This is a genomic window from Pseudoalteromonas sp. DL-6 (genome assembly GCF_004328665.1).
Taxonomy (GTDB): domain Bacteria; phylum Pseudomonadota; class Gammaproteobacteria; order Enterobacterales; family Alteromonadaceae; genus Pseudoalteromonas.
Window position 1 is genome coordinate 3,114,259 of sequence record NZ_CP019770.1, and the last position, 57,671, is coordinate 3,171,929.

A 57,671-nucleotide genomic window follows, 5' to 3' on the forward strand; every position below is an offset into this window, starting at 1 on the left:
TAGGGGTTGTAATGAGTGCGGCACAAAGCCCTCTGAAGGTAGCAATAATTAATCGCTCTAGTTTAACTCATCGTCGCAAATTGCGCATCTGCTTGTAAAAATTGTTCAACCCACTGCAGCAATCATGATATAAAACCTGCACTTTTTTATTTGTACTCAAGGTAATTATGAAAATCACACCTCTTTTTTTAAGCCTCGCTATGGCAGGTATGTGCTCGCAAGCAATGGCCAGCGCTATTGATCAAAATTCCTATGCCAACCTTGATGATGTTATCACCACACATTTAAACCTTGATTTAGACATCGACTTTGCCGACAAGCAATTAGAAGGTTTTGTTGAGCATACGCTGCAGTGGCAAAACGCCAGTAGCAAAAAGCTAGTACTTGATACCCGTGACCTTGATATTGATAAAGTCATGTATCAAACAGCAAATGGCAATTGGCACAAAGCTAGTTTTAACCTTGCTAACCGCGACGATGTTAAAGGCTCAAAACTAACGATTACTTTTAAAAACCAAGCTGAAAAAGTCCGTATTTACTACAACAGTCGCCCAGAAGCGTCGGGCTTACAGTGGTTAACGCCAGAGCAAACAGCCAGCAAAACGCACCCGTTTATGTATAGCCAATCGCAAGCGATTCATGCACGTAGTTGGATACCAGTGCAAGACACCCCAGCAATGCGCGTGACTTATTCTGCACGTATTCATACCCCTGAAGATATTCGTGCGGTAATGAGCGCTGATAATAAAGATGCCCTTTATAAAGATGGTGATTATCAGTTCACTATGCCGCAAGCAATTTCACCTTACTTAATTGCCATTGGTGCGGGTAACCTAGAATTTAAAGCGATGTCTAAGCAAACCGGTATTTTTGCAGAGCCGACTATTTTAGATGCCTCAGTTGCTGAGTTTGATGACACCCAAGCGATGATCGACAAAACCAATGCCATGTACGGCGACTATGCATGGGGTCGTTATGACTTACTTATGCTACCACCTAGCTTTCCGTTTGGCGGCATGGAAAACCCACGTTTATCATTTATCACCCCAACCGTTGTTGCCGGCGATAAAAGCCTCGTTAACCTGATTGCGCATGAGCTTGCACACTCTTGGTCTGGTAACTTAGTGACTAACGCCACATGGGAAGATTTATGGTTAAACGAAGGATTTACCTCTTACGTTGAAAACCGCATTATGGAAGAAGTATTTGGTCGAGACCGTGCTGTTATGGAACAAGCACTTGATGCAGCAGGGCTACGTGCGCAACTTAAAACCATTGATGCACCAGATACGCGCCTTAACTTAAAGCTTAATGGTCGCGATCCAGATGATGCGTTTAGCTCAGTGCCTTACACAAAAGGTCAGCTATTTTTAATCTACCTAGAAGAAAAATACGGCCGTGATAAGTTTGATGACTTTGTTAAAACCTACTTTAATGAGTTTGCATTTAAATCGCTAACCACCGCGCAATTTGTTACGTACATCAAAGCTAACTTAATTGAAAAGTACCCTGGTGTAGTGAGCATGGATAAAGTGAACGAGTGGATTTTTCAGCCTGGTTTACCAAGTGATGCACCTAATCCAACCTCAGACGCATTCGATAAAGTAGATACAGCTTCTACAGCATGGTTAAAAGGGGATACAACTGCCGCACAATTACCAACTGCAAATTGGACTGTGCATGAGTGGCTACACTTTTTAAATAACTTACCACGCGATTTAAGCATTGAAAAAATGACTGAGTTAGACGGCGAGTTTAACTTAACCCAATCAACCAACGCAGAACGTGCGTTTGCATGGTACATGCTAGCAGTAGGTAATGGTTACCAACCGATTTACCCTGAGCTTGATAAGCATTTATCGGGTATTGGTCGTCGTAAGCTTATCGTGCCGCTTTATAAAGCGCTTATTACCAATGGTAAAAAAGACTGGGCACAAAGCGTATACTTAAAAGCGCGTCCGGGTTATCACCCACTGGCACAAGGTACTATTGACGCATTATTTAAATAACAAATAGCGTTACCAATAAACTAAAAAGGGCCAATTTGGCCCTTTTTTAATGCTTAGTTATTTTGTTACTTTATCTAAAAAAGCCTGTCGTTCAGCGAGCGTTGCTTGTTGCCACCAAAAGTCGAGCATATGTGCAGCGCTTGGCATGCCTTTGCCATTAATTGGCGCAATCGGCTTAATGGGACGACTTGGTTTTTGTGGGCCAGCAGGTGTTTCTGAGGTTTGCTGATTAAACTGTGCGCTTTGTAGTTGTCGTTCAGCTATCACATTTAATGGCTCAGCTAAGGTACTACCTTTTGCTTTTAAGCTCACTTGTGGTGCCTCAGCAAATACCTTAGCTGCCACCGCATTTTCAGCACGATTAAATACTAAGGTGTAATCTTTACCTGCTTCAACGGTTACATTCACCCAAAAAGGCTCCGACTCAATCACTTCGTGATCGTCATAGCCTAAATCATATAAATCTGTGTATTTAAGCTTTAACTGATAAGTGCCCGGTGCTAATTCAACATCATCAACACGACTAAAAATCGAACTTTCAATGATTCGTTCACCCACTTGTAAAGGAACAAACTCCTCAGGAAAGTGAATGTTTTCTGCCAAACTCGATGCACTCACCAAGAGCGCCGCTACACTGCTTAATAATATTGATTTACGCATAATTACTCCTTTAGTTGATTTCAGTTTGACACTGCTGGCAAAATTTGTCATTAGTGACATACATATTAATCGAACAAATTAGAGTCATCATTATGAGTCAAGAGACTATTTTTACTAAAATTATTAATCGTGAAATTCCTGCTGACATTATTTACGAAGACGACCACGCGCTTGCATTTAAAGATATTAATCCTCAAGCACCTTTTCATGCGTTGATCATTCCTAAACAAGCCATTGCCACGATTAACGATGTCACTGAGGAAAACTCACACCTTGTTGGTCATTTATATGTGGTAGCGGCTAAACTTGCCAAACAATTTAACTTTAGCGATGACGGCTACCGCGTGGTGATGAACTGCAATGAACACGGCGGACAAACCGTTTACCATATTCATTTACACATGCTGGCGGGTAAAGAAATGGGCTGGCCCCCGTATCAAAATACTAAAAAAGTTGCTCTATAGTGACTCATTAAATCCTGTATCTTAAAAAATACATTAAAAATACGGCGTTTTTCTTATATACCAAAAAAACAATTACTTATTTGCAACATTTTATGTTTAAATAATCGGAAATCGCACCTTTTCTCCAGTGAAATTGTTATTGCCTAATACAAAAGGTGTGCAGGGATCGTGGTAAGATTAATTAGCCAGCTTTATAAAAGAGTAAAAAAACATGAGCAGTTCAGCCTTTTTGTTGTTAGACGAAGAACCAATTAACACTATTGGTATCAACGTTTTAGAGCCTTTGTTAAAAACACAGGGTCTTGACGTAACTACGGGTACAAATATTTTAGATGTTCCGGTAGGTACTCGCTTATTGTTCATTGAAACATCAAGTAAAGACGCATGGACTAAGCTAAAAGAGCAACTCGTTAATTTACGCATCAAATGCGATATTGTGTTGTTTAATTTAGATGAAAACCCAGAGCTTGCTAATCGTGCATTACTCAGTGGTATTCGCGGTGTATTTTACACCACCGATAATGCCGATGTACTCATGAAAGGGATTCGTTTATTACTTGAAGATCAGCTTTGGTATCGTCGTGATATTATGTGTAATGCGCTCAACCGCATGCTGCAATTTAACAAAGACGCACTACATAAGCTAACTGATGGTGATATTGAACCAATAAAACTCACTAAACGTGAAAAAGCAATTATCTCGTTAATGAGTAACGGTTCTAAAAATAAAGAAATTGCTGAAGAGTTAAGCATTAGCCCGCACACGGTTAAAACCCATTTATACAGCGCATTTAGAAAAACCAAATGTCGTAACCGTATTGAACTACTCTCTTGGGCACAACAAAATATTCCTGACGAAATTCGTTAAGGCTTATTTTAATAAATTCAATACAGGCACTTTAGGTGCCTGTTTTTATATCTTCTTTAAAAATCGCTGTTGGGGTCTTAATGCTCGACTCATTTACGCTTTATTTTGCCAGTATCGCTGTTATGACAGTGATGACGTTACTAAATTTTTTAACCTGGCGTACCAATAAGCATGTTCCCGGCACGTTACTTTATATCTCCTACCCTTTACTACTATTAGCCGCCATTGTGGGCTTTGCGCTCATAGGTAAAATTCCTGAAAAGCTTGCCATTACCTTTGCTAATAGCATGATGTTTTTAGCGTCCATTGTGCATTGCTTATCGCTGAGTCAGTTTTTAAATTATCGTGGTCGTGGTTTTAAATTTGTTTGCCTATTTACCGCTGCCAGCGCTTTATTGCTTGTTTACTTCACTTTTTTTCAGCCATCTATGCGCTCACGGGTTTATATTTCTGACTTTCAACATATTGTAGAAGCCGCTTTTTTACTATTTGTTTTTTTTAAATATGCGCGAAAACCTTATCCTAATGCCAGTATTGTTTACATTATTATTTTAACCTTGGTTGCAGCCAGTTTTATCACTCGAACTATTTTTATGGATCGCGTTGCACAACAAGATGCCATATTAAACCCATGGTTTGACTCACTATTATTTTTGAACAGTGTGATTGCCCCTATGTTTTATGCAGCCGGTATGGCTCTATTGTGTAATGAACGCAGAGAATTAAGGCTTAATAAACTTACCGAAAAAGCACACAAAGACTTAGAGATTCGCGGGCTCTTTTTATCAACTATAAGCCATGAAATACGCACCCCATTAAACGGCATTTTAGGCAGCGCACAACTGGTGTTAAACCAAACTAGCGACAGCCGCAATAAAGCTTATTGCGAAGCCATTATCAACTCAGCAGAGTCACTCAACTTACTCGTAGATAAAGTGCTGGAATACGCAAGCTTAGATCAGCATGACGAAGCCTTGTACGAAGAAGACATAGAGTTCAAAACTTGGCTACAAAACTTATGCCTGCTGTTAAGCCCTCTGGCCGAACAAAAACAGCTTAAATTTGAGCTTGCCTGTAACATCCCCGATAAAGCCTGTTATTACTGCGACCAACAAAAGCTCAGACAAATCATTATTAATCTTGTTGGTAATGCGATTAAATTTACCGACACCGGCACAGTAAAAGTTCAAATAGATTTAATTAATGAAACTCAGCTCGATCATACCCTTAAAGTAAGCGTACTCGATTCAGGCCCGGGTATTGAAAAAGATGAAATTGATTATTTAACTGAGCCCTACATCCAAAGCAGTGCCGGTAAGGAAAAAGGCGGAACAGGGCTTGGGCTAGCTATAACCAGTCGTTTACTCGATAAAATTAATAGCCAGCTAGAAATTACCAGTGAGCTGGGAGTGGGTAGCGTATTTAGCTTTAACATGACGCTAGCCATAGGTGAGCTTAGCCTTGTAGAGCAGCGCCATCAAAGTAAGGACTATTTAACCGGACTTGATGTGTTACTTGTCGAAGATTTAGATTTGAACCAAAAAATAGCCGTTGAATTTATGGCTGACGACGAGCATAAAATTAAGCTTGCTAAAGATGGTAAAAGTGCGATTGAGTTGATGAAAAAATATCACTTTGATGTGGTGTTACTTGATATGAACTTACCCGACTTAACAGGGCAGCAAGTGCTAAAAACACTCAAACGGGTGGAGCATAAAAATCAGCGAACTCCGGTGCTGGCCTTTACCGCCAGTTTGAGCCCTGATGAAATCAAAGAATACTTAGCGCTGGGCATTAAAGACATTGTTGGCAAGCCATTAAAGCAAGAAAAACTACGCCAAGCATTGAGTGATTCACAGTCAACACAAACCGCTAGCATTGCCGTCGAGCTGGTTGATACGTTATACGATGAAACAGCCACAGAAACCCTAACAAGCTCTTTTAGTATTGATGAAGTATCTTCTATTTATAATGAGTTTATCCTCTCTGCGCGTAACAAACTGAGCCGTTGCCAAGCTTTATTAGAGCAAGACCCAGAGCAGTGTATAAAGCTCTTACATCGCCAAGCCAGCACCGCAATGCAACTTGGCTTTAATAGCTATGGACTGGCTCTTAAAAAAATTGAGCGACGCTTACTAGATAAAAAACCATTAAATAACTCGTTAAATGAAGCCAGCACACTGTGGCAACACAGTTTAGAAGCATATTTAAAGTATGTACGCCAAGGGCTAGGGTAATACGGTTACGGGCTTCGGGCTACCAAGTTTTACGACCGTAACAAATGATCAAGCATATTCACTATTTATACTGTTATTTTCTACCGTATATATCGTCAAATCGCTCTATGTCACTTTCATCCAATGTGGCACCCGTTTGCACTTCAATAACAATTAACGGCTCGGGCTGATTATTCGCTAAGCTGTGCAGTTGCTTTGCACCAATATAACAAGATTGGTCATGGGTCAGTGTTAAGCTTTGTTGGTCAATACATATATCTGCAGTACCTGATACGACCACCCAATGCTCAGCACGATGCTGATGACGCTGGGTTGAGAGTTTTGCACCACTTTTTACGGTAATTTTTTTAACTTTAAAGCCGATACTTTCTACTAGCGTACGATAATGTCCCCAAGGGCGGTAAACCACCTGATGATGTGCCAGTTTGTCATTTTGCGTAATTGCCAATTGTTTAAGTATTAAAGGCAAGCCTTCAAGCGAATCTTGCTTTGCAACCAAGGTAGCATCATGAGTATGAACAATCGCTAAATCGCTCACACCTAAAGTGGCAATTGTGTGTCCATCTTCGCTAATAACTAGGTTATTAATACTGTTTTGTGCAATATGTTGCTGATTTTGACTATTGCCCTGCGAATCTTTTTCTGCAAGCGCAGCCAGTGCAGAAAAACTGCCCACATCGCTCCACTTTAACGCCACAGGCATTACCACTACATTATTGCTGCGCTCTAAAATAGCGTAGTCAATTGAGTCACTTGGGCAAGATTCAAGTGCATGGGCATTTGCTCTGGTAAACGCTAAGTCTTGTTTAAAATCAGTAGCACTGGCAACACTTTTAGCAATTTTGGGGGCAAAGCGCTCAAGCTCTTGCAGATAAGCAGCGGGAGTAAATAAGAACATACCACTGTTCCAACTATAACCGCCCTCAGCTAAATAAGTTAATGCTGCTGCTAAATCAGGTTTTTCTTTAAACTGGTCAACTTCAAAGCAACAGGTATCTTTAATGGCTGCGCCCTGTTTTATATAACCATAACCTGTGTGTGGCTCTGTTGGTGTGATTGAAAATGTAACTAATTTACCTTGCTCAGCAAGTTTAATCGCATCGGATAACTGAGCCGTTAACGCGGTAAAATCTGCAATATGATGATCGGCAGGCATCACCAACAAAGGGCCCGTAATATTATTTTTTAAAGCATGGTGCGCGGCAAGGGCGATGGCTGGTGCGGTATTTTTGCCTTCTGGCTCAAGTACTATGGCATAGGGTTTTGCAAATGCTGCCTGCTCTGCGGCAATAAATCGATGCTGTTCATTACAGACCAAAATAGCGGGATTAAAGCCCTCAGTTGCAACCCGTGATAATGTGCTTTGTAATAACGACTGCTGGTTATTATCATCAAGCAAAGATAAAAACTGCTTTGGCATTGCTTGGCGCGATAGCGGCCAAAGCCGTGTACCAATGCCGCCAGCTAAAATTACCGGTGTAATAAGGGTTGTATTCATAAAGCCGCCAATAAAAATATCAGCGGTTATTTTAGCACTTTATCGGCTGGGCGCTAATTTATACCAATGCAAAAGCATCGGCATCTAAATGTGCCGGAAATTTAGCTCTAAACTCATCAAGCGGCGCTTTATTTAACGTGATTGTTAATAATGCTTGCTGGTCATCATGCGCTTTAATCAGTGGCTCACCTTTAAAGTCATACACTGCGGTTCCACCACTGTGGTCAATACCATTGCCATCTTCGCCAACCCGATTTACGCCAACCACGTAGCACAGGTTTTCCATTGCTCGCGCCATTAATAAGGTATCCCACACATTACGCCTTGCAGCTGGCCAGTTAGCAATATTTATCATCACGTCGTAGTCATTGTTATTGCGCTGAAACACCGGAAAGCGTAAATCGTAGCAAACTTGCGGTAAAATTTTAAACCCATTGAGCTCAAACACTTCACGGGTTTGTCCTGCTACTACAAATTCGCCCTCGTTACCCAAACAAAATAAGTGGCGTTTATCGTAATAACGTACCTCACCACTTGGTTTTACCCAATAAAACCGGTTGGCCTTTTTGTCTCCTTGGGTTACCAATACTGAGCCAGCAATCACTGCATTATGTTTTTTAGCTTGTGTTTTAAGCCAACTCAGTACTGAGCCATTTTCAGCCTCACCACAATCAAGGTTAACCGCAAATCCAGTGGCAAAGGTTTCGGGCAATACAATTAAATCTGGTTTATTGGTGATGTTGGCAAGTTGTTGTTCAAACATAACTAAATTGGCTTTTTTATCGAGCCAATGCAATGAGCTTTGTAATAATGCTAAAGTTAAAGTTGACATAAAATCTGCGCCGCCTCCATTAGGGTTTGATCGTTTTTAGCAAAACATAAACGAATAACTTTATCGTTATTTGGCTGTTGATAAAATACACTTAGCGGAATGGCTGCCACCCCAGCTTGCTCTACCAACCACTGACAAAATTCTACGTCATTTAAATCGGATACATCACTGTAATCAAGCAGTAAAAAGTAGGTACCCTCACTTGGTAAAATACTAAAGCGACTATTTTGTAGAGCATTACTAAGCACATCGCGCTTATGTTGATAAAAATCACTTAGCTGGTCAATATGGTCAGCGTGTTGCTCTAACATATCTGCTAATGCATGCTGCGCAGGCGTAAAACTTGAAAAAGTAACATACTGATGAATTTTTCGAAATTCTTCGCTTAAATCAGCGGGTGCAATACAGTAACCCATCTTCCAACCGGTGCTATGAAAGGTTTTACCAAAGCTTGAAATAACAAAGCTTTTTGCCAGTAGTTCCTCGTCACCGAGTGCGCTTAAATGTGGTTGTTGATCAAACGTTATATGCTCATAAACCTCATCGCTGATTACATATAAATTGTGAGCACTCACTAGTTTTTTTAGTTCGTTGATATCTTGCTGTTTTAACACTTTGCCACTGGGGTTATGCGGCGTGTTAATAATAATTGCGCGAGTATTTGCTGTAATTGCTTGATTTACTGTTTGCCAATTTATAGCGTAATCTGGCGCGGCTAGCGCAACGTGCACTGACTTGCCGCCAGCCAGTTCAATGGCTGGTTGATATGAGTCGTAAGCAGGATCAAATACAATAACGTCATCACCCTCGCGCACAATAGTTTGAATAGCCACAAATAATGCTTCGGTTGCCCCTGAGGTTACAGTTACTTGGCTTGTGCCATCAATTTTCGCTTTGTATTTTCGCTGAACTAATGCTGCAATTTGCTGCTGCAGTTTAGGTACACCGCTGGAAGGCGAGTATTGATTAGCTCCTTGCGTTACATACTGGCTTAACTGCGCTTTTAAATACTCAGGGGTATCAAACTCAGGAAAACCTTGCGAAAGATTAATTGCCGAAAACTTATTAGCCAAGCCACTCATTTGGCTAAATATACTAATACCTAAATTGGGGAGTTTACTGTCAAACACGAAGTCTCCTGATGATGGTTTTGTGTACAGAGCAATGCTATGATTAAAAACGGAAGTTTAGCCGTCTAAACTGTACTTTAATTGTTATTTGTGAGGAAAATATGCAAGACAACCATACCGCTATTTCAAACCTTATAGAAGCCGCAAAATGGATTAGCCAACAAGGTTGGGTTCCTGCCTCGGGTGGAAATTTATCAGCTCGCACCCAAAATGGCTTCGTTATAACGACTAATGGCTGCGATAAGGCCCAACTTACCCATGAGCATTTTTTACAGTTAGACCACCAAAACTTAAATACTCCTCAGGTGTTATCAAGCGAAGCGAAATTACATTTAAGTTTGTATCAGTTAATTCCTGAGGCGCAATGTGTATTGCATACTCAATCTGTTGCAGCAACGGTGCTTTCACAAGTAACGCAAGCTCATCAGCTTGATTTAAGCGGTTACGAAATGCAAAAAGCGCTCAGTGGTTTTACCTCACATTTAGAAACCTTAAGCATTCCTATTTTTGATAACGACCAAGATATTGACCGTTTAAGCTTATTAGTCAGCGATCACCATTTGCACTCACCGATTAAATTTGGTGTATTAATTCGCGGTCATGGCTTATATGCAGTTGGCAAAAATATTACTGAAGTGCGTCGCCACCTAGAAGCACTAGAGTTTTTGTTTAGCTGCGAATTAGAGCGATTAAAAATCACCGGCATTCAAGCGAGCAATACACTTCATCATCGATAATTAACAAGCAAGTATTTAATGATAATGCTCGTACATTTTATCTAGCGGCTCAGAAAGGCCGCTTTCTTGCACAATACGCACATGTTTGCGTTTTAATTCGCGAGCACTGGTAACGCCACAAGAATGTGCAATAAGCCCTGCACCGTAATGGATGTATTCATTATAATTTGCGACCCGCTGCGCTTTATCTTCAACATTTAAACCACGTTGCAAACGTTCATTATGCGTAGTAATTCCTGTTGGGCAGGTATCTTTATTACATTGCATCGCCTGAATGCAGCCTAGTGCAAACATATGCCCTCGCGCAGAAACCACAAAGTCGGCTCCTAGTGCTAATGCCCATGCGACTTTGGAAGGCACTATTAATTTACCCGAAACAATAATTTTAACTCGCTCTCTAAGACCATGCTTCTTTAATAGCTGTATAACTAGAGGCAGGCTTTCTTTAAGCGGTAACCCCACAGAATCTAATAAAGACTGTGGTGCTGCGCCTGTGCCCCCATCAGCACTATCAATAGTTATAAAGTCGGGTGCAGACTCAATGCCACGATGATTTATCTCGGCAAATAAACTTTCTAACCAAGTATGTTCACCAATAACCGCTTTAAAGCCTGTTGGTTTACCCGTTGCAGTTCTGATGGTGGTAAGCATGTCTAGAATATCGTTTGGATTTTTTATTTCTGGGTGCCCGTTTGGGCTAATAGAATCCTGCCCTTCGGGTATACCTCTTATTTTGGCAATTTCAGCATTCACTTTTCGCCCAGGTAACATGCCGCCTTTGCCTGGCTTAGCACCTTGGCTCATTTTCAGTTCAAACATTTTAACTGTTGGGTGTGCAGCAACGGCTTTTAGTTTTTCTGTACTTAAATTTCCCTGCTCGTCGCGTACACCGTTTTTTGCGGTGCCAATTTGAAATACAATATCGGCGCCACCTTCTAAGTGATACGGACTAAGCCCGCCTTCCCCCGTGTTCATCCAACATCCTGCTAATTTTGCCCCCTTCGATAGTGCACGTACAGCCGGGCTTGATAGCGCACCAAAGCTCATGCCCGATATATTAAATAACGAATTTGTGGTGTAAGGAAATTTACAATAAGGGCCAAGCGTTACGTTGCTCGGCGCTAAGGCTTCTTCATCTAAGGTGGGAAATGCACAGTTCATAAACATGACGGTGCCTGTGGTCTCTAAGCTTTGAGTTGAGCCAAAAGCGGCCGTATGATCAACATCTTTCGCCGCGCGGTAGACCCAACTACGCTCGGCGCGATTAAAGGGCATTTCTTCACGGTCTAGGGCAAAAAAATACTGCCTAAAAAACTCACCTTGACGCTCAAAGAAATAACGAAAACGTCCAATTACGGGATAGTTACGCCTAATAGCATGCTTTGTTTGCGTAACATCTCGAATATAAAAAATAGCAATTAATACAACCAGCAATCCCAATGCAACAATAAAAAGGCTGGCAAACACATCGATACTGAACATTATAAATTGGCTCATAGCTTATCCTTAAATGCTAAAAAAAAAGCGTGATGCCATCAAATAACACCACACTTTTATAGTTTCAAAATAATGCGCTTTTAGCTATCTGTTTTTGCTAACTCTGCTTGTATATACAAACGTATTTGCTGCTCAAGCACCGACAAAGGTACCGAACCGTGACGCAAAATTTGATGATGGAACTCACGAATATCAAACTGCTGACCTAATGCTTGCTCAGCCTCTGCGCGCAAGCGTTTAATTGTTAACTCACCAATTTTGTAAGACAGCGCTTGAGCAGGCCACGAAATATAACGGTCGGTTTCTGTTTTTACATTGTGTAATGAAAGCGCTGTATTATCGGCCATAAAGTTCATCGCACGCTCTCGGCTCCAGCCATACATGTGCATCCCCGTATCAACCACTAAACGTGCAGCACGCCACATTTCGTAGGTTAAACGACCAAAGTTGCTGTATGGGTCTTGATAAAAGCCTGCCTCGACCCCTAAGTACTCTGAATACAACCCCCAGCCCTCACCAAACGCTGATAAATAGGCATCTCGGCGATAGCTAGGTAAGCTTTCAAGTTCTGCATTGAGTGATATTTGTAAATGATGGCCCGGGACAGCTTCGTGCAGTGTTAATGCCTCTAAAGCATAGAGTGGTCGTTTATCTAAAGCGTAAGTATTCACCCAATAAAAACCGGCTTGATCGTCACGGCTCGAACCTGAATAGCGCCCAGTAGTATACTTAGGGGCAATATTGGCAGGCACCGGCGCTACGCCATAAGGTTTACGCGGTAAGGTATGAAATAATTTAGGTAACTGTGCATCCATTTTTTTGGCAATGTACGCGGCCTCTTTTAATAATTGCTCAGGCGTTGTGGCGTAAAATTGCGGATCGGTACGTAAAAAGTGGATAAATTCTGCAAACGTGCCCTTAAAGCCCACCTCTTTAATGACCGCTTCCATCTCACTGCGAATACGCGCCACCTCAGATAAACCCAGCTCATGGATTTCTTTTGGGGTCATTTGTGTTGTGGTGTAATACTTAGCACGATTTGCATAAAAGGCTTCGCCATTGGGAGTAGACGAAATGCCAATATCGCTGCGCGCGCCAGGTAAGTATTCAGTATTAAAAAAAGTTAAGTAATCTTTATAAGCATTAATAACTTGGCCACTAATAATGGCTTTAGCTTGTTGCTGTAACGCTGCAAATTCACTGTCACTTAAGCCAGCGGTATTGTTTAAAAACGGCTTATAAAATTCAGATTGTGTTACATCGTCAACAATGTAGGCAGTAATAGAATCTTGATAGCCAATTAATACCGCTTTGGGTTGAGTTAAACCAACTTCTAATCCTTTACGCATCCAGCCTATATTTTGCTCAAAAAAGCGCGGCACTTGCTGTAATCGCTTTAGGTAGTTTTGATAATCTTGTGCAGTTTTATAATCCGAGCTATTAACAATAAACGATAGGCTTGAATGAAAGCCATACTCTGACGTTAAAGGCATGTAGTGTGCGTTAAATACATATTCATCAACACTATTTTGCACTTGCGCTCGAATAATACTGTAATTAATTTGGTTTTCATCACTCAGCTTGCTCATATCTATTGCATCTAAATCAGCCAATAACTGGGTGTTTTTTTGATACTGCTGCGCTAAAAAGTCAGCCGATAAGTTAGGTAATAAATAGCCATCAACTCCCTCAGGATTACTATATGGGCTTACATTTTGGCGGTGTTGTACGATATTTTCAGCGGTTTGCGTAAATTGCTGATCGGCATTAATTGTAGTGAGCTGACACGCGCTTAATGAGCACATTAAGGTGACACTTAATAAGGAAAGACGCATTTTTTTTGAAAGAGATAAATTCATAGTTATTGAGCTTAATGACGTTACAGATGTGGTAAACCTATATTAGGCTGAATAAATAGCAAATAGATATACGACCAACTGCGAAAAATATACGCCAGCAGTCATTTTATTAACTTAAGTTAATACTTAACAATTAGAGTAATTGCTCAAAAAAGCAACGGTTATTGAAATTATAGCGTCATTTTAGCCAACTACGACTCATTTTACTTTTAAATAACGGATATAATGATTATTGTATCTGTGCTTGGAAGCAAATTGCCTCATTGGACGAGTTTTATAAATCAGCATTTATGCGTATTTGGTTGGTATTTGCAAATGATGTTCCATGACTCCATGGCTATAGCACAAGAAAAAATGACAAAAGTATGTATGTTTTTAGAACATCATGTTTTGCCTCCTACCCCCTTAAATTTTCAAGTTGTGTATACATACATTAGTAAAATCCATTTTGCGCTTAATAATGCTATTGATGATGCTATTGATGCCCATCAAAATATTGATGAGCTATTTATTGAGCAACTCTATTTTGAATATTTAAATCAAGGTCATAAAACCGAAGTAGCAATGATTGAAAACGTCAATGGTGTGATCAATTCACTGTCTCGAAATGCACAGCAAACCGAAAAAAAACTTAACGATTTTGCAGGTCATGTTAATGACTGCTTGCATTCTTTAGATGAAAATAATATTGCTAACAGCCGCATCGCCTTAGAAAGGCTTAATGAGCAAACTCAGTTACTGCTCTCGCAACAAGCCCAATTTAAACAAGAACTAAGTCAGGCAAAAAAGCTACACGAAGCAACTAAAAAACAACTCAATACCTTGCGCAAACAACATGTGATTGACCCACAAACAGGCTTATACAAACGCCATTATTTAACTAAACAAACACAGTTATGGTTAAAACAAGACAAATCAATCTCAGCAATTGCCATTCAAATTGATAATTTAGAGCATTTTATTGATAATTTTGGCGATGCAATTGGCGAAGTGATTTTAAATAAAGTAGCTAAGCAAGTGCAGAAGTATGTTTCGCAAAGTGGCTTAGCTGGGCGCTCTGCAAAAGACCAATTTATCGTTCTACTTGCTAACATTGAGCCAGAAACAGCTAAGCTGATTGCACAAAAGGTAATAGCTGGGGTTGAAAAGCTACGTTTTATCAGTTCAAAAAGCGATTTAAAACTCCCTCCAATTTCTCTCTCTCTAGGGATTACAGAGCAACAACAAGGCGACTTTAATCAGTTGGTTAAAAGTGCCTCAAACGCGGCGTTTAAATCACGCACATCTCAATAGCTCAGCACACTGTTTACACAATAAATTAGCTGATAAATCATATTCAAATTGCACCCTTGGTGCACAATCAAGTACACTAGTCTTTATTACCACGATAGAGATTAATCATGAACGAGAACCCTGAAAAGACCACGCATTTTGGCTATAAAACTGTTGCCGAAACCGAAAAAGCTTCTATGGTTGCTGATGTATTTCATTCTGTTGCGACAAAGTACGATGTTATGAATGATCTCATGTCTTTTGGTATTCATCGTTTATGGAAACGCCAAACAATTGCTAGTTCAGGAATTCGTAAAGGTCATCATGTATTAGACTTAGCCGGTGGTACTGGCGATTTAACCGCAAAGTTTAGCCAACTTGTTGGCGATACCGGTCAGGTTGTTCTAGGTGATATAAACTCTTCAATGCTAAAGGTAGGCCGTGAAAAACTGCATAACTTAGGCCTTGTCGGTAACATTGATTACGTGCAAATGAATGCTGAAGCGTTGCCATTCCCTGATAATAGTTTTGATTTAATTACGATTGCCTTTGGTCTGCGTAATGTAACCGACCAAAACAAAGCGCTGCGCTCTATGTACCGTATTTTAAAGCCAGGTGGTCGTTTACTGATTCTTGAGTTTTCAAAACCGGAGCAAGAGCTTCTTAGCAAGGCGTATGATTTTTACTCTTTCAACATTTTACCTACTATGGGCAAACTGGTAGCTAACGACAGTGAATCGTACCAATACTTAGCTGAGTCAATTCGTATGCACCCAGATCAAGAAACACTTAAAAGAATGATGGTCGAAGCAGGATTTGAGCAAGCGACTTATCAAAACCTAACCGGTGGTATTGTTGCCCTTCATCGTGGATTTAAATACTAAGGTTAGTAATTTATGGCGCTTGAAGAACACAATAAAGAACAATCAGCGGCAGGCAGTTTTTTTATGCTACCAAGCTTTGTACTTTCGCTGATTGAGCAAGTATTAAATCAAGCACTTAAACTCGACCCGAGCTTAGTCGATAAGCTAAAATCGGTAGAACATCAGCGTTTATTAGTTGAAGTTAGAGATTGGCAGCAAAAAATAGCCATTACCTATGCCAATCAGCAGCTACATCTTTACACAGCAATAGATGTTACAAGCGCTGACTGTATGATCAGTGCCAATATTAATACCTTGCTTACACTTAAAAATCCAGCCATGCTTACTCAGCTTATTCGCCAAAACAAGCTTGATTTACAAGGTGATTTAAACATAGCTCAAAGCTATAGTTCAGCTTTTTCAAGTGTAGATATTGATTGGCCAGAGCAACTAGCAAAGCATATTGGCGACGCGCCTGCACAACAGCTTTATTTGTACTTGAAATCATTTAAGCAGCAAGGTAAAAAAGCAAAATCACAGCTCGACAGCACTTTTATTAGTGTGTGCCAAGACGAACTGGCAATCACCATTCATCCATTAGAGCTTGAGCAATTTAAACAACAAAATAGAGCACTAAAAGGCCAAGTTGCCGCCATTGAGCAACGTATTAATGCCCTAATTAAAGCCCTTTAACGCACTAAGGATCTTTTGTGTCAACTGCCCGACTGTATTACATAACTAGAACTCTGCTTAGCTACGGACTTGATGAGCTTGTACCTAAACATAAAGTACCTTGGTTTGCTAAAATCGCTCGTGGCAGCTTGTTTTGGTTACGCAATCAACACAAAGATAAACCCCCTGGCTTAAGACTTCGCTTAGCACTGCAACAACTTGGCCCTGTGTGGATAAAGTTTGGCCAAATGCTCTCAACTCGACGCGACTTACTGCCTCATGACATCGCCTTGGAATTAGCCTTTTTACAAGATCAGGTAGAGCCGTTTGAAGGTGAGCTGGCACAGGAAATCATCGAAAAAGCATTAGAAATAGATAATATTAGCGAGTTATTTAGCGAATTCTCACAAACACCTCTGGCATCGGCATCAATTGCTCAAGTGCATACGGCTACCCTTATTGACGCGCAGGGCGATTCGCAAGATGTCGTTATTAAAGTTATTCGTCCTAATATTGAACAGCAAATAAATGCCGACTTAGCCTTAATGGAAAAATTAGCTAAGGTGATTGGTAAGTTAATTAACGAAGCAAGACGCTTACGCCCTGTAGAAGTGGTTAAAGAGTATAAAAAAACATTGCTCGATGAACTCGACTTAATGCGTGAGGGTGCTAATGGCATTCAATTAAAGCGTAACTTTGAAGGCTCAGAATCACTTTATATCCCTGCTGTATACAGCGACTATAGCCGCAGTAATGTACTGGTTATGGAGCGTATTTACGGTATCCCAGTGTCAGATACTGAGGCACTGATGGCACAAAACACTAATATGAAGTTATTAGCAGAGCGCGGAGTAGAAGTGTTTTTTACTCAAGTATTTCGCGACAGTTTTTTTCATGCTGACATGCATCCAGGTAATATTTTTGTCTCCCGCGAACACCCGCACAACCCTAAATACATAGGTATTGATTGCGGTATAGTCGGCACACTTAACAAAGAAGATAAACGCTACCTAGCAGAAAACTTTATTGCCTTTTTTAACCGCGACTACCGCCAAGTAGCACAGCTTCACGTAGATTCAGGCTGGGTGCCACCCGATACCAGCATTGAAGAATTTGAGTTTGCTATACGCACCGTGTGCGAACCTATTTTTAATAAGCCACTGGCTGAAATATCATTTGGCCATGTGCTAGTTAACTTATTTAATACCGCACGTCGTTTTAATATGCAGGTTCAACCGCAACTCGTCTTATTACAAAAAACCTTGCTGTATGTTGAAGGCCTTGGCCGCCAGTTATACCCTCAACTAGATTTATGGAAAACAGCAAAACCATTTTTAGAAGACTGGGTTAAACAACAAGTAGGCCCGCTGTCTGTGCTAAAGCAAATGTATGCAAACTTACCGTTTTGGGCAGAAAAAATGCCTGAGCTACCCGATTTAATTTATCAAAATTTAAAGCGAGCACCACACGCTTATGCCCCTGCTACTAAGGTTTCACATAAGCCTTTGGTTTTAGGACTGTTTAGCAGTGCTGCGATGATTGTGTCTACTTTATTTTATTTACAACACAACTTAATCGCTGCCGGCGCTGTCTTAAGCTGTGCTGTTATTGGTTTTATAGCGGCTTGGCGCCGCGCATAAACTAAGTGCTATTTACCGCTTTGGGCGTATAATCAGCACTTAATCTTACTATTTTATGGCTTAAAAGCAGGAGAGAACCATGGGGTTTGGTGGTATTAGTATTTGGCAATTATTAATTGTACTTGCAATCATCGTACTTTTATTTGGTACAAAAAAACTACGCGGTATGGGTGGTGATTTAGGCGGCGCAGTTAAAGGCTTTAAAAAAGCCATGTCTGATGAACAAAGCGCTGAAAAACAAACCAGCGAGAATAAAGCTGAACAAATTAAAAATTCAGCAGAGTCAAAACCTGCCGATGTAAACACAACTGACAAAACCAAAGACAACGACAAGGTTTAGCCAACATGGGAATGTGGGAGCTTGTTGTGGTATTTATTGTCGGCTTGGTAGTACTTGGACCAGAGCGCTTACCTGTTGCTATAAGAACAGTAAGCCGTTGGGTTAAAACTGCCAAAGCAATGGCCAACTCAGTAAAAGCTGAGGTGAGTGAAGAACTGCGTGTTCACGAATTACATGAGAACCTTAAAAAAGCAGAGCAACAAGGCTTAAAAGATTTAAGCCCTGACCTACAAAACTCTGTTTCTGAGCTGCAACAAGCAGCGCAATCAGTTACTCACAGCTATAAAAAAAGTCAAAGCCATGCCACTAATAACCAACAAACAGATGACTCAAAGTGAATATAGCACTCTCTTTTCATACATTTAATACAGGGTATAAAGAACAATGACTGAAGAAGTAAAGTCAGGGTTCGTTGCTCACTTAATTGAATTACGTGACCGATTAATTAAATCGCTATTGAGTATTTTAGTGATTTTTATTGGCTTGGTTTACTTTGCAAACGATATTTATACGTTTGTAGCTGCTCCTTTAGTCGCTCATTTACCCAGCACCGCTACTATGATAGCAACGGATGTCACCGCACCATTTTTCGCTCCCTTTAAACTAACTTTGTTTGTTGCTTTATTTGCTGCTATTCCTTGGATTTTACATCAAATTTGGGGATTTATAGCCCCCGGTTTATATCAGCACGAAAAGAAAATGCTGATGCCAATATTAGCTTCTAGCATCATCTTATTTTATAGTGGCATAGCTTTTTGTTACTTTGTGGTGCTACCCATTATCTTAGGGTTTTTCACCAGTGTAGGGCCGCAAATGATGACCCTTGCACCGGATATAAGTAGTTACTTAGGCTTTGTACTTAAGCTATTTTTTGCATTTGGTATCGCATTTGAAATCCCTGTGGCAATTATGTTGCTCTGCTGGAGCCGCGCCACAACCACACAAAGTTTAAAAGAAAAGCGCCCTTATATAGTGGTTGGCGTATTTGTAGTGGCAATGTTTTTAACGCCACCGGATGTGCTATCACAAACTCTCTTAGCATTGCCCATGCTGCTGTTATTTGAGCTTGGTTTAATTTTAGCTAAATTTTATACCGCAAAACCACAACAAGAATCTGAGGAATAATATGAACAAGCATTTACTTTCTTTACTCGCTTTAGCCAGCGTACCGGCTTTAGCTGCTACTCCTATTAACGAGCAAGCATTACAAGCCTGTAGTTTTATTGAAAACGACTTTAATCGTTTACTATGTTATGACAATACCATTGCAGGAAAGTCATTAACACAACCAGCTCAAAGCCAGCTAAGCAAATCGGCGCAAACAAATGTAAAAGCTGAAACTCCCGCTGTAACAGCCCCTGTGGCCACCAAAGCAAAAGAGTTTGGTTTAGAGCATAAAAACATTGCGGAAAATAGCGAAGAAGCAATTTCATCAACAATAGCTAATGTTGAAAAAGCGCCCTATGGTGAGCTAATTATTACTTTAGAGAACAATCAGCAGTGGCGTCAAATTGGCTCAGATAGCTTAAGATTAGACAAAGGCGATACCGTTATTATTAGTCGCGGTGTATTTAATTCTTTTTTACTTAAAAAAGCAGATCAAAACCGCTCAATTCGTGTAAAGCGCACTCAGTAATGCAATACATGATGATTGATGCTGGCGTAAATTTAACTAATCATCAATTTGATGGTCAGCATCAAGAGGTGCTCGCTAGAGCAAAAGAGGCTGGCGTTAAACATATGCTAATTATTGGCTGCGATATAAGTTCAAGTGAAGAATCATTAGCACTTGCTGCACGCTATGGCCAATATGCTAGCGCAGGTATCCACCCCCATGATGCAAAAACAGCAACCTCTGAACTTGAGCAACAACTCACTAAGCTCGCACAAAGTGCGCCGGTTATTGCCATTGGTGAATGCGGCCTAGATTACAATCGCGACTTTTCTCCAAGAGATGTGCAGCGTGCTGTGTTTCGTCGTCAGCTCGCATTAGCCGAAAAGCTAAACCTGCCGGTTTACTTACACGAACGCGATGCCAGTGACGACATGCTCTCTATTTTAAATGAGTTTACTGTACGCGGTGTACTGCACTGTTTTACCGGTGATGCGCAAGCGCTTGCAGGTTACTTAAAACTAGGTCTTTATATTGGTATTACTGGCTGGGTGTGCGATGAGCGACGTGGCAAAGAATTACAACAGCTGATCCCCAGCATCCCAATTGAGCGCTTATTAATTGAAACCGATGCACCCTTTTTAATCCCCCGCACTGTTAAACCTAAACCAAAATCAAGACGTAATGAGCCAGCATTACTTCATTATGTTTGTGATACCCTTGCTCAGCTTTATGGCATCCCTGCATCTGACGTGGCAAAATATACGAGTGAAAACTTTAATCACTTATTTGGATTAGAGAAAAAGTAATGCGAACCTTTTGCGCTTTGCTGGTATTCATTTTGGTGTTTTATGCATCCTGTTTCCCTGCAAGTGCAATCGAGATAAATAGCGAATTTAATTCAAAAAAAATAGAGTCTATTCATTATTCGTTTACTCCTACCTCATTAGAAGATGCACGACAAAGCAATTTACAAGAATGGCTGCTACTTAATGATAAGCCACTTAATTTAGGTCTTGAGTCTCGCCCTGTATGGATTCAATTTAAGATTAAAAATCAGTTAGCGCAGCCGCTAATGCCCTTACTATCACTAGACAACCCTCTTTTAAACGATGTTTACTTTGCTCATTTTATGGAGGATAAGCTACTCACATCAACTCATATTGGTGATACGCTTGCACTTTCACAAAGAGTGATAGCGAGCGAGTCTTTGCTAGTCAAACTAACTCTTCCCGCTAACAGTGAAACTACGGTGTACCTTAACGTTAATAATGATGCAGGTATCGGGCTGCGCGTCCCCTTAACACTGTGGCAGCAAGACTCACTATTGGCCTATAAAAGTATGGTGAATTTACTTTATGGATTATTAATTGGCTTTGTTTTTTCTTTAGCAGTGAGTAGTCTGGTCTTATTCGCATTTTCCCGAAAGCATTACTTTGCTTATGCCGGTGTGATTACGCTGATGCTCAGCTTATTTTTAGCTTACTTAGGCGGGTTTGGATTTCGTTATGCGCCCTCCAGCATAGCAAACCTCCAACAGTTAGTGCTGCCTATTTTGCTGATGCTGATCACGGTATCGTTTCTTCCTTTACAACGCCATGTTTGCACAGCTATTGAGTCTAACTTAGTAAAAGGGCAAACAATAATCACCGCACTATACGCCTTAATTATTATACTTATTTGGTTACTCCCCACTCCCAGCGTAGCTTTATTTGCTATTTTAAGCATCCCTGTCATTTTAAGTTATCATGTTGCCACAACATTATTTTATCTGCATAAAAATCCCACGAGTCCCAATAAATCTCTACTCATGGCACTTGGGTTCTTTTTAATTGTGGTCATCCATTTTTCCGTTGCGTTAACAGGCTTTTATACCGTCACTAGAGCGAGTTTAATGCTTACCTTTTTAGCTTCTTTAGGGTGTTCATTTTGCCTAAGCTATACCGTCATAAAATTATTTATATTACAACGCGATGAGCAAGTAACAGCACAGCAAGCATTAATTGCACAAAGCGCCGCACAAGACGCGTTGTTAAATGAGCGCATTGAATTACAAGAGCGTACCCGCCAAGAACTTGAAAGCCAAGTAGATGAACGCACCTTTGAGTTACAGGTCACACTGAGAGAACTTGAAGATAAAAACCATGAGCTTGAACAACTTAATATGGAAGATGCCCTAACTGGCATTAAAAATAGACGCTTTTTCGATAAAAAACTAATTATGGAAATTCGTCGTTCACGCCGTGAGCAAACGCCATTAAGTATTATTATGCTAGATATCGACAAATTTAAATCAATTAACGATAAATATGGTCACTTAACCGGCGATCAAGTCATCAGAGCGGTGTCTGATACCATTAAACAACAGCTTAAGCGCCCACTTGATGAAGTAGCGCGTTATGGTGGTGAAGAGTTTGTCATTTTGCTACCTAATACTGATAACCAAGGTGCAATGAACATTGCAGAGCAAACACGCCTGGCAATAGAAAATAAGACTGTGAATGTAGCAGGCACTATTATTGAGTTTACTATTAGTGCCGGTGTTTATACTCAAATTGCCGATGATACCCATAACCCTGAACTATTTACTGATTATGCCGATAAGGCACTTTATTTAGCAAAACAACATGGCCGCAATCAAGTGGTTAATTTTTCAACCCCACAGTAGGAGCGTATACTTATGGCCCAATCTGGACTAGACCTTTTCCCATATACTCGCATGCGTAGAATGCGCCGTAATGATTTCTCTCGTCGCCTTATGGCTGAAAATCAGCTGAGTGTTAATGATCTTATTTATCCTGTTTTTGTTCTTGAAGGTAAAAATCGTCGTGAAAGCATTGAATCTATGCCTGGTATCGAACGTTTATCGATTGATCTGCTGCTTGAAGAAGCCAAAGAGTTAGTTGATTTAGGTGTGCCTGCGCTCGCTATTTTTCCTGTTACCCCAGCAGATAAAAAATCTCTACTCGCTGAAGAAGCCTATAACGATGACGGCTTGGCACAAAGAACTGTACGCGCATTAAAAGAAACCTTCCCAGAGCTTGGCGTGATCACCGATGTTGCACTTGACCCATTCACAGTGCATGGTCAAGACGGCATTATTGATGATGCAGGTTATGTGATTAACGACGTCACTACCGAAATTTTAGTTAAGCAGGCGCTATCACATGCACATGCAGGTGCTGATGTTGTTGCCCCATCAGACATGATGGATGGGCGTATTGGTGCAATTCGTGAAGCTCTTGAAGCCGATGGTTTTATTCATACTCGCATTATGGCCTATTCAGCAAAATATGCGTCAAGCTACTATGGTCCATTTAGAGATGCCGTAGGGTCTGCGGGTAACTTAAAAGGCGCTGACAAAAAAACGTATCAAATGGATCCTGCCAACTCTGATGAAGCAATTCGTGAAGTCGCACTTGACCTTCAAGAAGGCGCCGATATGGTCATGGTTAAGCCAGGTATGCCATATTTAGATATTGTACGTCGCGTTAAAGATGAGTTTGGTGTACCAACATTTGCTTATCAAGTAAGTGGCGAATACGCGATGCATAAAGCCGCTATTGATAATGGCTGGCTGAGCGAAGAAGCAACCATAATGGAATCTTTATTAGCATTTAAGCGTGCTGGTGCAGACGGCATTCTGACTTACTTTGCTAAGCAAGCTGCTCGCTATCTAAATAAGTGATAAAAGTATATTGATATAAAAGGGCTTTATTGCCCTTTTTTATATTTATATTATTAACATTCTGTATTCTATTTGTAATCATTTTTCCTTACACTAAGCGTCCCATTTGGGAAACAAATACACGGGAAAAATAATAATGTTAAAAACAAAAATAACGCCATTGGCGCTTGTATTAGCAAGCCTCAGTGCACCCGCTACCGCTAACCTCGTTATATCTGAGTACGTAGAAGGCAGTAGCTATAATAAAGCAGTAGAACTATTTAATAATTCGACAACTCCTTTATCATTAGATGGCTATACCCTCAGTCTCTATTCAAATGGCAATACAGAGGCAAATAATACCTTCGATTTAACTGGCGAACTTGCTGCAAACAGCACCTACGTTATTGTTAATGGTAATGCTTCAGCAGAGCTAAAAGAAAAAGCTGACCAACTCAGCGCAGTAACAAACTTTAATGGCGATGATGCACTAGTATTGACTCAAGGCTCAGTAATTATTGACAGCTTTGGCCAACGCGGCGTAGATCCAGGTTCATTTTGGTCTGAAGGTGGTGTACAAACACAAAATAAAACATTGCGCCGCAAAGAAACTGAGTTAAACGGACGTAGTGACGCAGATGGCAGTTTTAATCCAAGCGAACAATGGCTGCAATTTGAGCAAGATGACTTTAGTGATTTAGGCATATTTGCAGGAAATTCTTCACCTAATCCAGATCCTGAACCAGAGCCAGAACCTGAAGATCCTTTATTATGTGGCGCTGATAAAACATTAATTAGCAGCATTCAAGGCGAAGGCGCAAGCAGCCCATTGGTTAACACTGTGGTTGAATTTGAAGGCGTTGTGACGGCTGATTTCCAAGCAGATGACCAGCTCAAAGGCTTTTTTGTTAGCTCACTTCGTTATGATGAGGATGCAAACCCACTTACTTCTGAAGGGGTATTTGTTTATTTTACCAATACTGATGTTAATGTTGGCGACCATGTTCGCGTGCAAGGTACTGTTGAAGAATACTTTGATGCCACCCAAATTGGCAATGTAAGTCAAGTTGCTATTTGTGATACTGGTCTTTCGGCTTACCCGACTAAAATCACTTTACCCGTTACCGAGCCCAGTGAATTAGAGGCGTTTGAAGGTATGCTGGTTACCTTAGAGCAGCCACTTATTGTTACTAACAATTATGGTTTAGGTCGCTATGGAGAACTAGAGCTTGCCACTGAACGTTTATATCAAGGTACTCAAGTTGCACTTCCTGGCGCAGCTGCGAATGCAGTTGAAGCGCAAAATCTAACTAAAAAAATACTCCTCGATGATGGTTCAACTCGCCAAAATCGCGATCCTATCGCTTATCCTGTTCCAGGGTTATCAGCAGAGAATACCCTGCGTACTGGCGATACAGTAAATTCTGTAACAGGTGCGCTAGCTTACAGCTTTAGTACTTATCGCATTCACCCAACGGTAACACCCCAGTTTGTAGCAACCAATCCACGCACTGATGCACCAGAGTTAAACCCTGACGCTGATTTACGTGTAGCAAGCTTTAACGTACTTAATTACTTTAATGGTGATGGTCAAGGTGGCGGTTTTCCAACTAGCCGTGGTGCTGATTCAGAAGCTGAGTTAATTCGTCAACAGGCAAAACTGGTCAGTGCCATCAGTGCTATGCAAGCGGATGTCATTGGCTTAATGGAAATTGAAAATGACGGTTTTGGCGAATTTAGTGCTGTTGCAAGCTTGGTAAATGCACTTAATGACGCCGATAGTCAAAATCAATATGCATTCGTAGATTTTGGTGTTGATCAAGTAGGCACCGACGCTATCACTACTGCGCTTATTTACCGCGCTGATAAAGTGCAGCAAGTGGGGAATGCAGCAATCACTACCGACGCGCCTTTCGATTACAGCAACCGTGCACCAATTGCACAAAGCTTTAAATCTTTAGATACAGAAGAAGTCTTTACTGTTGCCGTAGCTCACCTAAAGTCTAAAGGTGGCTGTAGAAGTGCAACTGGTGGCAACGCTGATAAAAATGACGGCCAAGCATGTTGGAATGAAATTCGAACTGCTGGCGCAAATGCATTTGCTGATTGGCTAAATAGCAAACCAACAGGAGTTGATGATGAAGATATCATTCTTGTTGGCGACATGAACGCGTATGCAATGGAAGATCCTATCCGTGCATTTGCTGATAAAGGCCTAAAAAATGTGGTCGCTGAGCTAGATGGCAACACTTTAGGTTACTCTTATAGCTTTTCTGGCCGAGCGGGCAGTTTAGATCACGCTCTAGTCAGTCCAAGCTTATTAAATAAAGTAGTTAGTGCAACCGATTGGCACATTAATGCTGATGAACCTATCTCGCTTGATTATAATGTTGAGTTTAAATCTGACGCACAACAATCAACCTTATATGCTCAAGGTCCTTACAGAGCGTCAGATCATGACCCTGTTATTGTCGATATTCGCTCGACCATTATCGCGCCACCAGAGCCTGAAGTGCTCACCGGTGAAATTGATAATATTCGTGGCTGGTTTTGGTGGAAAAACTACCGCATTGATATCCCTGAAGGTTATGACGAACTCACCATTAGCCTAGACGGTGGCTGGGGCGATGCAAATTTATTTGTTAGTCATAAAAGAAGCCCTACTTTGTTTAAGAATGACTGTGCATCTATAAGCAGAGGAAACGCAGAAAATTGTACATTTACCAATCCAAAAGAAGGTAAATGGAAAGTCCGCGTTAATGGCTTTTTACCCTTTGGTAATGTAAAACTCACTTATAAAGCAATCAAGTACGTAGATTAATATTCATTGCTATCAACATAAAAAAGCCGCACTGGCGGCTTTTTTAATATAAACAATGAAAATACTTGTTTTAAATGAGAAGTTTTTAACGCAGCTAGCGTCTGATTTAACCCCTCAAAATGATTAAGTCTTATTGCGGGTTGGTATTAATAGTATTCACCTGCTTTCAAACTTCAGACAATAAAAAACCCGCAACACGTGCGGGTTTTTTTAAAGAATTAAAGTGCTAATTACTTAGCAGCTTTTTTCTCTTTTTCTGCAGCGATTACAGTGTCAGCTACGTTTTGTGGACATGGTGCGTAGTGTGAGAACTCCATAGAGAACTGACCACGACCTGATGTCATTGTACGTAGTGAACCGATGTAACCGAACATTTCTGATAACGGTACGTCTGCTTTAATGCGAACGCCAGTTAAACCAGCTTCTTGGTCGCTTAACATACCACGACGACGGTTAAGGTCGCCGATTACGTCACCTACGTGATCTTCTGGCGTGAACACGTCAACTTTCATGATTGGCTCAAGAAGTTGTGCACCCGCTTTAGGGATAGACTGACGGAAAGCGCCTTTAGCTGCGATTTCGAATGCGATTGCTGATGAATCCACGGCGTGGAAGCCACCGTCGAAAAGTTCAACTTCAACGTCAAGTACTGGGAAGCCAGCTAGAACACCTTCGTTCATCATTGACTTAAAGCCTTTCTCAACTGCAGGCCAGAATTCTTTAGGTACGTTACCACCAACAACTGATGATTTAAACGTGAAGCCTGAAGCAACTTCGCCTGGCTTGATGCGGTAATCGATTTTACCGAATTGACCAGAACCACCAGATTGTTTCTTATGCGTGTAGCTATCTTCGATTTCACGAGTGATAGTTTCACGGTAAGCAACCTGTGGTTGACCAACGATAAGGTCTACACCGTAAGTACGCTTAAGGATATCTACTTTGATATCTAAGTGAAGCTCACCCATCCCTTTAAGGATAGTTTCACCTGAATCTTCATCAGTTTCAACTTGGAAAGATGGATCTTCTGCAACCATTTTACCGATAGCAACACCCATTTTCTCATTACCGCCTTTATCTTTAGGCTGTACAGCAATCGAGATTACTGGAGTTGGGAATACCATTGGCTCAAGTGTTACTGGGTGCTTAGGATCACAAAGAGTGTGACCAGTTTGCACGTTCTTCATACCAACGATAGCGATGATATCGCCCGCTTGCGCTGAAGTAAGCTCTTTACGCTCATCTGCTTGCATCTCAACCATACGGCCAACACGCTCAGTTTTACCAGTAAATGCATTAAGGATAGTGTCACCCTTGTTAAGCACACCAGAGTAGATACGTACGAATGTTAATGCACCGAAACGGTCATCCATGATCTTAAATGCTAACGCTTTGAAAGGTTCGTCAGCAGATACGATTGCATGCTCGCCGTTCTCGTTACCTTCTTCATCCATAAGAGGTTGAGGATCAACTTCTGTAGGTGCCGGTAAGTAATCTACAACTGCGTCAAGTACAAGTTGCATACCTTTGTTTTTGAATGCAGAACCACAGAATGTAGGGAAGAACGCAAGGTCACGAGTACCTTTACGGATACAACGCTTGATATCTTCTAAAGAAGGGATTTCACCTTCCATGTAAGCTTCCATTAGGTCATCGTCTTGCTCTACAGCAGTTTCGATAAGCATTTCATGGTATTCATCAGTTTTCTCTACCATGTCTGCAGGAACATCTTCAATAGTGTAGTTTTCTGGAAGACCTGTTTCATCCCAGATGTATGCTTTTTTAGTTAAAACATCAACAACACCACAGAACTCATCTTCAATACCAATTGGTAAAGTCATGATAAGTGGAGTAGCACCAAGTACCTTTTGTACTTGCGCTGTTACACGGAAAAAATCAGCACCCATACGGTCTAATTTATTTACGAAAATAATACGTGCAACGCCTGATTCGTTCGCATAGCGCCAGTTAGTTTCTGATTGTGGCTCAACACCACCAGAACCACAGAATACACCAACACCGCCATCTAATACTTTAAGTGAACGGTAAACTTCAACGGTGAAGTCAACGTGTCCAGGAGTATCGATAACGTTAAAACGGTGATCTTTCCAGAAACAGCTTACTGCCGCAGACTGGATAGTAATACCGCGCTCAGCTTCTTGATCCATGAAATCGGTAGTCGATTCACCATCATGAACCTCACCTGTTTTGTGGATAGTACCTGTAAGCTTTAGGATACGCTCAGTAGTTGTGGTTTTACCCGCATCAACGTGCGCGAAAATACCAATGTTTCTGTACTTCGATAAATCTGCCATTAATTTTACTCTTAATAAAGTCGATAAATTATTCGGCGGGAGTATAACATCACTTAAAGCGAACATCACCATAGAAGTCGCTTAAAATGCAATCAATTTATAAAAAACTTGCTTTAAAGATATTTTGAGGTATGAATGAGACCTGTTTTAAACTGCTTAAGTCTTTATAAGCCTTATTGTTAGGTATTAAAAGCACAATCGGATGATGACATGAAGCAAACACAATTATTTTGCTCCATGTAAATCGTTAGTAATATTACTCAAAACTCATGGTTTTGACCTTATCGCTAATTACTAAATTACCCGCAGTTTTGGCTTTGATTTCATCAACACTCACCCCTGGTGCGCATTCTAACAAATGAAAAGCACCGTCTTTAATTTCTAACAAAGCCAGATCCGTAATTACTTTATTGATACAGGCAACACCGGTTAGTGGCAGGCTGCATTCACTTAATAATTTTGACTCACCATGCTTGTTTGCATGGGTCATAGTGCAAATAATATTTTTTGCACCAGCCACTAAATCCATCGCTCCGCCCATACCTTTAACCAGCTTATTGGGGATCATCCAACTAGCGATGTTGCCATTTTGATCCACTTCAAAAGCACCTAAAACAGTTAAATCAACATGCCCACCGCGGATCATGGCAAAGCTTTCTGCAGAATTAAAAATAGCGGCACCCGTAGCTGCAGTTACCGTTTCTTTCCCCGCGTTGATCATATCCGCATCCACTGAGTCAGCGTGTGGATATGGGCCCATGCCCAATAAGCCATTTTCCGATTGCAGCATAACTTCAATGCCTTTAGGCACATAGTTTGCCACCAGCGTTGGAATACCAATCCCTAAATTAACGTAATACCCATCTTCGAGTTCCATCGCGACACGTTTAGCGATTTGTTCACGTGTTAATGCCATAACTATGTGCTCCTTAAAGCTTTGCCGGTTGCGTTGTGATTTTTTCAATCCGCTTTTCAAATTCACCTTTAATAACACGGTCAATATAAATACCGGGCGTATGAATTTGGCTTGGTTCAAGCTCACCTGGCTCAACAATTTCTTCAACTTCGAGCACGGTTATTTTACCTGCGGTTGCGGCCATTGGATTAAAGTTCATCGCTGTATGACGATAAATACAATTTCCATAACGATCCGCTTTCCACGCTTTCACAATAGCAAAATCACCGGTAATACTCGGCTCAAGTAAATAATCACGGCCGTTAATATTACGTGTTTCTTTGCCTTCGGCAACCGGCGTACCTACACCTGTTGCCGTATAAAAGGCAGGAATGCCCGCACCACCAGCACGCATTTTTTCAGCTAATGTTCCTTGTGGCGTCAATTCAACATCTAACTCACCATTCAGTAACTGCTGCTCAAATAACCCATTTTCGCCCACATACGAGGCAATCATTTTACTAATTTGCTTGTCTTCAAGTAACAACCCTAATCCAAAGCCATCAACACCACAGTTGTTCGACACTAAGGTTAAGTCTCGGGTGCCTTGGCGCTTAATCTGTGCAATTAATCCCTCAGGAATACCACATAAACCAAAACCACCAGCAATAATAGTCATCCCGTCTTCAAGCCCTGCCATTGCTTCACTGTAGCTTGTTACTACTTTATCAAAACCTGCCATAATAACCCCTATTGTGCTGTCCAGCCGCCATCAATGGCGATCGCTTGAGCGGTAATATTTCGTGCGGCATCTGCCATTAAAAATGTCACGGTATGGTGTATTTCATCAAGCCCTATAAACGCCTTTTTTGGCATGGGTGCTAACATAATCGTGTCGATTACTTGCTGCTCTGAAATGCCATGCTCTTTTGCCTGCGACGCAATTTGCTGTTCAACCAAAGGCGTTCTCACATAAGCGGGGCAAACGGTATTTATAGTGATATTGGCATCCCCTGTTTCAAGCGCCATGGTTTTTGTGAAGCCAATTAAGCCATGCTTTGCTGCAATATAAGCAGACTTATATTTAGAAGCCACCATAGCGTGAATAGAACCAATATTAATGATTCGACCAAAGTTTTGCTCACGCATACGCGGCAATACCGCTTTACTCATCATTGCGGGGCCTACCAACATCACTTGCTGTAAAAGCAGCCACTTATCTGCAGGAAAGTCTTCTAATTTAGCTACATGTTGTATCCCTGCATTATTAATTAATACATCAACAGGTTGCGTAAAGGTGCTAAAAAAGTCTTCAATCGCTTGGCTATCAGCCACATTAAGTGCGTAACCATGAGCGTTACCGCCCTGATTAACTATTTTTTGCGCTGCTTGTTGAGCCTGTTGCTCATTAAGGTCTGTAACAATAATAGTATGCCCTGCTCGCGCTAACTGCTCGGCAATATAAAATCCTATTCCACTTGCCGCACCGGTGATTAATACGTTTTGACTCATATTGCTATTCCTCTAAAAACTCACTGATCAACTGTGCTTTAGGCAAGATTGAAAAAATGCCATCCAAATGTCCCCAACCGCCTTCAATTTCAGAAAACTGAACGTCTTTTCCTAGCGTCTTCATTGACTCATATACAGTACGCATATTTTCAGGGCGTAACAGCAGGTCGTTAGTTGCGGGAAGTAACAATGTCTTCGCTGTCACTTTTTTTAATGCTGTGCTTAGGTCTTGCTCCATACCGGCAGTAAATAGTTGCGATGCCCGTACCAAATACAGCACATGGTTTGCATCTTGAGTTTTAGCACGCGCCATAGCACGCTGTGCAAGTATTTGGCTAAGCTTAGGCAAAGTGCGAATATCTTTAAGTGCACCATCATCATGCACATTAAAATCAGCAAAACTGGCGTTGTAAATAATAGGGTGCATAGCATCTTGGGTAATATTAAGCATGGTAGCAGCGAGTCCATCTAATGGGCGCTCCTTGCCGTAGTAATTACCTTGCTGCCAATTTTTATCTAAACGAATGGGTAGTGCCCATTTTTCTAACGCAGCCACAGTCCATGCATCCATAGTCGCGGCACCAATAACATGAATGAGGCGTTCAACCTGCTCTGGATAGCGCGTCGCCCACTCTAGCGCCTGAAAAGACCCCATAGATGCGCCCATCACGGCATGTAATTTAGTAATACCTAAGCTCTCTATTAGGCGCTTTTGTACGTTAACAAAATCGGTAATCGTGACTACTGGAAAATCCAAACCGTATGGCTTACCTGTTGCTGGGTTAATTGATGCTGGACCCGTAGTAATTACGTTTGGATCATGCCAATTTGCGTTTACTAAGGTGTCTGAACTGATCACAAAATACTTGTTAGTATCTATGGCTTTTCCTGGGCCAATTAATGCATCCCAATAGCCTGCTACCGCGTCATCAGCTGCATATTTACCTGCTGCATGAGAGGTTCCTGAAAAGTAATGAGTGATCAGAATTACATTATCTTTGGCCTTATTAAGCTCACCATAGCTTTCCCAACCAATATCAACCTGCTGCAACGTTGTACCCGAGACGGTGGTAAAGTTTTCTGTGGTGAAATGTTGCTTTTCTACTAGTAACGGCTCTGCTTTATCAGCACCAAATACTGTACTACTAAATAAAACCAGCAATCCTATTATTAATATTGTTTTCATTGCGATTCCTTAAAAAGTGATAAATAAGCTTAGTGCAAGTGCGACCCCAACCAATGGAATAATCACGGTCAGTGCAGCTAATGGCCAATAAGCGCGTTGATGTGTTTCTTTACAAATGGCACGTATGGTTGTAACTACATAGCCATTATGTGGCAGGCTATCTAATGCACCAGAACTAATAGCAACCACTCGATGTAATTGCTCTGGATTAACCCCCATGTCCAAATATCCAGGAGCCACAAGAGGTAATGCAATCGCTTGCCCGCCGGATGCAGACCCCGTTAATCCAGCAATGACGCTCACGGCAACAGCAGCCCCCACCAGCTCATTACCTGGCATATGAGTCATAGCGTCAACAGCAGCAATAAACGCCGGTGATACTTTAGCTACTGCGCCAAACCCGACTACAGCAGCAGTGTTACCTATTGCCACTAAGGCACCGGTCGTACCCATATTGATAGCATTTGCCATGTTATGAAAATACTTATAATTAATGACCACAATACTTAAAACACCGCCAAGCAACGCCACAATTAGCGCGGTTTGCTGTAAAACATCATGCAACATAAATGATAAGAGCAGCACCACCAGCAAAGGAATTACGCCGGTGATTGGGTGGGGGCGTTCACGCTCTAAAATAACCGGATCATCGTCTCTGGCATCAAAGCGTTCACCTTTGGCAACCGCCTTTTTAATCATTTTATTTAGCCAAAAGTAGCCGACTGTCGCCATAAAAATGGCCACCACTAAGCTTACCTCCCATGCAGCATAAGGTGAGGTACCTAAATGCTTTACCGGGATCCAATTTTGAATTTCAGGCGAACCCGCAGAGGTCATAGTGAATGTCACTGAGCCAAACGCTAATGTTGCGGGTATAAAGCGCCGCGGCAAATCGGCGTCTTTAAATAAACTGAGCGCCATCGGGTAAACCGAAAACGCCACAATAAATACACTGACTCCGCCATAAGTCAGCACGGCACAAGCAATCACCACAGCCAGTACCGCATGTTTCATGCCTAGTTTGCCAACAATGTAACTGGCTACGCTGTCTGCTGCGCCTGTATCTTCCATAAATTTACCGAACAACGAGCCCAGTAAAAACATAAAAAACCATGCACTTAAAAACCCAGCAAAGCCATCCATATACGCGTTAATAAAGTTACTGTCAGCAGTCACTGGGAATATAGCCATCCCGCTAGTTAACGCGACCAACAGCGCACAGATTGGCGCGGCAATAAATAAATTGACCCCACGCAAAGTTAAAATTATCAGCAGTATTAAACCGCCTAACAGCCCTATCATGCTCAGCATAGACATTCCTATAATTATTGTTATTACCCAGATGAGGTGACATCGCAGTAAGTACCTTTAAGTGTTACGGTTAATATTAAATAAAGACATAACACTAAGGTACTACACGCTTTAAATTTGGCTTAAAACCAATATAAGTCAAGGTGTTAAAAATATATAGCACTATGGTACTAATTCATTTTTTAACACTATCTTCTACAGTGAATACAGGTGACATGAGCAAAAACATAATTAACTAATAACAACAGGAACACACCATGATAAAGCTCAAACAAAGTATTACACCGGTCACATTAGCCGTTTCGCTCGCCTTATTTAGCGCCAACAGCATCAGTGCTGAACAAGCCGTAGTCGCAAAAAAAGGTGAATTAGAACGCATTGAGGTAACCGCTCGTAAAACCGTTGAAAACTTACAAGAAGTTCCGGTTGCCGTGACTTCAATCGGTGCACAAGAATTAGCAGAAAACGGCATTAGCGTGATGACCGAGGTACAGCAGTTTTCGCCCAACACCACGCTACAATCAAGCCGAGGTACTAACTCTACCATCACTGCGTTTATTCGCGGTGTAGGTCAACAAGACCCGCTTTGGGGTTATGAACCCGGTGTAGGTATTTACATTGATGACGTATATATCGCCCGCCCGCAAGGTGCCGTACTCGACTTATTAGATGTACAACAAATTGAAGTGTTACGCGGCCCGCAAGGTACGCTGTATGGCAAAAACACCATTGGTGGTGCAGTAAAATATGTCACCAAAGAAATGAGCGGTGATGCAACGCTAAATATTCAAGGCACCGTAGGCAGCTACAGTCAAAAAGATTTAAAAGTCACTGGTCAACTGCCGCTTATTGATGAAAAACTCTATGTGGGTTTTGGTTTTGCCACACTCAATAGAGATGGCTATGGTGAATTTTTAACGTCAGCGCTTGATAATCAAGACCGCGAAAACTACAACAAAGATGTTACCGCTGCACGGGTTACGCTAGAGTACACCCCAACCGATGACTTATTCTTTCGCTTCGCGTGGGATAAAACCGATGATGACTCTAACGCCAAAGGCGGGTATCGCTTACTTCCAAGCATATTAACGAATGCACCTGTGCCAGATAGCGTGTATGACTCTTATACTAGTTTACCTACATGGAACAAAGTAGAGCTTGAAGGTATGAGCTTAACTGCTCGCTGGGATATGAGTGCAAACACCAGTATTAAATACGTTGCAGCAACAAGAGAAAGCTATTCACCAACCAATATCGACTTTGATAATACCTCTTTGCCTATTTTTGATGTTCCAGCCATTTATGACGATGAACAAACCACTCACGAGTTACAATTAAATCATAGCGGTGATAACTATAAGCTGGTATCAGGGCTTTATTATTATGATGGTGAGTCATGTGGGCAGTTTGAAGCTGTACTGGGTGTGCTTGGTCAAAGCTTAGGGGCGCCAGGCCTTACCCGTGAAGTGAGTGGCTGTAGTAACTCAACTAGTAAAGCAGCATACATACAAGGAAGCTACGACTTTGATGATAAATGGTCAATGACCCTTGGCGCGCGCTATACCAAAGACAGCAAAGAAGCGATTGTAAATAATGGTCTTATTTTTGACATTGTTTACCCTGAATCAGGCTGGGTTCCGGGCTATGTTCGCCCTGAGGGACAATTAGTGCCTACTGTACTTGATGACAGTGAAGACTGGTCACGTTTTACGCCTCGTGCGGGTGTGGAATACCAATACAATAACGACATTATGTTTTTTGCTAGTTACTCACAAGGCTTTAAATCGGGCACATTTAACCCGCGCGCAAGTGGTCCAGAAAAAGCTGCAAATCCTGAAATTGTTGACTCATTCGAGTTAGGTATGAAAAGCGAATGGAATGATAATTTACGCGCAAACTTAACCGTATTCACACTTGATCATAAAGACCGCCAGTATATTTCGGTATTACCCGGTGACAGTGCTGCCGATTTAAACCAGCGTTTAGGCAATATTGGCGAATCTAAGTCTGATGGCGTTGAATTAGAACTTAGCTATGTTGCAAGCGATGCCCTAACCTTTGACGCGTCAATTGGTTACATCGACAGTAGTTTTGAAAACGTGATTGATACCAATCCAGATACCGGTGAAATATTTGATAAATCAGACCGTTTTAGTGTTTCAAACACCCCAGATCTAACTTTCAACTTGGGCGCTACTTATCGTTTATACACAGAAATGGGCGACTTCGTTATGAACGGTAATTACTATCACCGTGGTGATTACGCACTGTTCGAAGAAGACAGCTTACTGACTCAAGATGCCTACGGTATTCTCAATATGGGCGTAACGTGGTACAGCACTGATGGCCATTGGACCGCAGGTATTTATGGTAAAAACCTAACCGATGAAGAATACATGATTGGCGGTTACCAGTTCGTAGCTCCTGATCCTTCAGATCCAACTAACATCAGCAAATATACGCCAGGCCTTGGTGGCGATAATACCTTAATTGGTTATTACGGCGACCCTCGCACAATATCACTCACTGTGGGCTATCGTTTTTAAAATTTAATATCACTAGGGCCTGTTGACCTTTGCGAATTGAAATTTGTTCAAACTAGGGGCTGTTTTAATCGCGGCGCGAGGTTTGTAACCTAGTGGGCTAAGTAAAAACCGAGCAACAAAGAGTAAATCGCCCCTCGGAAGAACCCTTCGGGCAGCGCCTGTTTGGCATTGATGCTGCGTTATCGCCTATTTATGTGGAGTAACCACATGACATAGGCTCTACCTTGCCTAAATATCAAACAGACTGCTGCAAATTCAACCTTGAAAGGTGAACAGACCCTAGGGTTTGTCTGTTTATCCCCACAGACAAACCTTGTTTCACATCACAAAATCACATATAACTTAATGCATTGGAGACTATTTGAAATGGCTTGTGCTGTGAATACCATAATTGCTGATGACCATCCTTTATTCAGAAGTGCGCTACGTCAAGCGGCAGCGACTTCTGTACCAGAACAATATATAAAAGAAACCAGTGATATCGACGGGTTATTTAGCTTATTAAAATCGCACCCTGAGATAGAGCTGATATTTTTAGATTTAACCATCCCAGGCGCCAATGGTTTACAAGCGCTCTCGCAACTAAGAAATCAATACCCTGATATATTAATTATTATGGTATCGGCTAATGAAACCCCCACGATTATAAAGCAAGCCATGAGCTTAGGTGCTGCTGGGTATATTCCAAAGTCATCATCCCTTGATGTGATCAGTGAAGCCATTGAACATGTACTTAATGGCGACTCTTGGTTGCCACCAGATGTTGATTTAACTGATGTAATCGTTAACGACGAGCAAAGTAGCTTTGCCCGCAACCTTGAAAAACTCACACCACAGCAATACCGTGTACTCGCGATGATAGCCGACGGGCTTTTGAATAAACAAATTGCATTTGAAATGTCGATTCAAGAAACCACCATAAAACAACATGTATCAGCCATTTTGCGTAAACTCAATGTGTATAACCGCACCCAAGCAGGCATTTTATTTAACCAGTTATCACAAGTGGGTAAATTAGAAACCAGTTAAAAAAGTTTTTAATCAGCTTTGAATTAAGTAAGCCGCTTTATCATTCGCTTTAACGCAGGCGCTTTAAGCGGTTTATATAAAAGCGGATAGCCAGCATCAAGTACACGTTCACGAATTTGCTCATCATGGTTTGCAGTATTAACAATGGCGGGCAATGTCATTAGTCCTGCTTGTTCAATAACCTCCAGTCCCGTTACACCATCATCCAACTGATAATCAACAATCAGTAATTGTGGCAGCTCATGCGCTGCTTTTAGTTGCTCAAGCTCTATCAAGTTAGTGGCGGTAGCAATTTCACAGCCCCAGTTTTCAAGCAATTGTTTAAGTGCTTCAAGTACATTGCGATCGTTATCTACAAGCCAAATAGTTAACAGGCCCAGCTCTGTTTCAAGATTAGCAGTTCGGTTTGGCTCGGGGTGAGTTTTTAAACTAGGAGTACATGGCATGGTCAATGTAAATTGCGTGCCTTTATTTAGTTGCGACCCCATTACTAACGGGATCTCGAGTAGGTCACAAATTCGTTTGGTGATCGACAACCCTAAACCAAGCCCTTCAGCATTGGGTTTCTCACCTAATTGCTTAAATTCCTGATAAATACTGTGTTGATCCTTGGTGGCAATACCAATGCCCGTATCTTCAATAATAAACGATAGCTGTTGTTGATCTTCAAGCAGCACTTTTAAGCGCACTTCACCGTACTCGGTGTAGCGAATCGCATTACTTAATAAATTTCGTAGTACACGTTTAAGCAAGGCTTTGTCAGTGTGAATTCGCGCTTCACACGATTCAACAACAAAGCTGAGACCTTTTTCTTGAGCAAGCGCTAAGTAATCATTACGCAATGGCTCTATTAAACTACTCACATTAAACTCCGTTAGCTGCACTTTAAACGAGCCTGAGTCGAGTTTGGTTAGCTCCAAAATACTTGAAAGTAACTCTTCTGCACTGCCTAATGAATTTTTAATATTCATGGCTAGCTCTTTAAGCTCTGTATCTTGGGCTTTTTCGTTCATTAGTGAGCAAAACAAACTTGCTGCATTAAACGGTTGTAATAAATCATGACTCGCCGCAGCAAAAAAACGTGTTTTACTTACTGTGGCTTGCTCAGCTTGCTGCTTTGCCTTAGAAAGCGCATGGTTTGCTTGGGTTAGTGCAGCAGTGCGTGTTGCCACTTTTTCTTCAAGGCTAACATTCGCTTCGGTGAGTGCTTTTTGTTGTTTAACAAACTCACTAATATCTGTGTAAGTTGTTACAAACCCGCCACCAGGCAAGGGGTTACCTTGCATTTCAAAAACCCGCCCATCGTTATGAGCACGCTGATATTTATAAGCACTGCCTTGCTTTAAATAAGCTAAACGCTTATCAACCTCAGTATTAATATTTTCACCACGAAATAAGCCACGTTCAGCGTTAAAGCGAATAATATCGGCAACGGGTCGACCTATATATAAAGCACTATCAGGGTAATTAAACATGTGCTTGTAGCCCTGATTCCAAGCCACTAAACGCAGTTCACTATCAACAACGCTAATACCTTGCTGAATATTTTCGATTGTAGATTGTAGTAAGTCGCGGTTAAATTTGAGCACTTGGCTAGCTTCATCAACAAACTCGGCAACTTGCTCTAGAGGCTGACGCTGCTCACTTTTCGCTACATCTAAAATTAACCGTGCTGATGCACCACCAATAACCGCCGACATTTCACGCTCAACTAATAGCTCAAGATCAGCATTAGCGACACGTTTCCATAGGCTTTTGTCATGCGGGAAATACTGCTGCACTAAAGACTGGCTCGCGTCTTTTTCTGCAAAACGCTGTAATAATGCCCCTAGGTCTTCATAATTGAGTGGCTGCAATGTGGTGTTTAATCGCGAGTCGTTTAATTGAGATATAAACTTATTACTTTGTAGCCGCTCAGCCAAGGTGGCTTGGCTAAATAGTGGCACAAGCAAATACACTAACGTATTGACTCCTAAAGACAATAGTAATGATTGGCTAATACTTTCTAAACCCAATGAAAACAAATCGGTGGGAGCTAACCACGTAATGTGCCACGGCCCTTCAACTAACCAACTGCTTTGGCTACCTAAGCCACTGGCCAAGTTCGGCAGTAACAAAGTGTACCCCCAAATAACAAAGCCGCTTAAAATCCCAAGCTGAGCACCGCGACATGATGCGTGTCGCCACCACAAACCAATAATCATCGCAGGGGCAAATTGTGCCACCAAGGTAAACGACATTAACCCAACACTGGCTAGCGTGGTGGTTTCTGCAAGCACTCTATGAGTGAAATAGCTTAGTAATAATATCAGCACAATCACTATTTTACGCGCATGCAGCAAGTGGTTTTTATCTAGTCCTCGACTACTAGACGTTAACTGTGAGCGACGCAAAATAAACTGATTAATAAAATCATTAGTGATCATCACTGACAATACAATTGACGAAACAATCACCATACTGGTAGCCGCCGAAAAGCCACCTAAAAAGGCAAGCAAGGTAACCCCGCCATTATCTGCCGCCATTGGCAACGCTAATACAAAGGTATCTTGACCTACACTATTGTCGTTAAAGTAAACCAACCCCGCATAAGCAATGGGTAATATAAATATGTTAATGGCTAATAAATAAAGCGGAAATAACCAACGAGCGGTAACCAGCTCATTATTATTGTTATTTTCAATAAAGCTCATATGGAACTGGCGCGGCAAGCATAGCGTTGCCAGTACCCCTAAAAAAGTATGGGCAACATATACATATGCAGGGCTTTGAGTTGCCGCAACTTGATTGGGTATATTTAGCGCTACTGCTTGCTCGTAAAGTGCTACTGGGCTATCAAATAAAGCAAAACAGACATATAAACCAACCCCAATAAAGGCCAGTAACTTTACTATTGATTCAAAGGCAATACTGGCGATTAGCCCAGGATTATGCTCGCTGGGTTTAAGCCTTCTGGCACCAAATAAAATCGCAAATAAAGCCAGCAATAAAGTGATGTAAAACGTACTATCAGCCCACACTTGGTTACTTTGAGTGGGGGCTCGGTCGGTGAGTAAATTAATACTTTGTGCGGTCGCACTTAGCTGTAAAGAAATATACGGTACAATTGCTATCACTGAAATAAGTGAGATCAGCCCTGACAGACTTGACGACTGACCATATCGCGTAGCAATAAAATCAGCCAATGACGTGAGTTTTTGTTGTCGACAAATATGTGCGATACGGCAATATAATTGCCAACCAAAAATAAATAATATAATAGTACCCGCATAGGTTGGCGCTAACCACCAACCATTACTTGCGGCTTGCGCGGTAGTGCCATAAAAAGCCCATGAGGTGCAATATACACCCAATGATAGGCCATAAATCATGCCCTTAAATGGCAACACCTTACGCCTATCCGCCCAGCCCGCAACTGCAAATAATATCCCTAGATACACCACAGCAATAAGGCTAATAAACCAAATTGAAAACATATTTTTGTTCTTGTTATTATTTTTATAATACTTAACTTAGCATAAGCGGATGTGTAGCAAAAAGCAGCCCTTACTTTAGTGCTATAAATGAACAAAAAGATAAAATGAGAATTATTTGCATTTAGGTGTTGACAGTTCTTTAAATCTAACTGATAATCACTATCAACAAGACGAAGCATACTTCTTGTGACGGAAAAGTTCATTTGTTTCTCGACCCTGAAACAAACGTGTGGCGCACGTTAACAGCTATGGAAACCTGTTATAAACCACAACGCCCCTTGCTGTTTATGACCTGTTTCCGCCCTACTCATTTACTTGCTACATTGCTCATATCGGTGACGGTAGATATGAAACTAAAAAAGCCCTTACGGGCTTTTTTTATGTCTGTAATTTAATGCGTAAAGCTTTAACTTACGCTTTAAAAATTAACGGCGGTTTTTTCGTGCACGTGCTCGGCGTTGTTTTTTCTCTTCTTCTTTAGCTTGCTTTTTCGCTTCTGCTGCCGCGCGCAATCCAGCTACCATTATTTCTTCTTCTTCACGCATGGCAGGTGTTTCCATGGTAATACGACCAATAATGCCATCTCGTAATTCATTAATTAGAATTTCTGACATTTTATACGTATCAATTTGGTTACCACCGCGAATACAGCCGCGTTTTTTACCCGCCATTTCAACAAATTCCCAATCGCTTTCTGGCAGTTCATCTAATTTATAGCGCGCTTTTAAAAGCTCAGGATAGGCATGTAATAAATACTCAGCGGTATAACTTGCCACTTCTTCGTATTCCAATGCGGTATCACGTATCGCACCGGTTGCGCCTAAACGATAACCTGAATTTTCGTTCTCTACTTTTGGCCACAGCATCCCAGGCGTATCATAAAGCATAATACCATCATCAAGTTTAATACGTTGCTGTGCCTTAGTCACTGCAGGCTCATTGCCGGTTTTAGCCACTATACGTCCAGCAAGTACATTAATGAGCGTAGATTTACCTACGTTAGGTATCCCCATGATCATGGCTTTAATTTGCTTATCAGCACCGACTTTGTGCGGCACTAACTTTTTACACAGCTCATTAATACGATGCACTTCAGCGGCTTTATCGTTACCAAACGCAATAGCTTTTACGCCATTTTCTTGCTCAAAATAGTCTTTCCACGTTTGCGTCATTTTAGGATCAGCTAAATCGGCTTTATTTAGAATTTTGATGACCGGCTTACCTTCGCGTAAGGTAGCCACCATCGGGTTTTCGCTACTGTAAGGAATGCGCGCATCAAGCACTTCAATGATCACATCCATTTGTGGCATTATTTCTTTAATTTCATTTCGGGCTTTATTCATGTGCCCAGGGAACCACTGGATAGCCATTTTTAACTCCTAACATATAATTTGTAGCTATTTTAACTGGCAATTCATTTAATTGCGCTATACTGGCGCAAATTTTTTCAGATTAGATATTATGGCTCTCAAATCTACCATTATTAAAGCGCAACTATCGCTTAGCGATATGGACCGTCACGTATACCAAGACTTTAATTTAACCTTGGCACAACACCCATCAGAAACTGAGCAGCGCTTGATGATTCGCTTACTAGCGTTTGCACTTAATAGCTGTGATGGATTAGAGTTTACTAAAGGTTTATGTGCTGATGATGAGCCGGAGCTTTGGCATATTAATTACAGCGAAGAAATAGAGCTGTGGATTGAGCTGGGGCTACCTGATGAAAAACGCCTCAAAAAAGCCTGTAATAAAGCTAAAAAAGTAGTTTTATATACCTATGGCGAGAATAACCAAGCTATTTGGTGGCAAAAGCATCAGCCTAAATTGTACGAGTTTAAAAACTTAAGCATTTTTAGCCTTGATTATGCTGCTACTCAGTTATTAGCTGCGTTGGTTGATCGTAATATTAAATTGGCTATTACCATTCAAGATGGTGAAGTTTGGGTTAATACCGACACCACTAACATTGAGATAAAACCTCAGCAATTAATGTAATTAGAATAGGTTATACCAATTGCATTAAATTAGTTATCCATTATAGCGACAAAGAAATAAGTCGATAACAAGGCGAAAATGATGACATATAGTTGCTCTATATAAATAATTTTTAACGCAGGTAGCGGATTATTTAATACGCTAGAATGATCATGTTTTTAATAAAATTGGTATTAGGGGGCGTATGAAAGTTAAACACGTGATTGTTTTACATGGCTTGTATATGTCTGGCTTGGTAATGCGCCCGCTGTGCTCACGCCTGGAAGAGTCGGGGGTTAAGGTTTTAAATCTAACCTACAACACCCGTGACCCTAATCGAGATGCTATTTTTGCGCAAATAGATGAGTTTATTGGTGGTGAACCATCCGCTTTAGTCTGCCACTCTATGGGAGGCTTAGTTGCTCGCGCCTACTTAGAAGCAAACTCAGCACCAAGTCATCATGTTGAAAAGGTGATCACCTTAGGTACGCCACACACTGGCAGCCATATTGCTGAAAAAATGCAGCAAAAAGGGTTCGAGCTATTATTAAAAAATAGCGTTGAGTTTTTACTGTCTAAAAATGGTGATTGGCCTTTTAAAGCCAAGCTATACAGTATTGCCGGCGACTTACCGATTGGTTTAATGCCACTCATTGTTAAAGGTAGCCGCTCTGATGGCACCGTACTACTGGATGAAACCAAACTTAAAGGTATGGCTGAACACAAGGTGTTTCATTTAAGCCATACCAGTATGATTTACTCTCGCCAAGTCGTTAATTATATTCTTGAGCGCTTGAACGAGGACATTTAGTCCTCAGCTGCAGCGGCTACTTTATAGCTGATCAAAAATATAATACCTAACACCAGCGGCATGGGTGCAGCGATATAACCAAAGGTATCAGAGTTTGCAAAACTCGCACCCGCTAAGTGCGCAACTAATCCAACAACAAACGCGACCAAAGCAATACCAATAACGATGAGTTCAGCTTTATTCTCTTTACGTGTTTTAGCTTCCATTATTTCTCTCCGCATCTAATCAAGTAGCCCCTTAACTTAATAAAGTGCTCTCTATCAAGTTGGGTTATATTGATTATGCGCTTTACTTATGCGTGTTTTTTGACCTAAATCAATAAATAAAATAACTCTCTGCTACGCCTATCAAAAGCTTGTTTTAGATCATATTTTGTACTCACAAAATAAACAATTTCGCTGCTCAAGGTAGTATTTTTATAAACACAACCCATATCTATGAAATGGCGTTAGTTAATTTATTTATAAAATCACAGATACGCTGATAGCTTTTAGCTATGGCATCAATATGTATAAACGATTTTATTCATAGACGATTATGAGCAATACTTATTTTACTGAGCAATATGTGAAAATTCATAAAAACGGTTATTTAAGGAGCAAGGTATGTCGCAAGTAAATGCAATTGGTTTAAACAGTACAAAAAGTGAAGATATTATTAAGTCACTGAATACGCTTTTAAGCAGCTATCAAATTCAATATATGAATGCCCGCGGATTTCACTGGAATATTAAAGGCCGAAACTTTTTTGAATTACATTTAAAGTTTGAAGAAATTTATAACTTACTACTGTTAAAAGTCGATGAAATCGCAGAACGTATTCTAACGCTTGATGGTGCACCGCTGCATGCGTTTTCAGATTACTTAGAAGTAAGTGAAATTAAAGAAGCAAAAGGGATCAGCGATGGCGTTACCGCTGTTGAAAACTTACTTGCCGGATACAGCAGCTTAATCAAAATGCAGCGCGATATTCTTGCACAAGCCGCTGAAGCGGATGATGAAGGTACCGCGTCATTAATGAGTGATTATATTAAAGAACAAGAAAAGCTAGTGTGGATGCTAAAAGCCTACCTAGATTAAGTTATTTTAAAAATAGAAAGCCTCAGTCATTACTGAGGCTTTTTTGTCACTGTACTATTACTATGACAATGCGATAAAAAAGGCCATTTCTAGTGCTTTTTCTTCTAAGCTTTTGAAGCGCCCAGATGCACCACCATGCCCTGCATCCATATCGGTTTTAAACACTAAAATATTATCATCGGTTTTATATTCACGCATTTTAGCCACCCACTTCATTGGCTCCCAATATTGTACTTGCGAGTCATGCAAGCCGGTTGTTACCAATATATTGGGGTAGTGTTGTGCACTAATATTGTCATACGGTGAGTACGCTTTAATAATATCGTAAAAATCAGGGTCATTTGGATTACCCCATTCGTCATACTCATTTGTTGTAAGCGGTATGCTTTCATCCAACATAGTGGTGAGCACATCTAAAAATGGCACATGGCAACCCATACCGCAGTAGAGTTCGGGTGCTTGGTTTGCTACGGCTCCCATTAATAAACCACCCGCGCTGCCTCCCGATGCAAATACTTTATTTTTATCTGCATAACCTTGTTCGGTAAGTGATTTGGTTATATCTATAAAGTCATTAAAGCTATTTTGTTTATGCTGCTTTTTACCGTGTTCGTACCATGAACGCCCTAGCATTTCGCTACCACGCACATGCGCAATTGCATAAACAAAGCCACGGTCGAGTAAGCTAAGTGACGTACTCGAAAAGCTTGGATCTATGGTGATACCATACGCGCCATAACCATATTGAAACAACGGATTTGAGCCATCTTTTTTAAAGCTATCTTTACGATATACCAACGACACCGGCACTTTTACCCCCTCTCGAGCGCTGACCATAAGTCGCTCTGACTGGTAGTCTCCTGCGTTAAAATCACCGAGTACTTTTTGTTGTTTAAGTAAGGTTTTTTCGCCTGTGGTTAAATCAACATTATAGAGCGAACCTGGCGTTGTTAAGCTTGAATAGTAAATGCGCGCATGAGCTACATTTGGTTCTGGGTTCATGGCAATAGCAGCGTAATAGCAAGGATCATCAAACTCAAGGTTCATTCGCTCAGCGTTTTTATTAACCACAACAAAGCGGGCTTGCCCTTGTTCGCGCTCGCTAAGCACTAAAAAGTCGTTAAATAGTTCAACGCCTTCTAATAATACATTTTCACGGTGAGGGGTATGTGTTTGCCACTGGCTTTTATCCGCTATGGTATCGCTTGTCGCAATCATTAGTCGGAAGTTTTTAGCCTGCCAGTTAGTCACTATATAAAAAGTATCACCAAGCTTATCGATATCAAATTCATGCCCCTCTTCACGCGGCATTAAAGCAGTAAACTCGCCTTGAGGCTGATTGGCATCCAGTATCCACATGTCGTTAGTTTCTGTACTCGCTAAATCAATAATAATTAAGCTTTCATCACGACTTTTACCTAAGCCCATAAAAAAGCTGCTGTCTTGCTCTTCGTATACCAGCACATCTTGGTGTTGCTCAGTCCCTAGCTCATGTCTAAAAACTTGATAACCTAATAAGGTTTTTAAATCCTTTTTTACATAAAATACGGTTTTATTGTCGTTCGCCCAAACAACTTGCCCCTCGGTAATCTCGAGTACATCGTCGAGCATTTTATTGCTGCTTAAATCTTTAAATCGAACTGTGTAAATACGTCTGCCGTCAGTATCTTCAGAATATGCCATTAATTGCTCATTGGGACTCAGCGCCACTTCCCCTAGCTCATAAAACTCATAGCCGTTGGCAAGTTCATTTACATCAAGTAGTAACGCTTTATTAGCCATTGCCATACTGCTACTGCGATAATGGCGTGCATATTCATCATCTCCGCGAACCTCTGAGTGATACCAATACTGGCCATCTTTGACCGGTACGGTGTTGTCGTCTTTTACAATACGCCCTTTAAGCTCTTCAAATAGTGTATTTTGTAATGGCTTAATGTCGGCTAATTGCTCATCACAATAGGCGTTTTCTTGTGCTAAATGCGCGAGTATTTCGGCATTTTGTCGTTCATCATCACGCATCCAATAATAATCATCACTGCGTGTTTTTGCGTGAGTAGTAAGCGCATGAGGTTGCTTTTTAGCAATAGGAAAATTAGGCAATAAGCTTAAAGAATAATCAGAAGAAGACACAAAAAAACCGCTTAAAAAATAACAATGGCGGCCAGTTTATCATAAAAATAAAAAAGCCCACTCATAGTTGAGTGGGCTAAAGCGGTATAAATTCGATAACTAAAAACTACGTGAATTTTATTGTTGTCGTTATACCTAAGGGAAGTTGATTTACTGTATTTGCTGCCAAGCCATAGTCCAGCTTTCGCCAACTCCAGGCTCAAACATAGTGTTATGCTCATCTACACGGCAAAACTCGCTAAATGGCCATGCCTTACACTGGTATATATGCCCCGTTTTAGGCTGTAGTACTTTGGTGCCTGCACTATACATATCGCCATTTTGAGGATAAATTGCATCGTATCCAAGGCTATTTACAGCAATTAATTTTTTATTTTTTTCAGCGCGATTAAAATGAACCACCGCGCTACAAATACCACTACTTTCAAGCGCAAATATTTTATTATGCCTATAAGCGACCACTAATCCTTGCTCTGTCATTCTGCCAGCGCACACCAGCGGAATATGCATATTAATATGCTCAACCACCAGCAAGCTCCAAGCATGGGGTTCACCCTGCTCTGGGGAGAGTATTTCATATTCAAACGCTAGCTGAGATAATTCACCATGCTCATCGTAAAAGCTCACACTAACCGTATCACCAACAAATAGCTGGCTATACTGATCGAGCCCAAGACAACCAATAGTTAACCATTCTCCACACGTTAATGATGAATGTATAAACACTGCAACACCTTAAAGAGTCAAACGTCGCCCATATCATATGGCTTACAACAGGCAAACTAGCTCGAAGGCTAATATGCATTAACTAAAGTATTAGGTTAAAAACCATTGTGTAATACCAATACCGAATGATTGTAATTCGCAATGTTGCAATAATCAAACAAAAGAATGTAACCAGAATTTAAAAGCAGCACTTAAGTTTACATTCATAAAAATAACACAAAAAAGCCAACCGCTTTAACGGTTGGCTTTTTTATTCAGCTGGATGCCTTGTCCTGACATGTGTTTACACATTTAGGACGGGGCAGGGTGATATATAATACTAACTCACACTCACCTTTTTACTTGTAAATGGGCGTTTAAACAGCGCCCCTATGTCAGTTAAAATAATGTACAAGCACGGCACCAAAATAAGGGTGATCAGTGTTGCAAACATAACCGCAAAACCAAGTGCTACCGCCATCGGTATTACAAATTTAGCTTGTAAACTAGTTTCAAACATAATCGGTAATACGCCAGCAAAGGTAGTTATTGAGGTAAGTAGTATGGGTCTAAAGCGGGCGCAGCCAGCCTCAATAACGGCATCTTTTATACTAATACCCGCGCGACGCGCCTGATTAATAAAATCAGTCATTACTAATGAGTCATTAATAACAACCCCTGCAGCAGCAATTAAACCAAAGCCCGACATTAAGCTAATATCTAAACCAAACCAAAAATGTCCCCATATTGCACCCGTTAAACTAAATGGAATAACCGACATTACAATTAAAGGCTGCGAGTAACTTTTTAGTGGCACAGCCAACAAAATGTAAACCAAAATCATCCCGCCAGCAAAAAATAGCAATTGCTCATTAGCTTGCGCTTGCTGCTCCTCAATGGCACCACCTAGTTCTGACTTAACACTGGGGTATTCATCTTGTAGTTGTGGCAATAGGTTTTCTTTTACTTGCTTAACCACTTCACCCGGCTCAATTACTTCTTCATCTATATTGCCGTAAACATACACGGTACGATAACCACCTTCACGACGAATATAACTGATACCCGGTGTTTCTGTTAGTTCAACCACATCGCCCAACAACACTTCTCGCCCTTGTGGCGTAGTAACAACTGCATGTTTAAGTGACGAGAACGCTTCACGGGTAAGCTTAGGATAACGCACCATCACTCGCACTTCTTCACCGCGGCGAATAACGCGCTGTGCTTCGCCACCGTAAAAGCTTGCCCCCACCTGGTTAGCAATTGATGCCAAGTCTAATCCTAGGTCATAGGCAACTGGCTTTAAGCTCATTTGTACTTCTTTGCTAGCAGGATCAATCGTTGAACTGATATCAAATAAGCCTTCTTGCTGCTGCAATAGTTGAATAAAGCGACGCCCGGCTTCATTGAGGGTATCTATATCAGAGCCAAACAATAGGTAACCAAATTCACCGTTACCGCCGCCACCTCCACCGCCAACATCATCTTGTATAGTTAACGACTTAACCCCCGCGATATTAGGCATCGCTTCACGCCAGCGGCGCGACAGCTCAAAGGCATTATATGGACGTAAATCTTCGTCAACCAATGGCGCTAAAATTTGCGCTTCGGTTCGACCTTGGTTAAATACCAATACATCACGCACCATTTTATGGCCATCTTCACGCGCTGTTTGTTTATCAACCTCAAGTACCATAGCTTCTATTTGGCGTATCGCGTTAATGGTTTGGATGTCTGATACATTATCATTCATTTCAACATTAATTTGCGGGAAGTCATGCGGCACTTTAGGTGACGGGATCATTCTTACCTGATTAGACGAGATTAACGCAAAAGTAAAAATTAACAGCGCAATAAAGCTAAATAACACCGTCCAGCGCCATTTGATACAATTAATAATAAACTGCCTATAAGGCCCATTTACAAAGCCAAAAAAGCGCTTATTAAAACGTGCCCGCCAGCCATTAGGGTTTATAGGTGAAAAGTGAGTATGCGCAATATGCGCTGGTAGTATTAGCTTAGATTCTATTAAGCTAAATATTAAACATAAAATAACTACCACTGAAATACCATAAAAGAAGGCACTTTCAGGTCCACTTGAAAGTGTAAATGGCGCAAATACCGCAATGGTTGTGAGTACTCCGAAGGTCGCCGGGGTGGCAACTCGTTTTGCGCCATTCACTACATTGACAACACCGCCGCCTTTTTTCTCTATTTCGGTGTAGGCGCTTTCACCTATGACTATGGCGTCGTCCACCACAATCCCCAATACCATAATAAAGGCAAACAAAGACACAATATTAATCGTGATGCCAAATAATGGCATCAACATCATCGCCCCTAAAAAACATACCGGTAAACCAATCATTACCCACAGTGCCAGCTTAAAACGTAAAAACAATGAAAGCATAATGGCAACTAAAATAGCCCCTTGAAACAAGTTAGCTTTCATCATATCTAAGCGTGCATTAAGGTAGTATGTCATGTCCATTAATGGCTCTAAACGCACACCCAATGGCAGCTCTTTATTTTTTTGGTCCATGTAGGCTTTAACAGAATCGGCCACCGGAATAATATTTTGCTCTTCGGTGGCTTTAACCGATAAATAAACCGCATTTTCGCCGTTAAATTTAAAGTAGCGCTCACCTTCAACAAACTGATCTTTAATAATCGCAATATCTTGTAGCAACACCTTGGCACCATTGGCGCCAATTTTTACCGGAATTTGCCTAAACTCTTCACCAGAATAAAACTGATTTTCTACTCGAACTGAAATAACGCCAGCATCCGTTTTTAATTGTCCGGCTGAAAAATTAGCCGAATAGCGACGTACCGCATTTGCTACATCCGATAAAGTTAAATTATATTGGCGAAGTGTGTCTGGCTCTATTTCTATGGCAATTTCATCCAATGGCACATCGTTTACCACTAAAGATACATTCGATAGCTGTAATAGTTCGTCTTCAACCTGGTTCGCTATTGGCTTGAGCTCATTTAACGGTAAATCGGCAACTAATGTCATACCAATTACATCTTGGCGAAACTCTATTTGGCTAATGGTGACCGGTTCCATTCCCGCAGGAAAAGTCGCAATACCATCAACTCGCAGTTTTACTTTATCGAGTACGTCGGTAAGTTCTGCGTCGGTGTTAATTTCAAGGCTGGCAGAACCGCCATTACGAAATGCGCGATACACCCCTTTTTTAATTTCGGTAATATCTTTTAACGACTCTTCTATTTTTATTAAGATACTTTCTTCAATTTCTTGAGGCGACGCCCCTGGGTAATTTGCATTTACAGTAATATAGTTAACTTCTATATTCGGGAACATTTGTCGCTGAATAGTAAAATAGCTTATAAGCCCCATTACAATGATAAAAAACATCATCAAATTGGCAGCAACAGAGTTGTTAGCAAAATAAGCAATTAACCCTGTTTGTTTACTGGTATTGGGTTGCTCTGTGTTATTCATAACTCACCCTACCTTAAAGCTTTTCAGTAGATGCGTTTTCTGCTGCATCTGTACTTTTAGTCTCTGTTAAACCGGCTATTTTTACTGCCATCCCTTTTTGTGGATATTCTGGCAAGGTAGTAACAAGCTTGTCGTTGGCTTGTAAGCCATCGCTAATATAAAAATATTCACCTTCTTCACGAATTACTTTTACCTTTCGCGGCTCTAATTGCTGCTCATCATTAACTATCCACACGGTTTGATTATTTACGAGCTCTTGCGGTAAGCGATAAATATTATTGAGCATAGTACCGGCAAAGTTTACCTGTACATAAGTACCAAACTTAATTGCAGGCTGCTGATTAGTAAGCCCATAAGGGTCTTCAATTCTAACCACTAGGCTGCTCATACGGGTGGCGTTATCTACAATCCCTAAATCGCGGTCTATCACGGCTTGGCGAGTAAACCCATTTAACCCTGTTTTAATAACCGTTGCGGTTATCCCTTTAACGCGATCAGGTAAAAACACACTGTCAAAACCAGCAATAGGAATAATCACTTCACCTGTTTCAATATTATTAAGCTCAGCCACTTGAGCGCCCATGCTGACAAACTGACCTACACCTACGTTGCGACTCACCACTAATGCATCATAAGGCGCGCTCACTTCACAATTGTCTAAGTCACGCTGCGCTCGTTTTAATGCAGCTTGTGCTGACTTAACCGAAGCCTGTGCACTCAATACTTGTGGTTTGCGTAAAAATAAGTCAGTGCGTGCTTTATTAGGAAAACGTTTTGCTTCATCTTCAGCTACTTGAGCCTGAGCCTGCTCTTCTATAAGCGTAGCTTGAGCGCGGGCAAGTTCAGCTTCAGCTTGCAATACCGCAGCCTCGTAGTTATCTTTTTCAATAGTAAATAAGGTTTCGCCGCGACCCACAACACCACCCGCCACAAAGCTTGGATGCCAGCTGACGACTTCACCTGACACTTGCGCTGAAAGTTGGGTATTTTCTAGTGGCTGCACTTCACCATAGCTATTAATGATGACTTGATGATCGTTAGCAGCAACAGCTTCAACCTGTACAGTTGGACGAGTGTCTATGACTTCTTTTTTATCTGACTCTTTTGCAATCGCATTAATTGCAGCAAAACCAACCACACCTAATGCCAGTGCTACGAATGGAAAAACCCATCTAAGTACATTACCTTGCATTTATTTATTACTCCCAAATTTCTATTAGCATCATAATACCAAAGCTTGTTGAAACATTAACGTGACATTTGTAAGCAACTGTTACAAAAAAAAGCATTTTTTATGCTTCTTCAGCTTCTATTAAATGCTTAAATTAAAGCTCGTTAAGTGTAGTAAAATGGTTTGTTACAAATTTTTACCATTATAAATCATAAAGCTAATCACTTTTTGTTAGTATTTAGTAACGATACTGTGCGAAACAGCATGATATTACGTACAGTAAAATTACATTAACAACTACAAAAGACAAACTATGAAATTAACCACACTTACTTTGGCGCTTAGTATAGCGCTTGGCAGCAGCTATGCTGTTGCTGCAGAAAAAAAAGAAGAAAAAAAGCCACAAACATTAAGTGAAATGATTAAAGGTCAAACCGAATTTGCCGGCATTTTTAATCTTTACCAAGATGAAAAAACCGGCGACCACCTAATGGTCATTAACGAGTCACAGCTCGATACCCCTTTTGTTTACTTTGCACATACCATTGACGGCGCGACTGATGCGGGTCATTTTCGTGGCGCGTACCGTGAAACAAAGTTAATTGAATTTAGAAAATACTTTGATCGCATCGATATTATCAGCAAAACCCCACGCTATTTATTTAATGAAAATAGCGCGCTAGCTAAAGCCAGTGAGGCAAACATTAGCGAAGCGGTACTTGCAAGTATAAAAATAGAAAAACAAGAAGAGGATAAAATAGCCTTTAATGTTAACAAGCTATTTTTAAGTGAAGCGCTGCATAAAGTATCACCAACACCTAACCCGAATGATAAAAATGCTAAAAAGCGATTTAAAGTAGGTAAGTTAGATGATAAAAAATCACGCATCATCAAACAGCGTCCTTACCCTAATAACCTAGATGTGGTTGTTGATTATGTTTTTACCAATAGCAGCCCAACCGTTCGAGGGTCAGGTGCGATAAGCGATCCAAGAAGTGTGTCAGTAAAAGTACAGCACTCATTTGTAGCTTTACCTAAAAATAGTTACCAACCTCGCTTTGATGATGCACGCATTGGTTATTTCACTAATCAGTTTGATAAAATGACATCAACTGACTGGGCGCCATACCAAGATGTAATTAAGCGTTGGGATCTACAAAAGAAAGATCCAAGCGCAGCACTTTCAGAACCAGTAAAGCCAATTACCTGGTGGATAGAAAATACCACGCCTATTGAGTGGCGAGATACTGTACGTGACGCTGTACTTGCTTGGAATAGCTCATTTGAAAAAGCAGGCTTTAAAAACGCACTTGAAGTGAAAATACAGCCTGATGATGCCGATTGGGATGCCGGTGACATTAACTATAATGTACTGCGTTGGACTTCATCACCTAAGCCACCTTTTGGTGGATACGGGCCAGCATTAGCGAACCCATTAACCGGTGAAATTTTAGGCTCAGACATTATGCTTGAGTTTGTATTTATGAAAAACCGCTGGATATACGATACGCTTTACACTCAAGGCACAATGAGTCATACACAACCAGTAAGCAACACTGAGCTTAATTGCTCTTTAGGTCATGAATTACAACAAAGCCTAATACTTGCAAAAGGCTTAGCAAATGGCGCTGATATTGAAGATACTGAAATGTTACGCCAAGGCTTAACTCAGCTGGTTTTACATGAAGTAGGGCATACTTTAGGTCTTAATCACAACATGAAATCTTCTATTTTGTGGGATGAGAAAGAAGTTCACGATAAAAGTAAAACCCAAGGCATAGTAACCGGCTCAGTAATGGACTATGCGCCGGCAAATATAGCGCCAACGGGTGTAACTCAAGGCGATATCTTCCAAACTAAACCCGGTCCATACGATGATTGGGCAATAAACTACGGCTACAGCGCAGCTCTTAAAGATGAAGCAGCAGAACAAGCTCGTCTTGATAAAATACTCGCTCGCTCAAGCGAACATGCACTGGCCTTTGGTAACGATGCCGACGATATGCGTGCACCAGGTCGCCATATAGACCCTCGCGTGATGATAGGTGACTTGTCGTCTAACCCTGCAGCTTATGGTGCAGATAGAATGGCACTGATCAATACACTATTTTCTGAACTTAAAGACAAAGCTACAGTAAAAGGCGAGTCTTACCAACAGCTTGTTACTTCTGCTAACAGCCTATTTGGCCAATACCGTGCGCAGGCAGGTGTGGTATCTCGTCAAATTGGAGGGGTTTATGTAGAGCGTGCCGTAGTGGGCGATGAAAATGCAGCAAAGCCTTTTACACCGGTACCACTTGAGCGCCAAACCCAAGCAATGGCTATTTTAGCTGAGTATGTGTTTGCTCCAAATGTACTGCAAAGTATGCAGCCTTTGTATAACTTTATGCAGCAACAGCGTCGTGGGTTTAATCATTACGGTAAAAACGAAGACCCTAAACCGCATAAAATGATTTTAGGCATGCAAAAGAGTGTACTAGCGCAACTGCTACACCCTGCTGTGTTACTACGTATTTCAGATACTGCTTTATATGGTAATGAATACAGCCTTACGCAATTTATGGAAGATTTAACTGCAAGTATTTTTGTTGATAGTAAAAATGCTAATTCGATCAGTCATAATTTACAGATTGAATACGTAAATCAGCTTATTGCAATTGCAGGCTTAAAAAAAGCAAGTAAATACGATAACTTAGCAAAAACAGCTGCGCTATATCAGCTAACTCAAATAGCCGATCAAGATGTTGCATGGGGTGCAGACACCGCAACCAAAGCACATAAAAAGTATATCGATCGCTTAATTAGCAAAGCGCTAGAAGCGTAAATAACACTGAGTAAACCAAGGCCACGTTTTACGTGGCCTTTTTTACACTAATTCAAAGGTAAATAGTACCTTTTAGGTACCTTACGGCATGACCCGTCAATGTTACTGTTGTATCACCCACTTCACAGTAAATCTTCCCGCCTCGTTGTGAGGCCTGATAAGCACTTAAAGAGTTTTTGCCAAATTGTTCTGCCCAATAAGGGGCAAGCCCGGTATGAATTGAGCCGGTCACAAAGTCTTCATCACCACCACTGGCAGGCCAAAAATAACGAGAAATAAAGTCATACTCAACACTCGGTGCTGTTGCAACCACATCTAATGGGGCTAATTTTTTTAGTTGTTCATTGGTTGTTTTCAGATCTACAACCTGCTGCTCATTATCATAAATAGCAAAATAAGCTTGGCGGTTTTTCAGCACTTTAATAGGTTGTATAGACAGGCCTGCTAATAAAGCATCAGGGATAAGCTGAACCTCTTCAGGGGCTTGTTTAGGAAAGGTCATAGCAAAGCTGCCATCGTTATTTTTATTAACAATCAGTTTGCCCACCGCCTCTGCGCTAAAGCGCACCTGCGATATACTATGTTGCTCACAAAGCACATAGGCCGCTGCTAAAGTAGCATGGCCGCAAAAATCAATCTCCATTAATGGCGAAAACCATCGTATCGCAAAGCTTCCATCTGCCGACTGACAAGTAAAAGCGGTTTCAGACACGTTGTTTTCAGAAGCGATATTCAGCATAAGATCATCACTAAGCCACGATTCTAGTGGGATCACAGCGGCATAGTTACCTTTAAACAGTTCACTGCTGAACGCATCGATTTGATGGATAGTTAATTTCATAGTGGGCACTTTTTATTTATTGGTCACTCAAAGTGCCACAAATGAAATTAACGGTCACTATAATTTTATGCCAACACAGGACGTACGCGATAATACTGCATACACGCAAATTGCAGCGCATTAGTTAGCAATATCATAATAAACATTAATATATGCGAAGTACTTTGCACTGGCATGGCTAGCTCTGCAAACAAACCACAGATACCTGCTATAAATTGCAAACTAAAATAGCGCGCACTAAGGTTACTAATATTCCCTGTTCGCAGTGTTTTATAGGTTTGTGGCATAACCCGTACTGAACTCATAATTAAGCCCACATAAGTTAAGCCATTTAGCACAGTGGCAGTATCTAGGTTAGGGTTTAACAGCAACAAAAAAGGTAATAACGAAAAGCTAAGCATGCCAAGTAACTGCAGCTTCTGACGTTTAGCGGCATTATAGCGAGCAAAAAAGTATAAAATTAAACCACTTAATAAACCTGTCGCAAAAAACGGCAAGGCAATATAAAAACGAGCAAAATAAAGATTGTAGCTAATAAAGTACACACTTTGCGCTAAACCAAATGTCATCATTAGCAGTGATACACCCGATACACTGCGGTTTTTAATAATTTTATTAAGTAGCGGTAAAAAACTAAAAACCAAAATAAACACTGATAAAATAGGCAAATAATACGCCAAAGCAAACCTCGCTCGTTACATTGTTGTTAATAAAAAGGAAGAAATAAAACATTTTTTAAACATTTGTTTTTAAAGGCTTTATTTTTGTGCGCGCATTGTAGAGCTGGCTAGGTTTTATACAAGCTTCACACCTACTTTAGTTTCCTCCTGTGGCAACTTGAGTATACAAAAACCGTTGCCTTAACTTCACAGCTTCATTACTTTGTAATTGCAATACAAATGATAACTGTTATCATGCGCATAACAGTAGGTTAACGTACAAGTTTAAGTAATGAGAAAAACACTATTTAAAGTTCATAGTTGGTTGGCGCTAATTGCCATTATTCCGTTAATTGTTATAAGTATTACCGGCAGTGTTTTAGTGTTTAAAAGTGAAATTGATGGCTTGCTCATGCCCGATAAACACTTTGTGGTACAGCAGCAAGCTGCACGCTTACCTATGGATTCATTAATTGATAAAGCCGAAGCAGCCTTTCCTGAATATGTAGTAGGAAGCTGGGAGCTTTTTAATAACAGCACCGCTGACCGGCTTTATTTGGTTAAGCGTGGCACTGACGATTGGTATAAGTTGCACTTAGACCAATACACGGGAGAAATTTTATCTGAGCCAGTAAGCACAACTCATTATTTTACCGACTGGTTTTTAGAGTTGCACTACACCTTTTTACTTAACGACTTAAAAAGCTTACCTGGGCAAACAGGTACCGTATTAGGGTTCTTTTTTGCTTTATTTTTATTAACTCTGGGCATTACAGGCTTAATTATTTACCGTAAATTTTGGCAGCGACTATTTAGCGTACGCTGGCGAGCAACTTTGCAGATAGTACTAAGCGACATTCATAAAATGACTGGAGTATTAGGTTCACCTATCCTTATCGTTTTAGCGATTACCGGTGGCTATTTTAATGGCGCTGTGTGGTATCACGAAGTAATAGAACACGCAGAAGAAGAGCACTACACTATTACAAATAAATTATATAGTGATGACATCTCTTTTGAGCGCATTCTTAATGATAGCAAGCTGCAAATA

General features: G+C 41.0%; 46 protein-coding genes (2 of these 46 only partly in view). 24 read left to right on the forward strand and 22 right to left on the reverse strand.

Annotated elements, in window-relative coordinates; translation table 11 throughout:
* Positions 1-24: the 5' portion of a UDP-N-acetylmuramate dehydrogenase gene (gene murB / locus B1F84_RS14615; RefSeq protein ID WP_131691825.1), read on the reverse strand. 987 nt of this gene lie to the left of the window's left edge; only the first 24 of its 1,011 coding nucleotides appear in the window; its start codon is at positions 22-24; the stop codon falls past the left edge of the window.
* Between the two features lie 143 nt (positions 25-167).
* Between murB and B1F84_RS14620 the strand changes: the two genes are divergently transcribed.
* The gene (locus B1F84_RS14620) at positions 168-2,009 is read left to right on the forward strand and encodes a M1 family metallopeptidase (protein ID WP_131691826.1); all 1,842 of its coding nucleotides are present in this window, start codon (positions 168-170) and stop codon (positions 2,007-2,009) included.
* A gap of 57 nt (positions 2,010-2,066) precedes the next feature.
* Here the strand turns inward: B1F84_RS14620 and B1F84_RS14625 are convergent, their stop codons facing one another.
* Positions 2,067-2,669 carry a DUF2057 domain-containing protein gene (locus B1F84_RS14625; RefSeq protein ID WP_008108512.1) on the reverse strand — a complete coding sequence of 201 codons (603 nt, stop codon included), beginning with the start codon at positions 2,667-2,669 and terminating at the stop codon, positions 2,067-2,069.
* Positions 2,670-2,761: 92 nt separating this feature from the next.
* On the opposite strand from B1F84_RS14625, the gene B1F84_RS14630 reads away from it, so the two are divergent.
* The 3 genes from B1F84_RS14630 (at position 2,762) to B1F84_RS14640 (ending at position 6,238) form a co-directional block, all read left to right on the forward strand.
* Entirely contained in the window at positions 2,762-3,133 is a 372-nt protein-coding gene (locus B1F84_RS14630; RefSeq protein ID WP_076919804.1) for a histidine triad nucleotide-binding protein, read from the forward strand.
* 211 nt (positions 3,134-3,344) lie between these two features.
* Complete coding sequence (locus B1F84_RS14635) at positions 3,345-4,001, forward strand: response regulator transcription factor (RefSeq protein ID WP_008108518.1); 657 nt, start codon at positions 3,345-3,347, stop codon at positions 3,999-4,001.
* Positions 4,002-4,081: 80 nt separating this feature from the next.
* Positions 4,082-6,238 (forward strand): response regulator, encoded by a 2,157-nt coding sequence (locus B1F84_RS14640; protein WP_131691827.1) that lies wholly within the window; start codon positions 4,082-4,084, stop codon positions 6,236-6,238.
* Between the two features lie 73 nt (positions 6,239-6,311).
* Here the strand turns inward: B1F84_RS14640 and B1F84_RS14645 are convergent, their stop codons facing one another.
* Genes B1F84_RS14645 through B1F84_RS14655 form a run of 3 tightly spaced genes read right to left on the reverse strand, consistent with a single transcriptional unit; the run spans position 6,312 to position 9,698 of the window.
* Entirely contained in the window at positions 6,312-7,736 is a 1,425-nt protein-coding gene (locus B1F84_RS14645; RefSeq protein ID WP_131691828.1) for a mannose-1-phosphate guanylyltransferase/mannose-6-phosphate isomerase, read from the reverse strand.
* A gap of 58 nt (positions 7,737-7,794) precedes the next feature.
* Positions 7,795-8,568 carry an amidohydrolase gene (locus tag B1F84_RS14650; protein WP_131691829.1) on the reverse strand — a complete coding sequence of 258 codons (774 nt, stop codon included), beginning with the start codon at positions 8,566-8,568 and terminating at the stop codon, positions 7,795-7,797.
* Positions 8,556-9,698 carry a methionine aminotransferase gene (locus B1F84_RS14655; RefSeq protein ID WP_131691830.1) on the reverse strand — a complete coding sequence of 381 codons (1,143 nt, stop codon included), beginning with the start codon at positions 9,696-9,698 and terminating at the stop codon, positions 8,556-8,558. Before B1F84_RS14655 ends, B1F84_RS14650 begins: the two co-directional genes overlap by 13 nt.
* A gap of 101 nt (positions 9,699-9,799) precedes the next feature.
* On the opposite strand from B1F84_RS14655, the gene B1F84_RS14660 reads away from it, so the two are divergent.
* Positions 9,800-10,435, forward strand: a complete 636-nt coding sequence (locus B1F84_RS14660) for a methylthioribulose 1-phosphate dehydratase (RefSeq protein ID WP_131691831.1) — start codon at positions 9,800-9,802, stop codon at positions 10,433-10,435.
* A gap of 15 nt (positions 10,436-10,450) precedes the next feature.
* On the opposite strand, the gene B1F84_RS14665 is transcribed toward B1F84_RS14660, so the two are convergent.
* Both B1F84_RS14665 and B1F84_RS14670 read right to left on the reverse strand, forming a co-directional pair.
* Entirely contained in the window at positions 10,451-11,932 is a 1,482-nt protein-coding gene (locus B1F84_RS14665) for an FMN-binding glutamate synthase family protein (protein ID WP_131691832.1), read from the reverse strand.
* An 80-nt stretch (positions 11,933-12,012) separates the two neighbouring features.
* Positions 12,013-13,791 carry a DUF885 domain-containing protein gene (locus B1F84_RS14670; RefSeq protein ID WP_131691833.1) on the reverse strand — a complete coding sequence of 593 codons (1,779 nt, stop codon included), beginning with the start codon at positions 13,789-13,791 and terminating at the stop codon, positions 12,013-12,015.
* Positions 13,792-14,124: 333 nt separating this feature from the next.
* Between B1F84_RS14670 and B1F84_RS14675 the strand changes: the two genes are divergently transcribed.
* The 12 genes from B1F84_RS14675 (at position 14,125) to B1F84_RS14730 (ending at position 26,678) form a co-directional block, all read left to right on the forward strand.
* Positions 14,125-15,084, forward strand: coding sequence for a diguanylate cyclase (locus B1F84_RS14675; protein ID WP_131691940.1), 960 nt, complete (start codon positions 14,125-14,127; stop codon positions 15,082-15,084).
* A gap of 107 nt (positions 15,085-15,191) precedes the next feature.
* Complete coding sequence (gene ubiE / locus B1F84_RS14680; RefSeq protein ID WP_131691834.1) at positions 15,192-15,947, forward strand: bifunctional demethylmenaquinone methyltransferase/2-methoxy-6-polyprenyl-1,4-benzoquinol methylase UbiE; 756 nt, start codon at positions 15,192-15,194, stop codon at positions 15,945-15,947.
* Positions 15,948-15,959: 12 nt separating this feature from the next.
* Positions 15,960-16,619 (forward strand): SCP2 sterol-binding domain-containing protein, encoded by a 660-nt coding sequence (locus B1F84_RS14685; protein WP_131691835.1) that lies wholly within the window; start codon positions 15,960-15,962, stop codon positions 16,617-16,619.
* Positions 16,620-16,636: 17 nt separating this feature from the next.
* On the forward strand, positions 16,637-18,238 hold the full coding sequence (ubiB, locus tag B1F84_RS14690) for a ubiquinone biosynthesis regulatory protein kinase UbiB (RefSeq protein WP_131691836.1): 1,602 nt from the start codon (positions 16,637-16,639) through the stop codon (positions 18,236-18,238).
* Positions 18,239-18,317: 79 nt separating this feature from the next.
* Positions 18,318-18,578, forward strand: a complete 261-nt coding sequence (gene tatA, locus B1F84_RS14695; protein WP_131691837.1) for a Sec-independent protein translocase subunit TatA — start codon at positions 18,318-18,320, stop codon at positions 18,576-18,578.
* Positions 18,579-18,583: 5 nt separating this feature from the next.
* Entirely contained in the window at positions 18,584-18,916 is a 333-nt protein-coding gene (gene tatB / locus B1F84_RS14700; RefSeq protein ID WP_131691838.1) for a Sec-independent protein translocase protein TatB, read from the forward strand.
* A gap of 46 nt (positions 18,917-18,962) precedes the next feature.
* Positions 18,963-19,703 carry a twin-arginine translocase subunit TatC gene (tatC, locus tag B1F84_RS14705; protein ID WP_131691839.1) on the forward strand — a complete coding sequence of 247 codons (741 nt, stop codon included), beginning with the start codon at positions 18,963-18,965 and terminating at the stop codon, positions 19,701-19,703.
* Between the two features lies 1 nt (position 19,704).
* Positions 19,705-20,214 (forward strand): hypothetical protein, encoded by a 510-nt coding sequence (locus B1F84_RS14710; RefSeq protein WP_131691840.1) that lies wholly within the window; start codon positions 19,705-19,707, stop codon positions 20,212-20,214.
* Positions 20,214-20,999: a TatD family hydrolase gene (locus B1F84_RS14715; protein WP_131691841.1), complete on the forward strand. Its 786-nt coding sequence runs from the start codon at positions 20,214-20,216 to the stop codon at positions 20,997-20,999. The genes B1F84_RS14710 and B1F84_RS14715 overlap by 1 nt, the downstream gene beginning before the upstream one ends.
* The gene (locus tag B1F84_RS14720) at positions 20,999-22,858 is read left to right on the forward strand and encodes a diguanylate cyclase (protein WP_131691842.1); all 1,860 of its coding nucleotides are present in this window, start codon (positions 20,999-21,001) and stop codon (positions 22,856-22,858) included. Before B1F84_RS14715 ends, B1F84_RS14720 begins: the two co-directional genes overlap by 1 nt.
* Before the next feature lie 12 nt (positions 22,859-22,870).
* A complete protein-coding gene (gene hemB / locus B1F84_RS14725; RefSeq protein WP_008108557.1) occupies positions 22,871-23,878 on the forward strand; it encodes a porphobilinogen synthase in 1,008 nt (335 codons plus the stop codon).
* Positions 23,879-24,014: 136 nt separating this feature from the next.
* A complete protein-coding gene (locus B1F84_RS14730; RefSeq protein WP_131691843.1) occupies positions 24,015-26,678 on the forward strand; it encodes an ExeM/NucH family extracellular endonuclease in 2,664 nt (887 codons plus the stop codon).
* Positions 26,679-26,908: 230 nt separating this feature from the next.
* Here B1F84_RS14730 and fusA read toward each other — a convergent pair whose 3' ends face one another.
* The 6 genes from fusA to B1F84_RS14760 form a co-directional block, all read right to left on the reverse strand.
* Positions 26,909-28,993 carry an elongation factor G gene (gene fusA / locus B1F84_RS14735; protein WP_076919855.1) on the reverse strand — a complete coding sequence of 695 codons (2,085 nt, stop codon included), beginning with the start codon at positions 28,991-28,993 and terminating at the stop codon, positions 26,909-26,911.
* 256 nt (positions 28,994-29,249) lie between these two features.
* Positions 29,250-29,909, reverse strand: coding sequence for a 3-oxoacid CoA-transferase subunit B (locus B1F84_RS14740; RefSeq protein WP_008108563.1), 660 nt, complete (start codon positions 29,907-29,909; stop codon positions 29,250-29,252).
* 13 nt (positions 29,910-29,922) lie between these two features.
* Entirely contained in the window at positions 29,923-30,630 is a 708-nt protein-coding gene (locus B1F84_RS14745) for a CoA transferase subunit A (protein ID WP_008108565.1), read from the reverse strand.
* 8 nt (positions 30,631-30,638) lie between these two features.
* Complete coding sequence (locus B1F84_RS14750) at positions 30,639-31,400, reverse strand: 3-hydroxybutyrate dehydrogenase (protein WP_131691844.1); 762 nt, start codon at positions 31,398-31,400, stop codon at positions 30,639-30,641.
* Positions 31,401-31,404: 4 nt separating this feature from the next.
* Positions 31,405-32,586: a homoserine O-acetyltransferase gene (locus tag B1F84_RS14755; protein ID WP_131691845.1), complete on the reverse strand. Its 1,182-nt coding sequence runs from the start codon at positions 32,584-32,586 to the stop codon at positions 31,405-31,407.
* A 9-nt stretch (positions 32,587-32,595) separates the two neighbouring features.
* Entirely contained in the window at positions 32,596-33,897 is a 1,302-nt protein-coding gene (locus B1F84_RS14760; RefSeq protein ID WP_008465010.1) for an SLC13 family permease, read from the reverse strand.
* A 257-nt stretch (positions 33,898-34,154) separates the two neighbouring features.
* On the opposite strand from B1F84_RS14760, the gene B1F84_RS14765 reads away from it, so the two are divergent.
* Entirely contained in the window at positions 34,155-36,443 is a 2,289-nt protein-coding gene (locus tag B1F84_RS14765; protein WP_008108574.1) for a TonB-dependent receptor, read from the forward strand.
* 366 nt (positions 36,444-36,809) lie between these two features.
* A complete protein-coding gene (locus B1F84_RS14770; RefSeq protein WP_008108576.1) occupies positions 36,810-37,472 on the forward strand; it encodes a response regulator transcription factor in 663 nt (220 codons plus the stop codon).
* A 23-nt stretch (positions 37,473-37,495) separates the two neighbouring features.
* Here B1F84_RS14770 and B1F84_RS14775 read toward each other — a convergent pair whose 3' ends face one another.
* Both B1F84_RS14775 and ylqF read right to left on the reverse strand, forming a co-directional pair.
* Positions 37,496-40,948 (reverse strand): PAS domain-containing hybrid sensor histidine kinase/response regulator, encoded by a 3,453-nt coding sequence (locus B1F84_RS14775; RefSeq protein ID WP_131691846.1) that lies wholly within the window; start codon positions 40,946-40,948, stop codon positions 37,496-37,498.
* 425 nt (positions 40,949-41,373) lie between these two features.
* The gene (gene ylqF / locus B1F84_RS14785; protein WP_131691847.1) at positions 41,374-42,318 is read right to left on the reverse strand and encodes a ribosome biogenesis GTPase YlqF; all 945 of its coding nucleotides are present in this window, start codon (positions 42,316-42,318) and stop codon (positions 41,374-41,376) included.
* A 91-nt stretch (positions 42,319-42,409) separates the two neighbouring features.
* Here ylqF and B1F84_RS14790 point away from each other — a divergent pair, with 91 nt between their 5' ends.
* Both B1F84_RS14790 and B1F84_RS14795 read left to right on the forward strand, forming a co-directional pair.
* On the forward strand, positions 42,410-42,946 hold the full coding sequence (locus B1F84_RS14790) for a YaeQ family protein (protein ID WP_041709750.1): 537 nt from the start codon (positions 42,410-42,412) through the stop codon (positions 42,944-42,946).
* A 184-nt stretch (positions 42,947-43,130) separates the two neighbouring features.
* Positions 43,131-43,736 carry an alpha/beta hydrolase gene (locus B1F84_RS14795; protein WP_008112864.1) on the forward strand — a complete coding sequence of 202 codons (606 nt, stop codon included), beginning with the start codon at positions 43,131-43,133 and terminating at the stop codon, positions 43,734-43,736.
* On the opposite strand, the gene B1F84_RS14800 is transcribed toward B1F84_RS14795, so the two are convergent.
* On the reverse strand, positions 43,733-43,942 hold the full coding sequence (locus B1F84_RS14800) for a hypothetical protein (protein WP_008112863.1): 210 nt from the start codon (positions 43,940-43,942) through the stop codon (positions 43,733-43,735). The genes B1F84_RS14795 and B1F84_RS14800 overlap by 4 nt on opposite strands.
* A gap of 399 nt (positions 43,943-44,341) precedes the next feature.
* Here B1F84_RS14800 and B1F84_RS14805 point away from each other — a divergent pair, with 399 nt between their 5' ends.
* Positions 44,342-44,815 (forward strand): Dps family protein, encoded by a 474-nt coding sequence (locus B1F84_RS14805; RefSeq protein ID WP_008112861.1) that lies wholly within the window; start codon positions 44,342-44,344, stop codon positions 44,813-44,815.
* A gap of 60 nt (positions 44,816-44,875) precedes the next feature.
* Here the strand turns inward: B1F84_RS14805 and B1F84_RS14810 are convergent, their stop codons facing one another.
* The 4 genes from B1F84_RS14810 to B1F84_RS14825 all read right to left on the reverse strand — a co-directional run bounded on the left by B1F84_RS14810 (position 44,876) and on the right by B1F84_RS14825 (position 52,317).
* Positions 44,876-46,948 (reverse strand): S9 family peptidase, encoded by a 2,073-nt coding sequence (locus tag B1F84_RS14810; protein ID WP_131691848.1) that lies wholly within the window; start codon positions 46,946-46,948, stop codon positions 44,876-44,878.
* 150 nt (positions 46,949-47,098) lie between these two features.
* On the reverse strand, positions 47,099-47,674 hold the full coding sequence (locus tag B1F84_RS14815; protein WP_008464991.1) for a hypothetical protein: 576 nt from the start codon (positions 47,672-47,674) through the stop codon (positions 47,099-47,101).
* A 319-nt stretch (positions 47,675-47,993) separates the two neighbouring features.
* Positions 47,994-51,125 carry an efflux RND transporter permease subunit gene (locus B1F84_RS14820; protein ID WP_131691849.1) on the reverse strand — a complete coding sequence of 1,044 codons (3,132 nt, stop codon included), beginning with the start codon at positions 51,123-51,125 and terminating at the stop codon, positions 47,994-47,996.
* A gap of 13 nt (positions 51,126-51,138) precedes the next feature.
* Complete coding sequence (locus B1F84_RS14825) at positions 51,139-52,317, reverse strand: efflux RND transporter periplasmic adaptor subunit (protein ID WP_131691850.1); 1,179 nt, start codon at positions 52,315-52,317, stop codon at positions 51,139-51,141.
* Positions 52,318-52,609: 292 nt separating this feature from the next.
* Between B1F84_RS14825 and B1F84_RS14830 the strand changes: the two genes are divergently transcribed.
* Positions 52,610-55,120 carry a zinc-dependent metalloprotease gene (locus tag B1F84_RS14830; RefSeq protein ID WP_131691851.1) on the forward strand — a complete coding sequence of 837 codons (2,511 nt, stop codon included), beginning with the start codon at positions 52,610-52,612 and terminating at the stop codon, positions 55,118-55,120.
* 52 nt (positions 55,121-55,172) lie between these two features.
* On the opposite strand, the gene B1F84_RS14835 is transcribed toward B1F84_RS14830, so the two are convergent.
* Together B1F84_RS14835 and B1F84_RS14840 are read right to left on the reverse strand one after the other, a co-directional pair.
* Positions 55,173-55,961 (reverse strand): PhzF family phenazine biosynthesis protein, encoded by a 789-nt coding sequence (locus tag B1F84_RS14835; RefSeq protein WP_131691852.1) that lies wholly within the window; start codon positions 55,959-55,961, stop codon positions 55,173-55,175.
* Positions 55,962-56,026: 65 nt separating this feature from the next.
* Entirely contained in the window at positions 56,027-56,641 is a 615-nt protein-coding gene (locus B1F84_RS14840; protein WP_010392228.1) for a PQ-loop domain-containing transporter, read from the reverse strand.
* Positions 56,642-56,912: 271 nt separating this feature from the next.
* Between B1F84_RS14840 and B1F84_RS14845 the strand changes: the two genes are divergently transcribed.
* On the forward strand, positions 56,913-57,671 hold the 5' portion of the coding sequence (locus B1F84_RS14845; RefSeq protein WP_131691853.1) for a PepSY-associated TM helix domain-containing protein. Its footprint extends 375 nt past the window's final position; the window shows 759 of its 1,134 coding nt (coding positions 1-759); the start codon lies at positions 56,913-56,915; its stop codon lies beyond the right edge, outside the window.

Coding starts and splice junctions, on each gene's coding strand:
- B1F84_RS14620 (WP_131691826.1), top strand. CDS start 168: ATGAAAATCACACCTCTTTTTTTAAGCCTCGCTATGGCAGGTATGTGC.
- B1F84_RS14625 (WP_008108512.1), bottom strand. CDS start 2,669: ATGCGTAAATCAATATTATTAAGCAGTGTAGCGGCGCTCTTGGTGAGT.
- B1F84_RS14630 (WP_076919804.1), top strand. CDS start 2,762: ATGAGTCAAGAGACTATTTTTACTAAAATTATTAATCGTGAAATTCCT.
- B1F84_RS14635 (WP_008108518.1), top strand. CDS start 3,345: ATGAGCAGTTCAGCCTTTTTGTTGTTAGACGAAGAACCAATTAACACT.
- B1F84_RS14640 (WP_131691827.1), top strand. CDS start 4,082: ATGCTCGACTCATTTACGCTTTATTTTGCCAGTATCGCTGTTATGACA.
- B1F84_RS14645 (WP_131691828.1), bottom strand. CDS start 7,736: ATGAATACAACCCTTATTACACCGGTAATTTTAGCTGGCGGCATTGGT.
- B1F84_RS14650 (WP_131691829.1), bottom strand. CDS start 8,568: ATGTCAACTTTAACTTTAGCATTATTACAAAGCTCATTGCATTGGCTC.
- B1F84_RS14660 (WP_131691831.1), top strand. CDS start 9,800: ATGCAAGACAACCATACCGCTATTTCAAACCTTATAGAAGCCGCAAAA.
- B1F84_RS14665 (WP_131691832.1), bottom strand. CDS start 11,932: ATGAGCCAATTTATAATGTTCAGTATCGATGTGTTTGCCAGCCTTTTT.
- B1F84_RS14670 (WP_131691833.1), bottom strand. CDS start 13,791: ATGAATTTATCTCTTTCAAAAAAAATGCGTCTTTCCTTATTAAGTGTC.
- B1F84_RS14675 (WP_131691940.1), top strand. CDS start 14,125: ATGGCTATAGCACAAGAAAAAATGACAAAAGTATGTATGTTTTTAGAA.
- ubiE (WP_131691834.1), top strand. CDS start 15,192: ATGAACGAGAACCCTGAAAAGACCACGCATTTTGGCTATAAAACTGTT.
- B1F84_RS14685 (WP_131691835.1), top strand. CDS start 15,960: ATGGCGCTTGAAGAACACAATAAAGAACAATCAGCGGCAGGCAGTTTT.
- tatA (WP_131691837.1), top strand. CDS start 18,318: ATGGGGTTTGGTGGTATTAGTATTTGGCAATTATTAATTGTACTTGCA.
- tatB (WP_131691838.1), top strand. CDS start 18,584: ATGGGAATGTGGGAGCTTGTTGTGGTATTTATTGTCGGCTTGGTAGTA.
- tatC (WP_131691839.1), top strand. CDS start 18,963: ATGACTGAAGAAGTAAAGTCAGGGTTCGTTGCTCACTTAATTGAATTA.
- B1F84_RS14710 (WP_131691840.1), top strand. CDS start 19,705: ATGAACAAGCATTTACTTTCTTTACTCGCTTTAGCCAGCGTACCGGCT.
- B1F84_RS14715 (WP_131691841.1), top strand. CDS start 20,214: ATGCAATACATGATGATTGATGCTGGCGTAAATTTAACTAATCATCAA.
- B1F84_RS14720 (WP_131691842.1), top strand. CDS start 20,999: ATGCGAACCTTTTGCGCTTTGCTGGTATTCATTTTGGTGTTTTATGCA.
- hemB (WP_008108557.1), top strand. CDS start 22,871: ATGGCCCAATCTGGACTAGACCTTTTCCCATATACTCGCATGCGTAGA.
- B1F84_RS14730 (WP_131691843.1), top strand. CDS start 24,015: ATGTTAAAAACAAAAATAACGCCATTGGCGCTTGTATTAGCAAGCCTC.
- fusA (WP_076919855.1), bottom strand. CDS start 28,993: ATGGCAGATTTATCGAAGTACAGAAACATTGGTATTTTCGCGCACGTT.
- B1F84_RS14740 (WP_008108563.1), bottom strand. CDS start 29,909: ATGGCATTAACACGTGAACAAATCGCTAAACGTGTCGCGATGGAACTC.
- B1F84_RS14745 (WP_008108565.1), bottom strand. CDS start 30,630: ATGGCAGGTTTTGATAAAGTAGTAACAAGCTACAGTGAAGCAATGGCA.
- B1F84_RS14750 (WP_131691844.1), bottom strand. CDS start 31,400: ATGAGTCAAAACGTATTAATCACCGGTGCGGCAAGTGGAATAGGATTT.
- B1F84_RS14755 (WP_131691845.1), bottom strand. CDS start 32,586: ATGAAAACAATATTAATAATAGGATTGCTGGTTTTATTTAGTAGTACA.
- B1F84_RS14760 (WP_008465010.1), bottom strand. CDS start 33,897: ATGCTGAGCATGATAGGGCTGTTAGGCGGTTTAATACTGCTGATAATT.
- B1F84_RS14765 (WP_008108574.1), top strand. CDS start 34,155: ATGATAAAGCTCAAACAAAGTATTACACCGGTCACATTAGCCGTTTCG.
- B1F84_RS14770 (WP_008108576.1), top strand. CDS start 36,810: ATGGCTTGTGCTGTGAATACCATAATTGCTGATGACCATCCTTTATTC.
- B1F84_RS14775 (WP_131691846.1), bottom strand. CDS start 40,948: ATGTTTTCAATTTGGTTTATTAGCCTTATTGCTGTGGTGTATCTAGGG.
- ylqF (WP_131691847.1), bottom strand. CDS start 42,318: ATGGCTATCCAGTGGTTCCCTGGGCACATGAATAAAGCCCGAAATGAA.
- B1F84_RS14790 (WP_041709750.1), top strand. CDS start 42,410: ATGGCTCTCAAATCTACCATTATTAAAGCGCAACTATCGCTTAGCGAT.
- B1F84_RS14795 (WP_008112864.1), top strand. CDS start 43,131: ATGAAAGTTAAACACGTGATTGTTTTACATGGCTTGTATATGTCTGGC.
- B1F84_RS14800 (WP_008112863.1), bottom strand. CDS start 43,942: ATGGAAGCTAAAACACGTAAAGAGAATAAAGCTGAACTCATCGTTATT.
- B1F84_RS14805 (WP_008112861.1), top strand. CDS start 44,342: ATGTCGCAAGTAAATGCAATTGGTTTAAACAGTACAAAAAGTGAAGAT.
- B1F84_RS14820 (WP_131691849.1), bottom strand. CDS start 51,125: ATGAATAACACAGAGCAACCCAATACCAGTAAACAAACAGGGTTAATT.
- B1F84_RS14825 (WP_131691850.1), bottom strand. CDS start 52,317: ATGCAAGGTAATGTACTTAGATGGGTTTTTCCATTCGTAGCACTGGCA.
- B1F84_RS14830 (WP_131691851.1), top strand. CDS start 52,610: ATGAAATTAACCACACTTACTTTGGCGCTTAGTATAGCGCTTGGCAGC.
- B1F84_RS14835 (WP_131691852.1), bottom strand. CDS start 55,961: ATGAAATTAACTATCCATCAAATCGATGCGTTCAGCAGTGAACTGTTT.